Raw genomic sequence first — 48,437 nt, forward strand, 5'->3', positions numbered from 1 at the left:
CGCTGCGCTCGTGTTCTTGCCTCCGGTGGTCGGGTTCGGCTCGCGTCTGGGGTGGTGTGTCTCGCTGCGCTCGTGTTCTTGCCTCCGGTGGTCGGGTTCGGCTCGCGTCTGGGGTGGTGTGTCTCGCTGCGCTCGTGTTCTTGCCTCCGGTGGTCGGATTTCGGCTCGCGTCTGGGGCGGTGCGTCTCGCTCCGCTCGCGTCCCCGCCCCGGTGGTCGGATTTCGGCTCACGACTCGATCCAACCGGCCCGCTCCGCCCGCGACCTCCCCAGCCCCCGGGCCCGACTCACCCCCGCTGCGCATGACCGCCCCACCCCACCGGCCCCGCCCCACCGCGTCCCGCCCCTGACCGCTTCGCCGGGCCCCGCGCCCGAGCCGTTTCGCCGGCCCCGCCCCCTGGCCGCCCCGCCTGCCCTCCCCACCCCGCCGCCGGATGGTTGCTCAGGGTGTGGACCGGGCGGAGTGGGGCGATGGTGCTGGGGGATGGCGTTGGCGTGAGGAGTGGTGGGTGTGGGGTTGTTGTTCGGTGATGTGGCCGTTGCGTCTCGGGAGATTGCCGGGGAGGCGGGGCGGAGTGCGAAGGCGGAGTTGGTGGCCGGGTGTTTGCGGCGCGCGGATCCGGCGGAGGCGACCGTCGTGGTGGCCTATCTGGCCGGTGCGTTGACCCAGCGGCAGATCGGGGTCGGGCCCGCCGCGTTGCGCGAGTTGCCGGCGCCGGCCGCCGAGCCGTCGTTGACGCTGTTGGAGGTGGATGCCGCGCTGGAGGCGATCGGGAGCACCACCGGCGCCGGGTCGCAGGCCGCCCGACGGGCGCTGCTCGAAGCGTTGTTCGCCCGGGCCACCGCCGTCGAGCAGCGGTTCCTGATCGGATTGCTGGTCGGCGAGGTGCGCCAAGGCGCGCTGGACGGCGTGATGGCGGACGCCGTCGCGCGGGCCGCCGAGGTCCCGCCGGCGGCGGTACGCCGGGCGCTGATGTTGCGCGGTGCCGCCGGCCCGGTGGCCGCCGCGGCGCTGGCCGGCGGCACGGCCGCGCTCGCCGCGTTCACGCTGGAGGTGGGCCACCCGGTGCGCCCGATGCTGGCCGCCTCGGCGCCGGACGTGCCCGCCGCGCTGGCCAAGCTGCGGGCCAAGGACCCGGAGACCGAGGTCGCGCTGGAATGGAAGATCGACGGCATCCGGGTACAGATCCACCGTGACGGCGACCGGGTCGCGGTGTTCACCCGCAGCCTGGACGACATCACCACGCGCGTCCCGGAACTGGTCGAGCTGGTACGCGCGCTGCCGGGGCGTACCGCGGTGCTGGACGGCGAGGCGATCGCCCTGCACCCGGACGGCCGGCCGCACCCGTTCCAGATCACCGCGTCCCGGACCGGCACCCGCGACGCCGCGCGGCTGCGGGCCGAGACGCCGTTGACGGTGTACCTGTTCGACGTGTTGCACGTGGACGGCGCGGACCTGATCGACCGACCGGGCGTCGAGCGCTGGGCCGCGCTCGAAGCGCTCGCGCCGGCCGGGCTGTTGGTGCCTCGGCTGGTCACCGGGGACGACGCGGCCGCGAACGCGTTCTTCGCCGACGCGGTCGCGCGTGGGCACGAGGGCGTGCTGGTCAAGTCGCCGGACACCCCCTACACGGCGGGTCGGCGCGGCGCCGGGTGGGTCAAGGTCAAGCCGCGGCACACCCTGGACCTGGTGGTGCTGGCCGCCGAGTGGGGCCACGGGCGTCGGCGCGGGACGCTGAGCAATCTGCACCTGGGCGCTCGGGATCCGGGCGGGGACGGGTTCGTGATGCTCGGCAAGACGTTCAAGGGGCTCACCGACGAGTTGCTCGCGTGGCAGACCGAGCGGTTGCAGGAATTGGCCGTCCGCCGCGACGACTGGACCGTATGGGTACGGCCCGAACTCGTGGTCGAGATCGCCTTCGACGGCCTGCAGACCAGTACCCGCTATCCGGGCGGATTGGCACTGCGGTTCGCCCGGGTGCTGCGCTACCGCGAGGACAAGACCGCGGCAGAGGCGGACGACATGGACACGGTCCGCGCGTTGGCCGCCGATCGACCCGATCGACCCGATCGACCCGACCGAGCCGACCGAGCCGACCGAGCCGACCGAGCCGACCGAGTCGACCGAGTCGACCGACCCGACCGCGCCCAGTCCGCCGACGCCGCCCGGGTCACCCCGCCCCGCCCCCGCGCGGCCGATACAGGGCCCGCGCGTTGTCGTGCAGCACGGCGCCGGCCAGATCCGGGCCGGCCGCCTCCGCGATCAGGTCGAGATCGCTGTCCCGGAACGGCCTGGGCGCCCGGGTGGACGGCAGGTCGGTACCGGCCACCAGCGCGTGCGGGGCGACGGCGAGCACGGCCCGCAGCGCGGCGGGTACGTCCAGGTCGCCCCGGCCGAAACCGGTGGCCTTGACGTAGGCCCCGCGCTCGACCAGGCGCAGCAGTTGCGGCAGGCCCTCCCGGGACAGGCCCAGGTGGTCGATGCTCAGCTTCGGCAGCGTGGCCACGACGGGCGCCAGGTCGGGCAGGTCGCGGGCGTCGAGGTACAACTCGACATGCCACCCGACCAGGTCGTGCACCCGTCGGGCGAGCCGGGGCAACTCCTCGATCCGCGCGGATCCGCCACGACGGATGTTGAACCGGATCGCCCGCACGCCCGCCGCGTCCAGCTCGCGGATCGTGTGATCCGCGACGTCGGCCGGGAGTCGGGCGACCCCCACGAAGCCCGGACCCAGCCGGCGCAGCGCGTCGAGCAGATGGGTGCGATCGAGGCCCTGGAACGAACCGGACACCACCGCGCCACCGGTCACGCCGAGCGAGGCGACCCGGGCCAGGTAGTCGGCGACGGTGAAGGTCGGCGGCAGGTAGCCGTGATTGGCGACGAGCGGGAAGCGCGGATCGACGATGTGCAGGTGCGCGTCGAACACCGGCCGCGTGACCGCCGAACGCCCGGTCACCGGCTGCTCGCGGGTGTGCGCCGACGCGGATCGAACACGACACGGCCTCCGATGTGGCGCGGGAGCGGCTCGGTCACGCATACCGTAACCGCTCGACCACGCCGCATCCGGTAACGGCTCGACGACGCCGGGCCACCGGAGCCGCACAACGTATCCAAGAGCCCGTCGGCAGGCGAGTATTGGTGCCGGCCGTTCCGGGCAGGCGCCTGGCGCGGAGAGCGTCGACGAGGGTGGGGAGGGCCGAGGACGATGGCCGAGTTGTTGCTCGGTCCCGTGCTGCGGCACGTGGATCGTACGAGTGCCACCGTGTGGGTGGAGACCGACGGGCCGTGCGTGGTGACCGTGGCGTGCGAGGACGGCGCGGCCGAGGCCGGCACCTGGAACGTGTTCGGGCACCACTACGTGCTGGTGGTGCTCGACGGGCTGGCCCCCGGGCGGTCGCGGGAGTACCGGGTGTTGCTGGACGGGCGGGTGTGCTGGCCGCAGGAGCACTCGACCCAGCCGCCGAGCGTGCTGCGTACCGCCTCGGACGAGGTCCAGCAGGACCTGAACGTGGTGTTCGGGTCCTGTCGCTGGTCGAGTCCGCCGAGCACCGAGGCGGGCGAGGAGCGCCGGATGGACCCGGACGCGCTGGACACGCTGGCCCGCCGGCTGATGCGCTCGCCGGACGAACCGCTGCCGGACGCCCTGCTGTTGCTCGGCGATCAGGTGTACGCGGACGAGACCTCGCGCGCGATGCGGAACCGGCTCGCGCGGCGGCGTGACCTGACCAAGGCGCCGGGGCCGCAGATCGCCGACTTCGAGGAGTACACGCTGCTCTATCACGAGTCGTGGTCCGATCCACAGATCCGTTGGTTGTTGTCCACGGTGCCGAGCGCGATGATCTTCGACGACCACGACGTGATCGACGACTGGAACACCTCGCACGCGTGGCGCACCGAGATGGCCGCCACCGACTGGTGGTCCGAGCGGATCGCGGGCGCGCTCGCGTCGTACTGGATCTACCAGCACGTGGGCAATCTCGACCCGGCCGCGCTGGCGCGCGACGAACTGCTCGCGGCGGTCCGGGCAGCGGCGCCGGGCGAGGATGTCGGGCCGCTGCTACACGAGTTCGCCCTGCGCGCGGACGCCGAGGCGGACGGCAAAAGCGGGACGCGGTGGAGTTATCGACGCGACTTCGGCCGGACCCGCCTGTTGATGGTCGACTCGCGCGCGGGCCGCGTGCTCACCGGCGACGGCCGGGCGATGATCGGCGCGGACGAGCTGGCCTGGATCACCGAACAGGCGGACGAGGGCGGCTACGACCACCTGCTGATCGGCACCTCGCTGCCCTGGCTGCTGCCGCACGGCATCCACGACCTGGAGTCGTGGAACGAGGCGCTGTGCGCGGGTGCCCGGGGGCCGCGGGTCGCGGCGTGCAGCGAGTGGCTGCGACGGGCGGGCGACCTGGAGCACTGGGCCGCGTTCCGTGAGTCGTTCGAGGCGTTGTCCGCGCTGATCGGCCGGATCGCCCTGCACGGGCCCCGCGCGGGTGGGCCGCCGCCGGCGACCGTGTGCGTGTTGTCCGGGGACGTGCACCACGCGTACGCGGCCGAGGTGTATTGGCCCGTCCCGGGGGAGGGGCCGGGGGCCGGGGATGACCGGGGCGAGTCGGCCCGGGTCTACCAGTTGACCTGCTCGCCGGTGCACAACTCGGTCCCGCCCGCGATCCGGGTCGGCTTCCGTTTCGGCTGGGGCCGCACCGCGACCGGACTGGGCCGCGTCCTGGCCCGACACGCGCGACTGGCCCCGCTGCCGGTCGAGTGGACGAAGCTGGGCGGACCATGGTTCGGCAACCACCTGATGACGCTCACGCTGCGCGGCCGCCGGGCCGGCCTGGCACTGGACCGCGCCCAGGGCGGCCGGCGAAACCGCGCCGCGTACCTGCGCCGGGTGGGCCGGGCGACCCTACGGGAGCGATGAGCGCGGTTCTCCAGGCCGGCCCACCCCGGCACCCGCGACGGGCGCGCAGCGGGCTCAGGCGTGGTCGATCACCACATTGCCCATGAGGCCGCCCTGGCGGTAGTAGCGCAGTGCCTCCGGAACCTCGTCGAAGGAGAGCTCGCGGTGGATCGGCAGGCGCAGCCGGGCCACCTCCACCGCGCGATTCAGCGTCTCGAACTGTGCCCGGCTGCCCACCGCGAGCGGACGCAACACCGCGCCCATCGCGAACAACGCCGCCGCGGCGGGCGACGCGTCGGAGGCGTCCGCGCCCAACCGGTGCCCGGCGAAGGCGATCTCGCCGCCGAGCGCGGTCGCCGCGAGCGACTGGGTCGGCTCGCCCGCGACGTCCACCACCCGGTCGACCCCGCGCCCGCCGCTCACCCGCCGCACCCGCTCGCCCCAGCACGGGTGTTCGCGGTAGTCGACCACCTCGTCCGCACCCAGAGCCCGCAGCCGCGCCGCCTTGTCCGGACTCGACGTGGTGGCGATCACCCGCGCGCCGAAGAGCTTGGCGAACTGCACCGCGAACAACGACACGGCACCGGTGCCCAGGGTCGGCACCGTCTCGCCGGGCAACAACGCCCGGCCCCCGGTCAACGCGTTCCACGCGGTCACCGCGGTCAGCGGGAAGGCGGCGGCCTCCGCGAAGGACAGATGCCCGGGAAGGTGCACCAGGGCCTGTTCGCCGACCACCGCGAACTCGGTCAGCACGCTGTCGCGCGAACTGCCCAACTGCGCGGCGCGATCCAGGGTGAACGGCCCGTCGATCCAGTCCGGGAACACGGTCGCGGCCACCCGGTCGCCCGGCCGTACCCGGGTGACGCCCGCGCCGATCGCGACCACCTCGCCGACCCCGGCACCACCGGGGACGGTGTCCGGCAGCACCGGCAGCGGGTGGTGCCCGTCCAGGACCAGCAGTTCCCGCCGACTCGGCGAGGTCGCCCGGATCCGGACCGACACCTCACCGGGGCCCGGCTCCGGCCGCTCGTGCCCACGCAGGGCGAGGCCGTCGATGCCGGCACCGGGCCGCAGGTGACATCTCTTCATCAAGGTGCCCTCCCGGACCGATCGGCCCACCCGTTCGGCGGGCCGTGGGAAGGATCATGCGAGCGGCGCCCGAGCCGGACAATTCCCGCGAGGGAATTGCCGGCGATACCCTCGGCTGCCTAGAACTGCCCCATGAGCACCACGACGACCCGGACCCACGGCCCGGACTTCCCCGCCGAGTTGCGCCGCTGGCGCACCGCCCGACGGCTGAGCCAACTCGAACTCGCCGCCCGCGCGGAGACCTCCCAACGGCATCTCAGCTTCATCGAGAGCGGCCGATCCCGCCCCGGCCGCACGATGATCATCCGACTCGCCGAATCGCTCGGCCTGTCCCTGCGCGAGCGCAACGCGCTGCTGCACACCGCCGGATACGCGCCGGTCTTCCCCGAATCCGACCTGGACGCACCGATGTTGCGCCCGGTCCACGACGCGCTACGCGCGGTCCTCGAAGGCCATCTGCCCTACCCGGCGATGGTGTTGCGTCCGTACGGGCAGATCGTGGCCGCGAACGCGGCGATCGACGTGCTGACCGAGGGAGCGTCCCCGGAACTGCTCCGGTCCCCGATGAACATGTTGCGGCTGATGCTGCATCCCGAGGGCATGGCGCCGCGGGTGCGCAACCTGAACGCGTGGGGCCGGCACGTGCTGGAGAACATGCGCGCCCAGGCGCTGCGCAGCCCGGATCCGCTCCTGGACGCCTTCATCGAGGAACTGCGCGGCTACGTCCCGGATGCCGAACTCGGCCCCGACCACCTGGGCTTCGCGGTCCCGCTGCGCCTGGCCGAGCCCGACGGCGCGGGCGAGCTGCGCCTGCTGACCACGCTGACGTCCTTCGCGACGGCCACCGACGTCACCCTGGCCGAACTGCATCTGGAGGCGTTCCTGCCCGCCGACGAGGCCACCGCCGCGGTCCTGCGCCGCCGGGCGACGGCACGCCCTTGAGCGGATCCGCCGGCACGGCCGCCCGCACACGACGAGAGCGCCGTGCCGGCCCGTTTCCGGGACGACAGGCGCTCTCGTCGTGTGCGGTGCCGCAGGCTCAGAAGTCCTCGTCGAAAGACACCGATCCGGTGACCGCGACCTGGTACGCGGAGACCCGCCGCTCGAAGAAGTTGGACAACTCCTGCACGTCCTGGAGCTCCATGAAGCCGAACGGGTTCGCCGAGCCGTAGACCGGGGCCATGCCCAATTGGGCCAGCCGGCGGTCGGCCACGTGCTCCAGGTAGGAGCGCATGTCCGCGACCGTCATCCCGGACACGCCGCCCTGGAGCAGATCCTCGGCGAACGCCGTCTCCGCCTCGACCGCCTCGGCCAGCATGCGCCGGACGTCCTCGGCGAGTTCGTCGTCGAACAGGTCCGGCTCCTCGGCCCGCACCGTCTCCACGACGGAGAAGGCGAAGTCCATGTGCGCGGACTCGTCGCGGAAGACCCAGTTGGTGCCCGAGGCGAGACCGTTGAGCAGCCCGCGCGAGCGCAGGAAGTAGACGTAGGCGAAGGCGCCGTAGAAGAACAGGCCCTCGATGCACGCCGCGAAGCAGATCAGGTTGAGCAGGAACTGCCGCCGGTCCTCCCGCGATTCGAGCCGGTCCAGGCCCATCGCCGAGTCGATCCAGCGGAAGCAGAACTCCGCCTTGCGCCGGATCGAGGGAATGTGCTCGACCGCGGCGAACGCCTGCTCGCGCTCCTCGTGGTCGGGCATGTAGGTGTCCAGCAGGGTCAGGTAGAACTGCACATGGACGGCCTCTTCGAAGAGTTGCCGCGACAGGTACAACCGGCCCTCGGGCGAGTTGATGTGCCGGTACAGGTTCAGCACCAGGTTGTTCGCCACGATCGTGTCACCGGTCGCGAAGAACGCGACCAGGCGCTGCACGAGGTGGCGTTCGGCCGGGCTGAGCTTGTCCAGGTCGGCGAGGTCGCTGTGCAGGTCGACCTCTTCGACCGTCCAGGTGTTGCGGATCGCCGCGCGGTACTTCTCGTAGAAGTCCGGATACTGCATCGGACGCAGCGTGAGGTTCATTCCGGGATCGAGCAGGCTCACGTGCACGCCTCACAGGCTTCGGGGTTCTCCAGCGAGCAGGCGATGACCTCGAGGTCCGAGATCTCCTCGACCGGTGCGGCCGCCGCCTGGGCCGGCACGGTCGCCTGCTGGATCCGCGTCGCGGGGCGCGAACGCAGGTAGTACGTGGTCTTCAGGCCGGTCGACCACGCGTAGCGATACATCGAGGACAGCTTGCCGATGGTCGGGTCGGCCATGAACAGGTTCAGCGACTGCGACTGGTCGATGTACGGCGAACGAGCCGCCGCCAGGTCGATCAGCGCGCGCTGCGGAAGCTCCCACGCGGTGCGGTACAACTCGCGCACGTCGGCCGGGAGTTCGGCGATGCCCTGGACCGAGCCCTCGGCACGCTTGATCCGGTCGCGGACCTGCGGGGTCCACAGGCCGCGGGCCTTGAGCTCGCGCACCAGGTAGGCGTTGATCTGGAGGAACTCGCCGGACAACGTCTCGCGCTTGAACAGGTTCGACACCTGCGGCTCGATGCACTCGTAGGCGCCCGCGATCGAGGCGATCGTCGCGGTCGGCGCGATCGCCACCAGCAGCGAGTTGCGCAACCCGTGCTCGGCCACCCGGGTGCGCAGCGCGTCCCAGCGCTTGGTCTGCGTGGGGTACACGCCCTCCCACAGGTCCGGCTGGAGCCGACCGCGCGCGGCGTGCGTCTCGGCGTAGGCCGGGTGCGGGCCGTGCACCTCGGCGAGCGCCGAGGAGGTCTCCAGCGCGGTGAGGTAGATCTCCTCGGAGATCAGCGTGGACAACTCGCGCGCCTCGGCCGAGTCGAACGGCAGGCCGAGCGTGAAGAACACGTCCTGCAGGCCCATCAGACCCAGACCCACCGGACGCCAGCGCGGGTTGGACGCGGCGGCCTGCTCGGTCGGGTAGTAGTTGATGTCGATCACGCGGTCCAGGAAGACCACCGCGGTGCGGACCGTCGCGCGCAGCTTGTCCCAGTCCATGCCCTCCCCGGCGACCACGTGCGCGCCGAGGTTGACCGAGCCGAGGTTGCACACGGCCGTCTCGCCGTCGCTGGTGACCTCCAGGATCTCGGTGCACAGGTTGGACAGGTGCACCACGTTGCCCGGCTCCGCGGCCTGGTTGCAGGTGCGGTTGGCGGCGTCCTTGAAGGTCATCCAGCCGTTGCCGGTCTGCGCGAGCGTGCGCATCATCCGGGCGTACAGGTCGCGGGCGGGCAACTGCCGGACGAACCGGCCGTCCCGCTCGGCGGCTTCGTAGACCTTGTCGAACTCGGCGCCCCACAGGTCCGGCAGTTCGGGCAGCTCGTTCGGGTCGAACAGCGACCAGACGCCGTCCTCCTCGACCCGGCGCATGAACAGGTCCGGCACCCAGTTGGCCAGGTTGAGGTTGTGCGCGCGGCGCGCGTCCTCGCCGGTGTTCTCGCGCAGTTCGAGGAACTCCAGGATGTCCGGGTGCCAGGTCTCCAGGTAGACGCAGGCCGCGCCCTTGCGCCGGCCGCCCTGGTTGACCGCGGCCACCGACGAGTCGAGCGTCTTGAGCCACGGCACGATGCCGTTGGAGTGCCCGTTGGTGCCCCGGATCAGCGAGCCGCGCGAACGCACCCGCGACCAGGCCACACCGATGCCGCCGGCGAACTTCGACAGCCGGGCGATCCGCCCGTACATCTCGTAGATCGACTCCAGCTCGTCCTTGGGCGAGTCGAGCAGGTAGCACGAGGACATCTGGGTGTGCACCGTGCCGGAGTTGAACAACGTCGGCGAACTGGGCAGGTAGGCCAGCGAGGACATCAGCCGGTAGAAGCCGATCGCCTCGCCGGGCTCCTGGGCCAGGCCGCATGCGACGCGCAGCAGGAAGTGTTGCGGTGTCTCGACCACCTTGCGCGAGACCGGGTGGCGCAGCAGGTAGCGGTCGTACACGGTGCGCAGGCCGAAGTACTCGAACCGGCGGTCGCCCTCGACGTCCACGGCGGCGTCCAACTCGGCGGCGTGCCGGGCGACGAACGCCGCGGTCTCCGCGCCGATGATGCCCTCCCGGCGGCCCAGCGCGATGCCGGCGCTGAACGAACCGGCGCCGGCCTCGAACGCCTCGTCGGCGATCCGGCCGGCGAGCAGGCGCGCGGCGAGCCGCGAGTAGCCGGGCTCCTCGGCGATCAGTTCGGCGGCGGTACGCACCGCCAGGTCCGCGGCGGCGGCCCGGTCCGCGCCCTCGTTCAGACCCGCGACGACCCGGCGGACGACCCGATCCGGATCGACCTCCGGCAGATCGCGCGCCTGGGTGCGCACCAGGGTCGCGAGTTGCTCCTCGGGGCTTTCGTCGATCCGCATCCGGGTCGTGCCCACGCTGTCCACAACGGTCACGTGCTCTCTCCTCGCGAGCTCGTACGTACAGTGACCCCGCGCCCGAGGGCACGGGCAGCCGGCAGGTATTCGGACTCGCGGGCATGCCGGGGCACCACCGGGCACGACGTGCTCGGCGGACCGCGGAGTTCCCCATGGTCGTCGGGCCCCGAATGCCTCTCGGCGTTCGGCGCTCCAGGACGACGTTCGTTCCCGCTCACCGTTGCGGGGCAGTCCCGGCTTCGCACCGGGTTCCCTCTTGCCTCGCCGTTCCGCTGAACTCGGAACGGCGAACCAGCTACGTCGCAGAGCATATATGTAGTGGCGGGGTGGTCGTCGCACCCCCAGGTGTTGTGTCGTGTCGCGATTCTCGACGTACCACGGACCGCCGCCGGGGCGGCGGTGGGGTGGTTCGCCCCGGGACGCGTGGGACGCGCGGTGCGCGGATCAGGGGCGACCGGTGCGCGGCCCGGGCCGGGCCGGGCGCGCGTGCCGGGCCGGTCGGTCGTGCGGTCGGTCCACCGGTCGCGGCACCTCCCGACCCGAGTCGCGCCACTCGGCGACCAACGCCTCGTAAACGGGGGTCTCGAACGTCTCGGTGGGCCACGGCCCGAACGGGGCTCGCAGGATCTTCATGCCGACCCAACCGTGCAAGACGGCGTGAAGTAACCACCAACCGGGTGATGCCACTCGGTCGGTTGACGTGTCGACTCGGATACAGGTCGTCGAAACGGACCCGACCCGCCCGTCACGCGGGCGGCGCGCCGCCCGGTCCGGGTGGGGCCGCCGAATCCGGGCCCGGGTCCGGATCGCTCGCCACCCGCAGTTCGGCGAACGCCTCGGCCAGCGCCGCCGCCGTCCAGTGCGCGTTCAGGCCGCTGGGATTGGGCAACACCCAGATCCCGGTGTCGCCGATCGTCTCGGGCTGCCGGCCGACCACCGCCTTGGGCCGGCCGAAGCCGGTCCGGTACGCACCGATGCCCAGCACCGCCAGCCAGGCCGGTCGGTACGCGTGCACCCGGGCGGTGAGCGCCGCGCCGCCCGCCCGGTACTCGTCCTTGGTCAACTCGTCCGCGCGGGCGGTGGTGCGGGCCACCACGTTGGTGATGCCGAGGCCGAGTGCGAGCAACCGCTGCTGCTCGGTCGGCGCGAGCAGCCGGGGCGTGAACCCGCTCGCGTACAGCGCGGGCCAGAACCGGTTTCCGGGTCGGGCGAAGTGCCGGTCGGTGGCCCCGGACCACAGGCCCGGGTTGATCCCGCAGAACAACACCCGAAGGTTGGGCCCGATCACGTCCGGGATGCTCCGGCCGTGTGCGGCGGCCATCTCGGCGGCGGTGGGATTGCGGCCCGGCGGGATCGGCAGCACGAGCGGCCGCTCGGGAGCCGGCTCGGGTTCCGGCCCGCTCACGGCGCGTCCGCGATCATCGAGGTGCCCACCGACCGGAAGCCGAGCCGGCCGTACATCCGGGCCACGTCCTCGTCGCCCGCGGACAGGAACACCGTCTCGCTCCCGTCGTCGAGCGCGTGCCCGGCCAGCTCCCAGGTCACCGCCGCCGCGAGGCCGCCGCGTCGGGCCGCGGGGAGGGTGGCCACGCCGACGATCTCGGTGGTGTCGTACAGATGCTGGTAGCTGCCCACGCACAACGGTCCGGTCGGGCCGTACGCGGCGTACATCACCGTCTCGCCGGAGCGCAGCCGCTCGTTGAGGTAGGACAGCAGGTCCGGGTCCTGGCCCAGGGCGGCGGTGTCCCGCTCGGTCGGACCGTCGGTGCCGGACGCGGTGCCCGGATTCGCGAAGCCGACCGCCGCGACGCTGTGCACGATCGCCAGATCGGTCGCGTCCGCCCGGATCCGACGCACCGTCACCAGGTCCGGCAGGAACGGTCGTTCGGCGGGGCGTTCGGCGGGATCGAGCACCATCAGCGGGTGCTCGTGCACATGCAACTCGGCCTCGATCGCGGCCGCGCGCAGCGCGGGGGTGGTCTCGTCGACCCATTCGAACGACTCGGGCACTTTCAACTCTCTCTGTCGTGCCCGCACCGCGCGTACATCCGCGGCGGTGGGCTCGACGGAGCCGCCGAGCGTGGGACGTGCGTACCGGGGCCAGCCCTGGCCATCCCGGACGAACAGGGTCAGTCCGCCGAATGTCTCCGCGTGAGCGGCCCGACGTGCGACCGCGTCGTAGAACGTCTCCAGATGTGCGCGCACCTCGGCGGCGGACTTCGGCATGCGGGCCAGTGTGACACGAACACCCTTTTCGCTACCGGCGGAGGCCGCGCCGGCGACGGAACGAGCGGCCGCGCCCGCGGGCGGTAATCCCGTTGGCCCGCTCGATCCCGCGGCACACAATGGCGGGCATGGCCATTTCGCTGCATCACATCGTGATCGACGCACACGACCTGCCCGGCCTCGCCCGCTTCTGGGCCGACGTGCTGGGGTGGGAGATCCTGTCGGAGCGCGAGCGCGAGGTGGTCGTCGGGACCGAGCCGGGCGCGCCGATCGGCATCTGTTTCATGCCGGTGACCGAGGTCAAGGCGGTCAAGAACCGGCTGCACCTGGACCTGACCCCGGGCGCCGGACCCGGCGAGCGGGAGGCGGAGATCGAGCGGGTCCTCGCCCTCGGCGCCCGCCGCGTGGACGTCGGCCAGACCGGCGACGAGTCGTGGACGGTACTGGCCGACCCCGAGGGCAACGAATTCTGTGTCGTGCGAGCCAAACGCACCCTGATCGGATGAGCGTCGCCGCGCTCGATCACGGAGACCCGGGGCGCCCGCCCGTGAACCCGGGCCGCGCGCACGAAAATCCGGGGTGAACGCACCGGACTCGCCGACGAGCGCGGCACGTTCGCCCCGGATCGTCGGATCAGCCGGTGTTGTCGGGCGAGTTGCTCGGCGGGTTGCCCGGGCCCTGCCCGCTGCCGCCGCGCCGACGGCCGAGCCGGTCGCGCACGAGCCGACGGCCCTGCTCGACCTGACGCGGATTGCGGCGGATGTAACCCTGGATCTTCTTGAGCGTCTTCGACAGCGAACTCATGTCGTGGTCCCTCCCTGAAGCCCGGACAGACGGGCCGCGGCGTCCCCGAGGGCGCCGATATCAGCTTTTTGCCCCGGTCCGGCACGGATACGCGGTCGGCGCTCGCGCAATCGGCCCGATCCCGGCCGCCGCCGGCCCGGTAGCCTGCGGACATGCCGCACGTGATATCGGTGAACCTGGCCCGGCCGCGCCCCAACCCGACCGGGTCCGGGGTCGAAACGACCGGGATCGACAAACGACCCGTCGACCACGCGGTCTCCGTGCGCCCGCCCGGACCCGGAGCCGAGGAACCGGGCAGCGGCCTGGTCGGCGACCGGGTATTCGACCGACAACACCACGGCGGACACGATCAGGCCGTCTACGCCTATGGCCGCGAGAACCTCGACATGTGGGCCGGCGAGCTCGGGCGCGAACTGGGCAACGGCAGCTTCGGCGAGAACCTCACCACCTCCGGCCTGGACCTGGAGGCCGCGCTGATCGGTGAGCGCTGGCGAGTGGGCGCCGCCGGACCGCTGTTGGAGGTGTCCGCCCCGCGCATCCCGTGTGCGACCTTCGCGCTGTGGCTGGACGAGCGGCGCTGGGTACGCAGGTTCACCGAACGCGCCCTGCCGGGCACCTACCTTCGGGTGATCGAACCGGGCGAGATCGTCGCGGGGGACGGGATCACGATCGTCTCCCGCCCCGCCCACGACCTCACCATCGGCGAGTGTTTCCGGGCCCTGACCACCGAGGCCGACCTGCTGCCACGACTGCTCGACGTCGCGGAACTGCCCGAGTACGCACGCGAGGTGGCCCGCAAGCGCACCGCCCCGGCACCCGCGCCCGAGCCGGCACCCGCGCCGGACCGGGCCGGATAGGCCGCGGCGCCGGTTACGCGGTGGCCGGGTGGCTCCGATCGGTGGCCAGCTTGATCGCGAGTCCGCCCAGGACGGTGCCCATCAGGTAGCGCTGGATCCGCAGCCAGGACGGCCGCCGGGCCAGGAACACCGCGATGGTGCCGGCCGCGAGCACCAGGATCGTGTTCACCGTGAGACTGATCAGGATCTGGATGCTGCCCAGCGCGAATCCCTGGAGCAGCACGTGTCCGGCGGCCGGATCGACGAACTGCGGGATCAGCGACAGGTACATGATCGCGGCCTTGGGGTTCAACAGGTTCGTCAACAGACCCATGGTGAACAGCCGCCGATTCGAGTCCGGCGCCAGTTCCTGCGGCGCGAACGCCGACACGCCACCGGGCCGCAGCGCCTGCCAGGCGAGCCAGCCGAGATAGGCCGCGCCGGCGAGCTTGACCGCCGTGTACAACTCCGGCACCACCAGGAACACCGCGGACAGACCGAGGTTGGCCATCGACATGTAGATCAGGAAGCCGAGCCCCACGCCGAGCAGCGACACCAGGCCGGCCCGGCGGCCCTGGGTGATGCTGCGCGAGGTCACGTACATCATGTTCGGCCCGGGCGTCAGCACCATCCCGAGCGCCACCGCGCTCACCCCGAGTATCGCGCCGGTCCCGATCACACGTGCCCCCGCTGGTGGTACGGGCGGTCGCCGCAACCGTCGCCGCCGCCGTTCGTTGGTCGGGCAATTGTGTCCGGCCCCCGCATTTCCCGGCAACCGGGTTCGCCAAGAGGGCGTCGGGCAGGCTGCCCGACGGCGCGAAAAAACCCGTGGCAGGCTCGGCGTTCATCCGTCATCCTGGTGCGCGATGGGGATGATGGACAGCATGGCCGCCAAGGTGGCGCACGGCGCCACCGTCGAGTTTCGCCCGCGCGGGGCCTCCATGGTCCCGCTTATTCGCAGTCGCCAACTCGTGACCGTCGCGCCGGTCGACCCGGCCCGCCTCGAAATCGGTGACATCGTGCTCGCCCGGGTCGCCGGAAAGATGTACCTCCACCTGGTCTCCGCGCTGGACGGCGCCCGTGCGCGCGTGCAGATCAGCAACAACCGGGGCCGCGCCAACGGCTGGACGTCGCAGGCCCGGGTCTACGGGATCTGCGTGTCGGTGGACGGCGTCCCGCGCCCGAGCGCCTCCCGGAAGGTGCGTGCGCCGGTGTCCATGGAGTAACAGGCACCGGGGTCGGCCGGGACACCGGACAACGCACCCGATCGCGCGTGATCCGCGCGCCCCCGATGGGGTTGGTCCGGTGCGCTTGAAGGTAGAGATTCAGCCATGAAGAAGCTGATCAACGCCGCCCGCGACGTCGTCCCCGAGATGCTCGAGGGACTCGCCCTCGCCCATCCCGACATCGCGCTGCTGGCCGATGCGAACGTCGCGCTGCGCGCCGACGCCCTGGCCCACGCCGAGCGCGGCCGAGTCGCGGTGATCTCCGGTGGCGGAGCCGGCCACGAACCCGCGCACGCGGGCTATGTCGGGCCCGGGATGCTCACCGCGGCCGTGTCGGGGGACGTGTTCACCTCCCCGTCCACCGACACCATCCTGGCCGCGATCCGCACGGTCGCCGGACCGGCGGGCGTGTTGCTGGTGGTCAAGTCGTACACCGGGGACCGGCTCAACTTCGGGCTCGCCGCCGAGCTGGCGCGGGCCGAGGGGATCGCGGTCGAGACCGTCGTGGTCGCCGACGACGTGGCGCTCGCGACCGGCGACGACACCGCGGGCCGACGCGGGATCGCCGGGACGGTGTTCGTGCACAAGGTCGCGGGCGCGGCGGCGGAGGCCGGCGCGAGTCTGGCCGAGGTCGCGGCCGAGGCGACGGCCGCGGCGCGCGCGGTCGGCACGATGGGCGTCGCGCTGACCCCGTGCACGGTGCCGGCGGCCGGCCGGCCCGGGTTCGAACTCGGCGAGGACGAGGTCGAACTGGGCCTGGGCATCCACGGCGAGGCGGGCGTGCGGCGGGACAGGATCGCCCCCGCCGACGACTTCGTCACCGAACTGCTCGACCGGATCGTCGGGGAGACCGGCCTGGCCGCCGGCGACCGGGTCGCGCTGCTGGTCAACAACCTCGGCGGCACGCCCACGATGGAACTGGACATCGTGCTGCGCGGCGCGGTGCACGACCTCGCGCGTCGGGGCCTGGTCCTGGAACGAGCCTGGCGCGGCCCGTTCCTGACCGCGCTGGAGATGGCCGGCATGTCGCTGTCCCTGCTCCGGGTCGACGACGCGCGGTTGGCCCGACTGGACGCGGCCACCTCGGCGCCGGCCTGGCCGACCCCGGTGGTCGGCCGGGTGGGCGCGGTCACCGTGCTGCCGGCCGCGCCCGCGCCCGGCAGCGCCGACGCCGGCACCCCGCTGACCGAACCGACCCCGCTGACCCGCGCGATCGAGGCCGTGTGCGCGGCGCTGACCGAGGCCGAACCGCACCTGACCGAGCTGGACCGGATCGTCGGCGACGGCGACCTGGGCATCAGTCTGGAGCGCGGGGCGGAGGCGATCCGGCGCGAGTTGCCCGGGTACGGCGGCGGTACGCCGGCCGCCGTGCTGCGCGGCCTGGCGGACACCGTGCGGCGGGCGCTCGGCGGCACGTCCGGTCCGCTGTACTCGGTGCTGCTGCTGCGTGCGGCCGCGGTCGTCGCGCAGGACACCGGGCCGCGCGGGTGGCGCGAGGCACTGGCCGCGGGGGCGCGGGCGATCGGCGAACTCGGCGGTGCGCAGGTCGGCGACCGGACCATGCTGGACGCCCTGATACCGGCGGGTGAGGCGCTCGTGGGCGGCGCGAGTCTGGCCGAGGCGATCGACGCGGCCGCGGCCGGCACCGAGGAGACGGCCGGCCACAGCGCCCGCCGGGGCCGCAGCAGCTACCTCGGTGACCGGGCGATCGGCACCGTCGACCCGGGCGCCGAGGCGGTGGTGATCTGGCTGCGCGCGATCGCCGACGCGCTGGACGGCGAGGGGGAGAACGGGTAACCACCGATCCGGCCGGGCCGCCCACCCCCGCGCCCACCGGCGCCGGGACGTGGCCGGCGGCCCGGCCGGGTACACCGATCGCCCGGCCGGGCAGGGGAGTTCGAGCCGCGTTCCCGGCTGTCCGGGACGCGACCGGATCCCGCCGCCGGTGCCGAGACACCCGCCCGTTCCTTCGAACCTCGATACCCGGCGCGCCGGTTCGGGTTCAGTCCGCCATAGCCGTCGCCGCGAGGTCGCGCAGGCATTCGTAGGCGACCTGGACGAACGGTGCCCGCGGCCCCGCCGCAGTGTTCACCAGTGCCGCCAGCCCGACCCCGGCCTGCGGGCTGAAACCGACGAACGCGCTGAAGCCGCGCGTCGCTCCACCATGGAAGATCAGATCGTGCCCGGTGCGGGGGCGCAGGTTCCAGACCAGACAGAGCCGATCGTCGGAGTGCGGCGGGATCAACCGCGGTTGCCGCACCCGGACCAACGCCTCGGCGAGCGTGGCCGGTTGCACGTCGGCCGGCGCCAGGTGTGCGGCGAGATACCGGGTCAGGTCCGTCCCGGTGCTGCGCAGTGCCCCCGCCGCCGGCAGCCCCGGCATCCGCCACGGCGGTCGCGGCCGGCCGTGCAGATACCCGGTCACCTGCGGCCCGTTCGGGTCGCACGTGGTCATCGTCAGGCCCAGCGGCACACCCAGTCGGGCGACCAGCAGATCCGGGTAGGGCTGCCCGGCGGCCCGCGCGAGCGCGTGCCCGAGCAGGCCCACGCCCAGGTTCGAATAGCACACCCGGGTGCCCGGACGCGCGTGTGGCCGGGCCCGGCCCAGCAGCGCGAACAGCCGCTTCTCGTCGTAGCCCGCGTACGGATTCGAGTACCACGCCGGCAGTGCCGTGCGCAGCGAACCGCGCGGGAGCCGGGGCAGCCCCGAGGTGTGCGTGGCCAGGTGCAGCAGCGTGACGTTCGAGGACCAGCGCGGTCGCGCGGTCGGCGGCAGGTAGGTGATCAGCGGATCGTCCAACCGGGCCTCCCCGCGCGCGACCGCGTCGGCGAGCAACAGCGCGGTGAACGTCTTGGTCACCGAGCCCAGTTCGAAACGGGAGTCCGCGTCCACCGCCGACCCGCGACACACCACCGAGGGTTCGCCCGCCCGGACGGTGGCCACCACGAGCGCACTCGACGCCGGGGTGGCCCGCAGCAGCGGCACGATCGGCGCCGCGTACGCGTCGCTCACCCGAGTGTGGGCGCGGGCGCGGTGCCCAACGAACGGGCCAGCGTGACGGTGCCGGCCACGATCGCCACCACCGCCGTGTGTTCGTGGTCCTTGAACGCCCGCTCCGGATCCTCGTCCACCGGGTCCGCGTCGCGCGGGAGCAGTCCGCTGGGATGTTGCGCCGCCGCGAGGGTCTGCCAGCCCTGGGCGTCGCACACCGGTTCGGCCAGGCACGCGTCGACGATCAACAACTCGCCCACCAGGTCGTATTGGGCGACCTCGGCCCACACGTCGACCCAGACCGGCAACCACACCCGCAGGTAGTCGCGGATCTCGGTGGGCAACAGCTCGGGGTGCGCCCCCCAGTCGGTGATGTGGAACACCGCGTGCGTCATGTGGTACGCGGTCATCCAGTCGATCACCCACGGCTCGGGGGTCATCCCCAGCCACGTATCGGCGGCGAGCGCGGGCCAGTCCGGTCGATGGGTCAACCCCGCGACCCGACTCGCGTTGGCCACCGCGAGTCGGCGGTTGGGCATCATCTCGATCGCGTGCACCGACCGCAGCTCGCTCAGATGCGCCAGCAGACGATCCATCCGCTCGTGTCGGATGCCGGCCCGGACGAAGTGCGCGTACGTCTCCAGCGGATCGGTCACCAACGGGTGCCGCACCTGGCGTTCGTACAGGAAGTCCCCGTCGCGGAACTGTCCCCACGCGAACTCGACCAACGCGCGGGCGGCGGCCAGGTCACCGGGCCCGGCGACGCCCTCGCGCAGCACCAGCGAGCAGGCCAACGCCATTTCGCCGAGCGGCTTGTACGCGCTGTCCTGGTCGTTGAAGTCGACCACGGTGTGCGTGGGCAACGGGCCGAACCGCGCGTTGTCGTGCAACCAGCGCAGGGCCCGCGAGCCGATCGTGTGGGCGGTCTTGAGCACGTCACCGCGCGCGAGTCCCCCGGTCATGAGTCCTCCAGTCCGGTGACGTGTTGGGCGATACGGGTGTCCAGCACGGTGCGGGTGCTGCCGCCGCCGAACAGGCGCACGTGCCGCAGCAGTGGGTCCAACTCCAGGGGGAAGGCGACGCCGTCGGCGGCCAACAGCGCGAGCCAGCGCGCGATTCGGGCGGCGGTGCGGTAGTCGCGGCGCAACATCGCGCGCACCACACCGCGGGCCAGTGACTCGGCATTGCGCCGCGCCGCGGCGTGGATCGGGCCGTCCAGGCCGGGCAGGGCCAGGGAGGAGAGTTGGGCCATCCGTACCGACCAGGACTGCCAGGTCGACGCGTCGGCGACCTGTGCGCCGTCGCCTGGCGTGGGTACGTCCATGGCCAGGCCGAAGCGGGTCAGCGTGTGGGCGGTGGCCCAGTCGCGCCAGGTGATGATCCACGCGGTCTCGGGCGAGGCACCCAGCGTGTCGGGCGGGAACACGGCGAACGCGCGGGCGGCGGCCTCGACCTGGTCGGTCGGCAGCGGCGTGCCGCGCAGTACGTGCGGGGCGAGTGCGTCGGAGCCCAGGACACGCAGGCCGGGCAAGTCGGCGTCGGGGTCGTGGGGTTCGGCCAAGCGAGGATCGGCGGGGGCGAATCCGGCGGGCACGACCGTGCCCTCGGCGTCCATGAGGACACCGAGGGCACGGCCTGCCACTCGCTCGACCGCCGCCGTGTAGTCCTCGTGTGGCGAGGTGTCGGCGAAGGGCATTTGTGTGATCAACTTCCCGTCGGTACCGGTGATGTCAAGGACATCCGAGCCGGTTCAGCGCTCCTTCGGGGGCTTCGGCGACAACAGCAAGCCAAGCACCAGGAGTCCGCCACCGAAGTCTTCCGGTGCGAACAGCGGCGCGTCACTGATGGTCGTCTCCTCCTCGATCATGAGCGTCGCGACGGTACCGGCCTGGGTCGGCGTGGCCGCCGCGGGCTGACGGATGTATTGGGTAAGCATCGGGTGCTCCCTCATCGTGACTTCATCGCCGGGCTCGACGATGCCCCCGTGTCTCGACCATAGGCACTTTTCAGGCCGATTTGCATCATTTGACAAGGGGTCGCGTGTCTTGTCCGCGCGTTGCGCGCGGGCGCGTGACAGGGCGCATTCGGGGAGTGCGGCGGGTTCGCCGAGGGTCGGACCGGGAGTGTTCGCGGAGTTCGCCGTGACCGGGTGAATCGGCGCTCACCAGGGCGTTTTCCGGTCGTTCAGGGAGTGATTCGGGCCAGGGCGCCGACCTCCAGGGCGACCCAGATCGCGCCGTCCGGGCCCTGGACGAGGCCGTGCGGTTCGGCTCCGGGGGTCGGCAAGTCGTACTCCGTCAGAGTGCCGTCACCGGCGAGTCGTCCGACCCGATTGGTACCCCATTCGGTGAACCAACAGTCGCCGGCCGTGTCCAGCGCCACCGCGTGCGGGCGGGACTGCGGGTCCGGCAGCGGGAATTGCCGGTAACCGCCGGCGCGGTCGAGTCGACCGATCGCGCCCGCGCCGATTTCGGTGAACCACAACGAGCCGTCCGCGGCCGCCGCGATGCCGACCGGGGCGGCACCCCGGGTGGGCAGTGGGTGCACGGTCACCTCGCCGGTCGTGGTGATTCGGCCGAGTGCGTCGGCGGCGTTCAGGGTGAACCACAGTGCGCCGTCGGCGCCGGCGGTGATCGCGGACGGAAACGCGTCCGCGATCGGCAGCGCGAAGCCGGTGACGCGGCCGGCCGGGTCGATGCGGCCGATGCGATTGGCGACGGTCTCGGTGAACCACAGCGCGCCGTCGGGTCCGGCGGTGATTCCGTACGGGCCGGAGCCCGGGGTGAGCGGGTCGAAATGGGTCACCGCGCCGGCGGTGGTGATCCGGCCGATGCGATGCGCCTTGTGTTCGGTGAACCACAGGGCGTCGTCGGGTCCCGTGGTCAGTACGGTCGGGCCGCATTCGGGGTCGCCGAGGTCGTGGCCGGTGTGCGTTCCGTCCGGGTCGAGCCGGTCGATCCGGCCGGAGTGCACGAGGGTGAACCACAGTGCGCCGTCGGGGCCGAGGGTGATCGCGTACGGCCCGGACTCGGGTCCGGTGAGCGGGAATTCGCGGACGGTGGGGGTCGCCATACGGTTCCTTCGGTCGAGCGGGGTCCTGTCGTTAATGCAACCTGGTCGCGTTAGTATGAGTATGACGAATGGGGAGGCGCTAATGCAACCAGGTTGCCTTTGGTCGGCTCGCATGTGGTCGGCGCGGATGCGGATGCCGGGGTGGATCGTGGTGGGTTCGGTGCGATCGGAGGACGGCCGGTGAGCGGCGTCGGTGGGGTGCGGCCCGGTGGGCGGACCGCGCGCACGCGGGATGCGGTGCGGCTGGCCACGTTGGCCGAGTTGGCGGACAAGGGTTTCGACGGGCTGACCGTGGAGGCCGTCGCCGCGCGGTCGGGGGTGCACAAGACCACGGTGTATCGACGTTGGCGCAACGCGGCCGGGTTGGCCGCGGACGCGTTGGACTCGGCGGCGGAGGAGCCGTGGCCGCTGCCGGACACCGGCACCGTGCAGGGTGATCTGCGGGCGATCGCCGCGATGGTGGTGAGCGGGTTCGAGGACCCCGATCGGGGGCCCACCGCGCGAGCGTTGGTGGCCGCGGCGGTGTACGAGCCGACCACGGCCGAGGCCCTGCACGGGTTCCTGCTGGGCCGGCTCGGGCAGGCCGAGCAGGTGGTCGAACGGGCGGTGACGCGGGGCGAGTTGCCCGCCGGTACCGATGCGGGGGAGGTGGTGCGCACGGCCGTGGGCTCGCTGTACTACCGGTTGTTCATCACGCACGAGCCGGTCGACGCCGGGCAGGCGCGGCGCGCGGCCGACGCGGCGGTGGCGGCGGCCCGGGCGGGGGTTTTCGTAACCGAACAGGGGTGAGCGGGCAGCGGCCCGTGGACCGAGGCAACCGGTCGAGCGCGGGCCGGAGGAGATCTTTGATCGACTACCACTCGACGATGTGCGGATGCGTGCGCGGCTGCCTGGGTCGGCCGCGCTCTCCCCGGGCCGGGCCGGGGATCGAACCGGTCTTCGCCCGATGCGTGTTCAGCAGAATTCGTCGAGCAGGCGATAGAACTTCAGGCGCTCGGGGTCGAGGGCGCCCGGTGGGTCGTAGCGGGTCAGGAAGCGGGCCGCGTGGGCGGGGGAGTACTGCGCGTTGTCGTCGTCGAGGAGGCTGCGGGTGAGCAGGGCCGGGTCCGCGTGGCGGTCCGTGCGGCCCAGCCGGCCGAGGTCGATCAGGCCGGTCACCCGCAGGGTTTGCGGGTCGAGCAGGATGTTGGGCGGGCAGTAGTCGCCGTGGCCGACGACCGGGTCCTCGTCGGCCGGTGTGGTCGCGACCAGTTCGGCCAGGAGTTCGGCCTCGGTGCGTCCGACGCGGTCCTCGTCCAGGTCGTCGAGGTCGACCAGGCCGGCCGCGAGCGCCTGTTCGGCGGCGGGCACGGTGACCGCGAGGCCGCGGTCGAACGGGCAATCCTCGACCGGGAGTTCGTGCAGGGCGCGAGCCATGTCGGCGAGCGCGTCGACGACCGCGTCACGTCGATCGACCGGCCACGGCTCGGCCGCCGAGCGGCCGGGCACGGCGCGGGTCAACAACCAGCCGCCGCCCGGCGCCTCGACGTCGTGGTCGAGGATCTCCGCGACGGGGATCCCCTGCTCGGCCGCCCACAGCCCGCGAGCCACCTCGGCGGCGAGATGGAATCCGGAATCCGGGTGCGCGCTGGGCGTCCCGATCTTGAGGTAGAACTCCTCGCCCCGCCGGCACAGCCGATGCACGCCCGCCCCGGACGCGCCGACCGTGATCGACTCCCACTCATACGCCGCGAACCGGCGCCGAAGATCGTTCGTCATCCCGGCATCCTCACCCACGACCCACCTGCCCCGCCGGCGAATTCCCCGCCGGCGCCCGAGCGGTCGCAGGTGCTCCCGGAAGCGGCATGATGAGTCCATGACGGATCTCACGCTCGTCCTGGGCGACCTCACCGACCAGCACGTGGACGCGGTCGTCACCGCCGCCAACGCCTCGCTGTTGGGCGGTGGTGGGGTGGACGGGGCCGTGCACCGGCGCGGCGGACCGGCCGTCTTCGAGGCGTGCCAGGAGCTGATCGCCTCGACCTACGGTCCGGCCGGCCTGCCGACCGGCGAGGCGGTGGCGACCACGGCCGGCGCGCTGCCTGCCCGATGGGTGATCCACACGGTCGGCCCGGTCCACGGCGAAGACGATGACGGCCCGGCCCTGTTGGCCTCCTGCCATCGTGAATCGCTGCGCGTGGCCGAGGAATCGGGTGCCACCACGATCGCCTTCCCGGCGATCTCCACCGGCTCGCACGGATGGCCCCTCGAACAGGCCGCCGCGATCGCGATCGAAACGGTGCTCGACACCGAAACCACCCTCGACGAAGTCCGCTTCGTGCTTTTCGATCGGGAAACCCATGCCGCCTACGAGGCCGCGCGGGCCGCTGCCACACGCTGACCGGGGCGGAACGGCCGTGTCGCGTCCCGGGTTCGTCCCGGGCGGGGCCGGCCGGTGGGTGGGTTCGGGGGCCGTGACGATGATGTGATGCCGGATCGAAGACCCATCGACCGAACGCCCGGCGGCGGGCTCAGAGTTCGAACCAGCCGGTGCGGACGTGCCAGTGTCGGCCGGCGCGCAGGTGGTCGCCGATCGCCCGTTGCAGGGAGGTGTCGCGAGGGAGGGATTCCGGCGACAGGTCCGGGTCGCCGAAGACGAAGCCGATCGCGGCGGTGTCGTCGGTGGTGCGCTCGGCCGACTCGGTGGGCAGGTGGAAGCGGCGCTGGAAGCGGACGATGTTGGAGTGCTCCGGCAGGTATTCGCGCAGTTGCGGATCCAGCAGCCACGAACCGCACACCGCCGCCCGGTAGCGCTCGGTCGGGAAGTGACGCGGGAAGAACTCACGGGCCGCACGCAACGAATCGTCACAGGCCGCCGGAGTCAGCGGCCCGTGGAAGTCCGGGATGTGCAACGCGAGCGCGGGATCCTGCGGCCGGTAGGCCAGACCGAGTTCGACAGCGCTGGTCGCGGCCCGCTCCCACAGGAACGAGCGTTGGAACTGCAGTCGGCCGAGCTGATACAGCTCACCGCGAAAGTGCAGTTTGGGCCAGTGCAGCGCGAGCAACCCACCGGTGCCGCGCCGCCGCCGGTGCACCGCGAGGTGCCGGCCGAGGTCGCCGAGGGTGCGGCGGGAGACCTCGACGGGGATGCCGAGCGAGTGATGGTAGGCCAGCACGAACGGGCGTGCCGCGATGAACACGAACACGTGGAACCAGCGCCCGACCGGGCCCGATGCGGCCGGCAACGGCGGGACCTCCAGGTGCTGTTCGACCGTGCCGATGCCCGCGACCAACGCCCGGACGGCCCGTTCGAACACCTCGCGCAGTTCGGCATCGGCGAGCAACATCGCCCGGGTCGCCATCAGTTCGTTGACGTCCTCGTGCGGGACGGCCAACTCCGAAAGCACCGCGACCAGGTCGTCGTCCGCCGGCAGGGTCACCTCGACGCCGGTCGCGAAATCGGCCAGCCCGTCCATCCACGCGGCCAACCGCGGGTCCGCTCGAAGCGCCTGCGCGCCGCCCGGCGTCGGGTCGCCCGGCCGGCGCCGATCGACATCCACCCCGGACCCGGTCCGCATGCCGCGCCATCGCCGGCCGGCCGTCCCACGCCACCCGGTCACGCGCCGGGTGTCCGCAGGTCCAGGGAACAGAAGACCTTGTCGTAGCGGGCCGAGCCGATCGCCACGAAGTCGTGCAGCCGACCGTATTCGACGAATCCGAGCGAACGGTAAAGGTGCAACGCGTTCGCGTTGTCGCCGCGGGCGTCGAGGGTGAGGATCTCGATCGCCTCGGCGCGGGCGTCCTCGATCAGCGCCGCGGTGAGCAATCGGCCGATGCCGCGACCGTGCGCGGACCGGGCCACCGCGAGCTTCTCCAGATCGGCGTTCGGGCGGTGGGTGGGCCGGGTGTACCGGCGCCAGTAGCCGAACCCGAGCAGATCCTCGCCCGCGTAGGCGAACCGCACCGACGCGTTGCCGGCGCGCTGGGCCTCGGCCAGATCGGTGAGCAGCGCGGCCACCTCGGCACGCGGCGGCGGGGTGACCCAACCGAGCGCGGCGCCGCCCAGAACCAGCTCGGCCAGGATCGTATGCACCGGCTCGACCGCGTGCTCGACGGAATCCGGCGCCCGCAGCACGATCCGGCGGCCGTCCCGGTACTCGTCCGGGTTCGCGCTCGTGCCCGCCGTCGTGGTCCCGGGGGTGGTAGCCGCATTCGTGTTCACCGTCACGAAGGCAAGGCTATTGAGTCCGGGCGGATCGTGGGTAGCGGGCCTGCCGGCCGGATCCGGCAGACTGTGCGGGTGAGTGGAACCGTATTGGTCCTCGGGGGCCGCAGCGAGATCGGACTGGCGGTCGCCGAGCGGCTGGCCGCGCGCGGGGCGCGCACCATCGTGTTGGCGGCGCGCCGCAGCCACGACCTCGACGACGAGGAGGCGCTGCTGCGCAGGGCCGGTGCCCGGCACGTGGACCGGATCGAGTTCGACGCCGACGACCTGGTGGGGCATCGGCCGATGCTGGACGAGGTGATCGCCCGGCACGGCCCGCTGGACGTCGTGGTCACCGCGTTCGGCATCCTCGGCGATCAGCGCCGGGCCGAGCTGGACGCCACCCATGCGGTCGCCGTCGTGCACACCGACTACACGGCGCACGTGAGCGTCCTGACCCACCTGGCCACCGTGTTGCGGGCGCAGGGGCACGGTCGGTTGATCGTGTTCTCGTCGGTGGCGGGCGTGCGGGTGCGGCGCGCGAACTACGTGTACGGCTCGGCCAAGGCGGGGCTGGACGGCTTCGCGAGCGGCCTGGCCGACGCGCTCGCGGGCAGCGGGGTGCGCCTGCTGTTGGTCCGGCCCGGCTTCGTGGTGGGCCGGATGACCGAGGGCATGTCGCCGGCACCCCTGTCCAGCACCCCGGACCAGGTGGCGGACGCGACGATCCGGGCGTTGTTGCGCGGGAAGGGCGAGGTGTGGGTGCCGGCCGTACTGCAGCCGGTGTTCGCGGGCATGCGGGTGCTGCCGCGGCGGGTGTGGCGCAGGTTGCCGCGCTGAGCCGTGGTGGGCGCCGACGTCGGGTGCCGGTGGTTGTGCCGCGGCGAGTGGTGCGGACGGTGGTTCAGAGCAGCAGTGTGTCCACGTCGATCGTGGTCAGGAAGTCGTCGAGGCCCTGGAAGGTCTCCCATTCGGGGCGTCCGGAGGCGGTCGCGAGCAGCGCGGTCAGGGCCTGTTCCAGGGCGACGTCCCGTTTGCCCTTCCACGCCTTGTCGGCCAGGCTCACGAGCAGTTCGTCCGGATCGCTCGGATCCCACGCCGCGTGGGTGCGGGCGAAGCGGGCCCGGGCGGGCGGCACGCCGTGGGCGGTCAGCAGGTCGTAGCCGGCCTGCTCGTGGCACGAACCGGGCCCGGCCATCTCCGCCGGGTGCAGGGTTTTGCCGATGTCGTGGGTGGCGGCGCCGAACAGCACCGCGTCGCGGTCGAAGACCAGCTCCGGGTGGCTCGCCGCGACCCAGTCGCACAGTCGGTGGGCGACGTCGTGCACGATGCGCAGGTGTTCGACCAGGCGTGGACAGGGCGTGAGTTGATCCAGGAGGACGGCCACTTCGGGGGGCAGCGGACGAAGCTTGGCGGAGGTCACCCGCACAGGGTAAGAGTCCTGCGGCGGCATCAGGAAGCGGGGCCGCCCAGCGCCAGGGTCGACACGTCGCCCATCACCACGATCGGGTGCGCCGCCGGATCCAGCGCACGCAACAGCACCGGCAGGGCCTCGGCGGGCAGCGTCACACAACCGTGGGTGGGCCCGCCGTGGTCGATGTGCAGCCAGATGCCGCCGCCGAGGTCCTCGCCGCGCGGGCGGGTGGGGTCCAGGGGCGAGGTGCCGGGGACCCGGTTGTAGTCGATCGCGATCACCTGGTCGAAGGTGCCGGCGAGCGGCTCTCCGGCGAATCCGGTGCCCTCGACGGCGAAGTCGTCCGACCGGTCGTAGGACAGCCGGGTGCCGGGGTCGGGTTGCAGGCCGCCCGCGTCGGTGAGGGTGAAGACGCCGATCGGCGAGCGGAGATCGCCCTCGTGGTGGTCGGGCGTCCAGCCGAGCCGCCCGTTGCGTGCGGGCAGGGGGCCTTCGGTGCGCCAACCGCTTGCGTCGCGGGTCCAGAACGAGGCCGTGGCGCGGTCGCCGTCCGGGCTGTTGCCGACGACCAGCAACAACTGGCTTGTCTCGGCCGGGATTTCGGCCGCCCAACCGGGCCCGATGCCGGTCGGGACGGCGACCGGCAGCGGCGGCCGGCCCTGGAAGGGAACGGTGTTCGGGTCGCCGGCGGTGCCGTCGGCGGTGCCTGCGACCGTACCGGCTGCGTTGCCGGCGTCGTTGCCGGGACGGGGTCCGGCGGCGGAGGCGTTCCGGGCGCCGGGCACGGCGATCAGGGCGAGCGCGATCGGTGTGGTGCGCAACAGCGAGCGTCGGGAGATCGTCATTCGTCCACGACTACCCGCTCTCCGTGAGCTACTCGTGCACGGTGGTGGGTGTGTCCGGGGGCGCCACCCGGTCGGCCCTGCCCGGTGTCACTCGTCGGTGGACGCCTCGGGGGCACCGGGGCATCGGCGGCGGGGCCGGGTGTCGGGTGGGACCGCCCCGATGGGAGGGTCGACGGGATCGGATGTCGGAAAGGGGAACAATGCGGGTCGGCGTGCTTGGGGTCGGGCGGATCGGGGCGTTTCACGCCCGGGCGCTGGGTGGGATGGCGGAGGTCGAGCAGGTTGTGGTCGCGGACGCGGACCACGGGCGGGCCGAGGAGTTCGCCGCGCGGTCCGGGGCCGAGGCGGCCCGGTCGACCGAGGTGTACGGCCGGGTCGACGCGGTCGTGATCGCGGCACCGACGGCGGTGCATGTGGAGCTGCTGCGCCGGGCGGCGGACGCGCGGCTGCCGATCCTGTGCGAGAAGCCGATCGCGCTCGACCCGACGGTCGCGCGCGAGGCGGTCGAGTACGTACGGGCACGCGGGGCGGAGCTCCAGGTCGGTTTCCAGCGTCGGTTCGATCCGATGTACCTCGCCGCGCGCGAGGTGGTGCGCGCGGGCGCGCTCGGCACGCTGACCCGGGTGCACGCGGTGAGCGTGGACCGCCGGCCGCCGCCGCCGGAGTTCGTGCCGACCTCGGGTGGCATCTACCGGGACACGCACATCCACGACTTCGACATCGTGCCGTGGGTCACCGGCCTGCCGATCGTGGAGGTGACCGCCATCGGCGCGAACCGCGGCGCGGCGGTCTTCCGCGAGCACGACGACGTCGACGTTTCGGCGGTGCTCTTCCGGCTCGCGGACGGCACCCTCGGTACGGCGCACGCGGGCCGCCGGCACGAGCCGGGATACGACGTACGCCTCGAACTGGCGGGCACACACGGCACGCACGCGTGCGGCGGCGTCACCGAGGGCGATTTCCTGACCCGCTTCGCCGACGCGTACCGCGCGGAACTCGCCGCCTTCGTCGCCCTGGCCGCCGGCCGCATCGACAACCCCTGCCCCGCTCCCGCCGCCCTCGCCGCCCAGGCCGTGGCCGAAGCCTGCGTGGTATCCCGCCGAGAAGGCCGCACGGTACGGGTGGAGTAGACGAGGAGGGCGCCGCCCGGCCTCGGTTCGAGCGGAACCGCCGACGTCCGCTGATCCGTCGCGCCGGTCGGCCGGGGCGGCACCGGCCACGCGCCGGGGCGACGCGGTGTGTGCGATTCCGGATCCGACGTACTGTCCGGGTAGCGACGCGGCGGGAGAGCGGAGCAGGCGTGTCCGAGGAAGCGGAACAGGAAAGAGGAAGAGGAGTGCCGTCCGTGTCGATGCCCGATGGGGAGACCCTTGCCTGGTTGCGTGAACTCGTGGGCGACGTCCCGGTCGAGCCCATGGGGGTGGGGGCCAACCGGCTCTACGCCGTTGGCGACCTGGTTCTGCGGGTGTTTCACCATGCCGAGCGGCTGGCCACCGACCCGTGGTACCGGCCCGAGCAGGAGGCGCGGGTGTTGCGTCTGCTTGCCGATACCGCGGTGCCCGCACCGGAGTTGATCGCGGCTCGGTTGGTCGGTCCGGCCCCGGCGCTGCTGACCACGCGGCTGCCGGGCACGCCCGAGCCGCCGAGCGATCCGGCCGTACTGCTGTCGGGCGCGGCCGAGTTGTTGGCGACCGTGCACGCGGTGGATCCGGCCGCCGCCGATCCGGTGGCGTACGCGCCGTACTACGACCCGGCGGTCGACGGTGCGCGGACCGTGCCGACCTGGACCACACGCCCGCACGTGTGGCAGCGGATGTTCGTCGCGCTGGCCGAGGAACCCCCGCACGCCGCACCGGGCTTCATCCACCGCGACTTCCACGCCGAGCAACTCCTGTGGCTGGACGAGCGGATCGTCGGCGTCGTGGACTGGACCACCGGGTGCGTCGGTCCGCGCGGCATCGACCTGGCGCGGTTTCGGCTCAATCTCGCACTGAGCCACGGGGTGGCCGTCGCGGAGGAGTTCCTGTCCGCGTACGCGAAGGCGTCCGGCCGGACCGAGGAGCACCATCCCTATTGGGATCTGCTCGACGCGGGCGACGCGCTGCTCGATTGGCCGGAGCCGAGGACCGGTTCGGAAGTCGTCGAGTGGCAGCGCTTCGAGGCGTGGGTGGGGCGCGCGGTACGGACCCTGCCCAGGGGCTGACCCGGCCGGCGGGGCACGCGCGAGGGTCGGAGAACGCCGACGGGCGGTCGACGCGAGGTCGACCGCCCGTCCGCCGTGCGGCGAGCTCAGCCCACCGGCTCCTTCTGCCGCTCCGCCGCGGCGGCGCCCGCGCCCGGCTCCGACGTGTCCGCGCGCGCGGCCTGGGTGCGGGCGCGGTTCGGCAGGATCAGGCCGACCAGGATCGTGCCCGCGGCGAGCACGATCCCGCCGATCAGGCTGGTGTGTGCGACCGCCTGGGTGAACGCGTGGTCGGCGGCCTGGACCAGCGCGTGTGCCTGCTGCGGACCCGCGACCTGGCCGACCTGCTCGGCCGCGGCGAGCGCGCCGCCGATCGAGTCCTTCGCGACGTCCATCGCGGCCGGCGGCAGCTTGCCGTCGACGGCCTTGGTCAGTTCGGACTCGTACGAGGTGGCCAGCACCGAGCCCAGGATCGCGATGCCCAGTGCGCCGCCCAACTCGACCGCGGTGTCGTTGACGCCGCCGCCCGCGCCCAGTTCGTTCTCCGGGAACGAACCCATGATCGCCTCGGTGCACGGCGACACGCTCAGCCCGATCGCGACGCCGAGCAGCAGCAACGGGGCCAGGAAGTCGCCGTAGCCGGAGCCGTCCGAGACGCGCGTCATCAGCAGCACGCCGGTCGTGCCCAGCGCCATGCCGGTGGTCACCGTCACCCGCATGCCCAGCCGCGGGGTGAGTTGCCCGGTGGCGATCGCGCCCAGGCACACCGCACCGGCCAACGGCAGCAGCCGCACGCCGGTCTCCAGTGGCGTGTAGCCGAGCACGAACTGCAGGTGCTGGGTGAGGAAGTAGATCGCGCCGAAGGTGCCCAGGAAGAACAGCAGTACGGCGAGCATCGAGCCGGAGAACACCCGCTCGCCGAACTTGCGCAGGTCGAAGATCGGGCGCGGGTGCCGCAGTTCCCAGGCGACGAACGCGGCCAGCCCGAGGACGAACACGACCAGCGCGGTCACCGGACCCGTGCCCCAGCCGAAGTGCGGACCCTCGATGATCGCGTACACCAGCGAGCCCAGCGTCGCGATCGACAGCGCGCCGCCGACCAGGTCGAGTCGGCCGTAGTCGTGCGCCTTCGACGGCGGGACCACGAACAGTGCGGCGATCACGGCGATCAGCGCGATCGGCACGTTGATCAGGAACGTGGAACCCCACGCGTGGCTTTCCAACAACCACCCTGCCAGCAGCGGGCCGAGCGCGATCGCCAGGCCCGAGGTCGCCGTCCACGCGGTGATCGCCTTGGCCCGCTCGCTGCGCGGGAAGGAGGCGACCAGCAGGGACAACGTCGCGGGCATGATCACCGCGGCCCCCAGACCCATCACCGCGCGGGCGATGATCACGCCCGAGGTGGAGTCCACCAGCGAGCCGCCGACCGAGCCGGCCGCGAAGATCACCAGGCCGGTGATCAGCGCGCCGCGCCGGCTGTACTTGTCGCCGATCGCGCCCAGGATCAGCATCAACGCCGCGTACGGCACGGTGTAGGCGTCGATCACCCATTGCAGGTCGCGGCCGGACAGGCCCAGGTCGCGGGTCATGTCGGGAGCGGCCACGATCAGCGACGTGTTGGCCATGACGATGATCAGCAGGCTCAGGCAGAGCACGCCCAGGGCCCACCAACGGCGTGAGTACGGCCGGTCCATCCGGTCGACCGGCGTGGTGGCGAATACGGACATCGGAACGCCTTTCGGAGCAGGCGGCCGGCGCAGCCGCAGTAATTGCACAACGATGTGCAACTTAGTTGATTGCACATCAGTGTGCAAATATGCTGGAACGAGTCGGGTCAATCGGGTGATTCGCCCACTTGTTGCAGGGTTCGGTGCCACCGGGAGCGGATTTCTGAGAGGCTCCGGGTCACCCCGGGAAGGAATGCGCGATGCAGACGAAATCGGGAGCCGAACAGGCTCCGGCCGAGGCCGGCCACGCGGAGGCGGGCGCCGCGCCGCCGCGCCGGCGCCACGCGCAGTCCAATCGGGAGCGCATCCTGGCGGTGGCCCGGACCGAGCTGATCCGGGACCCGGACGCGTCGATGGACGACATCGCGCGGGCGGCGGGTGTGGTGCGGCGCACCGTCTACGGCCACTTCCCCAGCCGGGAGGCGCTGGTCGCCGGACTGGCCGAGGAGGCGCGGCGGGACATCCTGGGCGCGGTCGAGGGCGCCCAGCGGGACGGGGACTCGCCCGAGGAGGCGGTGGCCCGCTTCGATCTCGCCGCCTGGCGCGGCGGCGATCGATATCGGCTGCTGATCAGCTTCGCCCAGCGCAATCTGGGCGACGGCGGGATCCCGGCGATGCTGGCTCCGGTGCGGGACCGCTCGATCGAACTGATCGCCGTGGGGCAGCGCAGCGGTGTGTTCGCCGACTACCTGCCGGCGCCGGTGCTGGCGTTGGCGCTGGAGGGGATGTGCGTGGCACTGCTCCAGGCGGTGAACGAGGACGTGCGGGTGACCGCCGTGGACCAGGCGGTGGCCTCGCTGGTGGCGCTGGGCGTGCCGGCCGCCCGGGCGATCGAGGTGGTCACCCGGGTTGCCGCCTCGGACGAGGCCGAGGCGGCGCGCTGATCATCGCGAGGTCGCCGTCCCGGCCGGCCCGGTGAAGTCGGTGATCAGGGCCGGCAGCTCGCGCATGGACTTGAACACGGTGGTGCCCGGCCCCTCCAGCAGGTGCGTGGCGATCAGGTCCGTCGCGTAGGCGAACGAACGCATGCCGGCCGCGCGGGCCGCGAGCAGGCCGTTGACGCTGTCCTCGACCACGACGCACTGCTCGGGGGCCACCCCCATCCGCGCCGCGGCGTGCAGGAACACGTCGGGCGCGGGCTTGCCGTGGGCGACCTCGCTCGCGCTGAAGATCCGGCCGGCGAACCGGTCGTGGAGGCCGGTGCGGCCCAGGGTGTGCGCCATCTTGTCGTGACCGCCGCTGGAGGCCACACAGGTGGGCAGGCCGAGCTCGGCGAGCGTGTCCACCGCGTACTCGATGCCGTCGACCGGACTCAGCGCGCGATCCACCTCGATCCGATGCAGGCGCTCGAAGCCGCGCGTCCACTCGGCGGCGGTGTCCGCCCCGACGCGCTCCGCGATCTGCTCCGCGATCGACACCGAGGAACGACCCACGAACCGCTCGATCACGTCGGCCGGGGTGAGCGGCCAGCCGTGCTCGGCGCCCAACGCCACGTGCACGCGGATCGCGATCGGCTCGCTGTCCACCAGGACGCCGTCGCAGTCGAAGATGACGAGTCGAACAGGGTTGATCATGAAGGGAGCGTAGAGCGGCACCCCGTCCGCGAGCGGTGCGGGTGGCAGGATCGAGTTCGGGCGGAGTTCCCCTGAAGATTTACTGGATTCTGTCAAGGTAATCCGGCATGGTCGGCGCATGCCTCAGCACACACCAGTCGCCTTCGTCACCGGAGCCAGCCGCGGTATCGGCCGTTGTGGAGCCATCGCCCTGGCCCGAGCCGGCTACGACGTGGTACTCACCGCCCGCACCGTGCGCGAGGGGGAGGGCCGGGGCGGGCCCACCTCGTCCACGGCGGATCCCACCACGTTCGCGATCCCCGGCAGCCTGGAGACGACCGCCGCGCAGATCGAGGCGCTGGGCCGGCGGGCGCTGCCGATCCGGATGGACCTGATGGACCGGGGCTCGATCCTCGACGCCTGCGACACGGCCCTGGACGCGTGGGGCCGGGTCGACCTGCTCTTCAACAACGCCATCCACCAGGGCCCCGGCGCGATGGATCGTATCCTCGACCTGCCGATCGAGGCCGCGCAGAACCTGCTCGTGGGCAACTACCTGCACCAACTCGTGCTGATCCAACGGCTGTTGCCGCACCTGCTCGAACAGCCGCGCAGCCACGTGGTGAACATGACCTCGGGCTCGGCCCGACTGAATCCGCCCGGGCCGGCGGGCGCGGGCGGCTGGGGCGTCGGCTACGCCGCGTCCAAGGCCGCGTTCGGGCGGGTCGCCGGCGTCCTGCACGCGGAGTATCGCGAGCGCGGGCTGCGCGCGTTCAACGTCGACCCCGGCTTCGTGCTCACCGAGTCGCAGAAGGCCCGCGGCTCCAGCGGCCACCTCCAGGCCAACTTCACCGCGGCCACGCCCGACATCCCCGGCGAGATCGTCGGCTGGCTCGCCACCGCCGCCGACGCCGATCGCTACGCGGGCGAAACGGTGTTCGCGCAGCGGGTCTGGAAGGAACTGCACCCGGCGGACGCGTGAGCGTCGCGCCCGATCGCGTCGTCGCACCCGCCCGGGCCGGCCCCGGCGGGTGGCATCGGCGTCGATAGGGTCGCCCGATGGCCACCGTCGTCGAACTGATCCGCTATCCGATCAAGGGCTGTGCCGGCACGCCGTGCGATCGGGCGCTGCTGACCCCCGCCGGGCTCGCGCACGACCGCGCCTTCATGGTGGTCGACGCGGACGGCGTCTTCCGCAGCCAGCGCCGCGATCCGCGACTGGCGCCGATCCGCCCGGAGATCGACGCCGCCGGCGAACGCCTCACCCTGCACCGACCGGGCGCCGACCCGATGACCATCGACGTGGACACCACCGGCCCGCGGCGCGATGTGCGGCTGTTCGACAACGCCTTCCGGGGCATCGACCAGGGCGACGCGGCCGCCGACTGGCTCTCGCACGCACTCGGCGCGGACAGCCGACTGGTCCGGGTGCCGCCGGAGCACGAACGGGTGACCGACGGCGCGATCCCGGGCACCGCCGGCTACGCGGACAGCTCGCCGCTGCACGTGCTCTCGCGCACCTCACTCGCCCTGCTCGACGCGCGCCTGGCCGAGCGCGGCGAGGCGCCGTTGCCGATGACCCGTTTCCGGCCGAACGTCGTGGTCGAGGGCTGGGTCGAGCCGCACACCGAGGACCGGGTCCGCCGCTGCACGGTCGGCGAGGCCGAACTCGGCTACGCCAAGCTCGCGATCCGTTGCGCGGTCACCATGGTGGACCAGGAGACCGGCGGCAAGGCGGGGCCGGAGCCGCTGCGCACCTTCGCCGCCTACCGGCGCGCGGCCCGGGGCGGGGTGGCCTTCGGCGGCAAGTTCGCCGTGCTGCGCCCCGGCAGGTTGGCGGTCGGCGACGAACTGGTCGTCACCGAGTGGGGTCCGGCCGAGCTGTAGCGCCGCGGGCGGTGGTGTCCGGGCGGGTGGGCAGGAGCACGACGCCGATGAAGCGGGTGGGGCTCGGGGCCTCGTTGCGATAGCTGTGCGGGCGGTCGGCGGCGAAGCGGGCGGCGGCGCCCGCGGGGACCAGGACGGGTTCGCCGGCCACTTCCAGGGTGAGGGTGCCGTCGAGGACGGTGACCAGCTCGCGCACCCCCGCGCCGTGCGCCGCACTGACGTGCGCGTCGCCGGGGGCCAGCGTCCAGCGCCACAGTTCGGCCGAGACCGGCGGGTCGCTGCCGATCAACAGGTCGCCGTGGCCGCCGTGTTCGCCCTGCCACAACCGGGTGCCGCCGCCCGCCGGGGCCACCTCGACGAGCGGCGCGGGGGCCCGGTCGACCAGGCCGGTCAGGGGCAGGCCGAGCGCGTCGGCGATCCGGGCCAGGGTGAGTACACCCGGGTTGCCGCGGCCCTGTTCGACGCCCACGAGCGCGCCCTTGCTCAGGCCGCTGCGTGTCGCGAGCGCCTCCAGGGACCAGCCGCGCGCGGTGCGGGCGGCTCGCACGTTGGCCGCGATCGCGCGACTGACCGCGGTTTGACCGGGATCGGCCGACGGGTCATTATTCTGCTCCATGCGGTTCACTGTAGTGGACCGCGGCCCGATCGGGCCGCCGGCTCGCGGAGGAGAATCCGAACGTGCTCACGTCCATCACCATCGACCCGGCCGTGCACGCGCTGCGCCCCGACGCGGTCGTCCTGGCCCTGATCGCCACCGGCCTGCCGGGCGGTCCGAGCGACGAGGGCTCCCGCGCCGCGCTGGCCGAGGCGACCCGGTCCCTGCCCGAGACCCCGCCCGAGGAGCACCCGAACGTGGTCGCGTGGCGCGAGGCGTATCGGGCCTTCGGCGCCAAGCCGCAGCGCACCCGCTGCTCGGTGGAGGCGCTGATGCGGCGCGGCGGGCTGCCCGAGGTGAACCGGCTGGTCGACCTGTACAACGCGGTCTCGGTGCGGCACGTGCTGCCGGTCGGCGGCGAGGACCTGTCCCGCTACCGCGGCGCGGCCCGCCTGCTCCGCGCCGAGGGCACCGAGCCGTTCGAGGTCCTGGAGGCCGGGGTGCCCGCGATCGACCACCCCGTGCCGGGCGAGGTGGTGTGGTGCGACGACGAGGGCGTCACCTGCCGTCGGTGGAACTGGCGCCAGTGTGTGCGCACCCGGATCACCGAGGACACCACCGAGGCGCTGTTCCTGTTCGAGCGGCTGGCGCCGATGACGATGGACGCCCTGCACGAGGCGGGCGAGGACCTGACCCGGCGGCTGCGCGACCTGTCCCCGGCGGTGCGGATCGAGAGCCGGTTGATCGGCGCCTGAAGCCTTCAGCGAGGCAGCGGGCCGACGTACACCCAGGCGCCGTCGTGGCGGACGAAGCGGCTGTGTTCGCGCAGCGAGTCCCGGTGGCCGTGTTCGCGATGGCTCGCGACGAACTCGACGGTGCCCTCCTGATGAAACGGCCCGCCGCCGGTGCTCGCGAGCACCTCCAGACCCAGCCACCGGGTGTGCTCGTCCAGGTCGAGCCGCTCCGGCCGGGTGTCGGGATGCCAGGTGCGCAGCAGATAGGCCGCGTCGCGCACGACGAACGCGCTGTAGCGCGAGCGCATCAGCGCCTCGGCGGTGGGCGCGGGGGAGCCGGCGTGCCGGGCGCCGCAACACGCGCCGTAGGTGTCGGGCAGGCCGCAGGGGCACGGCGAGCCGGCGGTGACGGCCGTGCCGGCGTTCGATCGGGGACGTGCGGTGCGTCGGGACATGCCCCGATTCTGGCCCAACCGGACCGCGTCGCGGCTACCCGGTCTGCTCCGGCGGCGATGGCGCCAGGCACGGGCCGGGCAGCAGGTCGCGGATCATCGCCTCCCACTCGTCGGTGCTCGGCGGCGCGTCGGTGAGCAGGGCCTGGATGAGCAGGCCGTCCAGGGCGCCGACGAAGACCCGGACCCGAACCGGGTCGGTGCTGAAGCGCCGCGCGAAATCGGTGACCGCGGCCATCCAGTGATCGGTGGACTCGCGCAACTCCGGCCGTCGGGCGGCGAGCAGGAACAGCTCGTACTCGGCGACCAGCAGGCCGGGCGCGGTGCAGATGTGGTTCAGGTGTTCGGCCAGTGCACGTCGGGTGTCGCCGGGGGCGGCGGTGATCGAGCGCACGTGCAGCGCGTCCGCGGTCATACAGGACGTGAGTGCCGCGGTGAGCAGGTCGTCGACGCCGGCGAAGTAGTACGTGGAGGCGCTGGTCGGCAGCCCCGCCTCGCGCGAGACGGTGCGGTGGCTGACCCCGGCGGCCCCGTCGCGCTCGACCACCCGCAGGGTGGCCTCGATCAGCGCTCGGCGGCGACGTTCGCCCTTGGCCCGGCGGCCGTCGACGGCTTCCTCGATCAGTGGGATTCACCTTCTCGTACGGGGGCGACGTCGGCCGACGGGGCGCGGTCGGGGACGGCGTCGGCCGGCGAGGCGCTGTGCACGATGGTGGTCTCGGTCGCGCGCGGCGCGGTGCGGCGCAGCACACGGTATCCACCGGCGGCCGCCGCGGCGGCGAGCAGGGCCGCGCCGGCGGCCACGCCGAAGCCCGCCCGGGCCCCGAAGTGGTCGACGACCATGCCGGACAGCGAGGCGCCGGTCGCGACGCCGATCCCGATCCCGGTGCTGATCCAGGTCATGCCCTCGGTCAGCCGCGCGGGCGGGACCAGACGCTCGACCAGACTGACCGTCAGGATCATGGTGGGCGAGATCGACATGCCCGCGACGAACACGGTGGCGGCGAGCATGAACAGGTTGGCGGCCATCAGCAGCGGCAGGATGGTCACGGCGGTGACGCCGACGCTGATCAGCAACATCCGGGGCAGCGGGGAGACGAACTTGAAGGCGCCGAAGGCGATGCCGGCCAGGCAGGAGCCGGCCGCGTAGGTGGCCAGCACGAAGCTTGCCGAGCCGCGTTGTCCGTGTTCCTCGGCGAACGCGATGGTGACCACGTCCACGGTGCCGAAGATCGCGCCGATCGCGATCAGGGTGACCACGAGCACCTGGAGACCGCGGATGCGCATCACCGACGTGCTCTTGCCGGCGACGCGCGGATGGGGCGGAGGCTCGGTGCCGCGCTGCATGGTGAACAGCAGCACGCCGATGGTGAAGAAGACGATCGCGGCCAGCGGGCCGGCCTCGGGGAACGCCGCGACGGAGAGCTGTACGGCGATGATCGGGCCGAGGATGAAGCACAGTTCGTCCACGACGGACTCGAACGAGAACGCGGTGTGCAGGTGCGGGGAGCCGCGGTACAACACCAGCCAGCGGGAGCGCACCATGGCGCCCATGCTGGGCATGCAGCCGGCCGGCACCGCACAGGCGAACAGGGTCCAGGACGGGGCGTCGTAGCGTGCGCAGAGCAGCAGTACGCCCATCGCCAGGACGCTGACCGCGGTCGCCGGGACGAGCACGCGGCTCTGACCGTAGCGGTCCACCAGGCGCGAGATCTGCGGTGCGATCAGTGCGGTGGCCAGTGCGAACGTGGCGGCCACGGCACCGGCGAGGCCGTACTCGCCGCGCAGTTCGGAGAGCATGGTGACGATGCCGATGCCGGTCATCGAGATGGGCATGCGGGCGATGAAGCCGGCTGCCGAGAATCCCTTGGCGCCGGGCGCGGTGAAGATGTCTCGGTAGGGGTTGCGCACGGGAATTCCCGTCGATAGAAACAGAAAGTGGGACGTTCGTTCCAGTTTCTATCACGGGTTGTGCGCTGGGCCAAGCCGCTTTCCGTTTCCGCCTCGGCGGGCGGCCCCGGTCGCGACCTGCCGACGCGGCGGGCGGCCTGGCGCCCGGCCGCCGCGTCGGTGGTTCGGGTCGGTCAGGCCGGGTCGACGGTCCAGTCGGGGTGGCCGGGCATCGGCGGCGTGTGTGCGCCGTACAGCCACGGCTTCAGGAACGGGGCCAGGTCGCGATGGGCGACCTCGGACGCGAGCTCGATGTAGTCGGACGTGCTCGCGGCGCGGCCCCGATAGCGGGTGGTCCAGGCGCGTTCGATCGCGGCGAAGGTGTCCGCGCCGACCTCGATGCGCAACGCGTACAGGACCAGCGCCGAGCCGTCGTAGCGCATGCGCTTGAACAGATTGGGCTCGGTGGGCTCGGCCGGCGCGCCGGTGTCCCGGCGCCAGATGTCGTGTTGCCGGTAGGCGTCGCGCATCAGCGCCTCCATGTCGGCGCCGCCGTTCTCCTCGCTGTAGACCCGCTCGTAGTAGCGGGCGTGCCCCTCGCTCAGCCACAGGTCGGACCAGCGCTCCATGGACACGCTGTCGCCGGTCCACTGGTGCACGAGTTCGTGCACCATGTTGCGCTCGGCGTTGACCTTGTCGCCGAGCAGATCGGCCTTGGGGATCAGGGACAACGACTGGGTCTCCAGCGCGACGCCGAGGTCGGTGTCCGCCACGAGCAGCCCGTAGCTGTCGAACGGATAGGGGCCGAGCCGGCTCTCCACCCAGGCCAGATGACGGGGCGTCAGCGAGCGGTATTGCTCGACCCGGTCGACCAGGTCCGGCGGAACCGCGTCGCGCAGCCGGGTGCCGTCGGCGGCCTTGCCGTCGATCAGCGTGTACTTGCCGACGGCGAGCTGGAAGAGCTGGCCGGCCACCGGCTGCCGGCTGTCGTAGGTCCAGCGGGTGCGGCCCGGCGCCGCCCGGCGCTTGTGCGTGAGGGTGCCGTTGGACAGCGCGACGAGGTCGTCGGCGGCGGTGATGTTGACCGTGGTCCGGGCCCGCAGGCTGGGATGGTCGTTGCTCGGGAAGATCATCTTGGCGCCGTCGGGCTGCGGGTAGATCACCGTGCCGTCGGGCGTCGGGATCCAGCCGAACGTCTCGATCGCGTCGTCGCGGTGCCGCTGCTGGGTGGGATCGGCGATGTACTCGACCCGCACCGTGAACGGGCGGCCCTTGCGCAGCGGCCGGGCCGGGGTGATCACCAGCTCGTCACCCTCGCGGGTCGCCGTCGCGGTCCTGCCGTCGACCGTGACCCGGCCCAGCGTGTTGCCCGCGAAGTCGAGGTCGAACCGGGACAGCGCCTGGGTGGCGGTGGCCTCGATCGTGGTGGTCGCCGGGAACGCCGTGCCGGGCGCCTGCCAGTCGAAGTCCAGGGTGTAGTGGTCGGCGCGGTAGCCGCCGTTGCCGCTCAGCGGCAGCAGTGGGTCGCCGATGCCGGATGCGCCGGGAGTGGGCCGGGCGTCGCTCGCGTGCGCGCCGGCCGCACCGGCCGCGGTGAGGACGAGGGCGGTCGCGATGGCGAGGAGGGCGTGTGGTGGACGTCTCATGCGCCCCACCCTGTGCCGGCCCGGTCGCTCGCGGTAGTGCCCGACGCACGCTTTCACCCGGGTGGCTCGGCCTGCTCCGGGGTTTGCCGCAATTGTCGGCGGTCGGACGGGTGAACGATCCCGCGCGAGACCCGACCGGCCGACCCGGGACCGTTGCCGGGTCCCGGGCCGCCGACTTGTCGGATGCGGGTCAGGCGCGCTGTTCGGCGGCGCGTTCGGCCGCCTTCTCGGCGGCCTTGTCCGCCTGGAAGCCGTCCTCGTCGCGGCCCTTGCGCCAGTAGCCGGAGAAGGAGATGTCGGTGCGGTCGACCCCGCGCTCGTCGACCAGGTGTCGGCGCAACTCCTTGACCACGCCGGCCTCGCCGTGCACGAACGCGTGCACCCGGCCGGTGGGGAAGTCGAGCGTGCGCAGCGCCTCCAGCAGACCGGGGCCCGCGTCGCGGGTGATCCAGGTGAGGTCCAGATCCAGCCCCGGGTGGGTGGCCGGCAGCGTGCCGGTGGGGGCCTCGGCGGAGGTGCCCACCTCCAGAAACGCGATCGCCTTGGCCGCGGCGGGCAGGCGCTCCAGCGAGGCGCTGATCGCCGGGTACGCGCTCTCGTCGCCGATGAACAGGTGCCAGTCCGCCTCGGGGTCGGGCGCGTAGGCACCGCCGGGGCCGATCAGCCGCAGCGGGTCGCCGGGGCGGGCGTTCGCCGCCCACGGACCGGCCAGGCCCTCGTCGCCGTGGTGGACGAAGTCGATGGTCAGCTCGCCGGTGTTCGGGTTGTGCGCGCGCACCGTGTAGGTGCGGGTGCGCGGCCAGTCCTCGCGCGGGAGTTCGGCGCGAATGGTCTCCATGTCGAACGGCTCGGGATAGGTCACCCCGGGCAGCGGGAAGAGCACTTTGACATACGCGTCCGTGAAGCCGTTGTCGGTGAAGTGTCGGTATCCGTCGCCACCGGCGACGATCCGGACCAGATGTGGGCCGACCCGCTCGCTGCTGCGCACCTGGAGGTCGATCAATTTGCGGGTCTTGCGGACCGGGCGTTCGGCCATGGAGGTTCTCCTCACCTGCACTGGGCGACTGCTGCCGTGCTAGTTAGGTAAACCTAACCAGCACGGGTCGCGGGGTGTTCCCCCGGGGTGCGCCTTTGTTGCCTGGTGTGCCCGGCCGGGCCCCTGTTCACCGCCACGGGGTGAGATCGGCGCGCTTGGGCGGGCGGCCATCGCCGGAGGAGCGGCCGGTGGCCCGGCGGGCGAGCCACGGGCCCAGATGGGTCCTGGCCCAGCGCACGTCGGCGCGCCGGCGATCGCTCCAGGCCGCCGGCGCGGCGGCGGGCAGCGGGGCGCGCCAGTCGAATTCGGCGGGTAGCCCCAGGGCCTGGGCGGTGGCCTCGGCGACCCGGCGATGCCCCTCGGTGGACAGGTGCAGGCGATCGTCGGCCCACATCCGGGGGTCGTCGAACGCGCGCACGGTGAACAGGTCGACCACGGTGGCGTCGTGCCGCGCGGCGACGGTGTCCACGAAGGCGACCAACTGCTCGATCCGGGGCATCAGTCGGGCCGACGAGCGCAGTCGGCGAGTGGGGTCGGTGCTGCGGAACAACACCATTTGCCCGCCGCCGGCGGCCAGCTCGGCGGCGGCCTGTTCGAACACCGCGCAGACCGCGCCGACGTCGCAGCGCGGGCGCAGCACGTCGTTGAGGCCGCCGGCCAGGGTGATCAGGTCGCCGCCGAGCGCGGCGGCGATGTCGATCTGTTCGTCGGCGATCTGGCGGATCAGCTTCCCGCGCACGGCGAGGTTGGCGTAGCGCAGGGTCGGCGTGTCGACGGACAACCGGTCCGCGAGCAGGTCGGCCCAGCCGCGGTAGCTGCCGTCGGCGGCGAGGTCGGACATTCCCTCGGTGAAGGAGTCACCGACCGCGACGAAACTCGTGAAGGTGGGATGTGGTGTGTGCATGGCCGGAAAAGCCTAGCCGCCGGCGCGAACGGGTCGGCGCGGGGCGGCGGATCGGGGCCGGGGTTCCCCTGATCGTCGCAACCCGAGACCGGGGGCGGGCGAGCCGCGCGGGCCCCGACGCTCAGCGCCGGCGGGCCACGCCGAAGAAGTAGTCGCCCAGCAGGGACTTGCTGCCGACCACGTCGAGCCCGTGCCGGGGGAGTTCGTCGAGGAAGTCCCGGTCGCCGAAGCGATCCTCGGTGGGATGGTCGAACAGGAACGCGAGGCTGGGCCGGGCCAGCGCGCGAGCGGTCATCTCGGAGAAGTAGAACCGGCCGCCGGGGCGCAACACCCGGCCCACCTCGGCCAGGCACGCACGCCAGTCGGTGATGTGGTGCACGATCGCGAAATCGAAGACCGCGTCGTAGCTCGCGTCCGCCGCGCCCAGGCCCGCCCGCAGGTCGGTGGCCGAACACTCGACCAGCGCCACCCGGCTGTTGCCGTGCCAGCGCCGGCGCGCCCGGGCCAGCGAGGCGGAGTCCAGGTCGATGCCGTCCACTCGCGCCGCGCCGAACCGGTTCAGGATCAGGTCGATGCCCCGGCCGGTGCCGCAGCCGATCTCCAGGGCATGCGCACCGGGATCGAGCCGGCCACCCAGGCGCAGCAACAACGGCGTCTCGTACCAGACCTGCGGGGCCCGGCGAAGGGGGCTGGCGACGACGATCTTCTCGACCGTGTTCATCCGCATGGCGTACTCCCCTGATTGCCGAGTGTGGCCGGCGCACCACGATGGGCCATCTCGTGGACGACGTCAAGGACGCGGGGGCGGGTCGGGTGGGCACTCCTGTGCGACGGACGGGAGGCGTTAGCCTTCGGACGTGGGTCGGTGGTGCGAGCGCGCCGAATTCGCCGAGTGATGCCGGTCCGGGGCGCGGGTCGGTCGGGGCCGTGACCGAAGGTGGTGCGATGAGCCGGACCGCGATGACAGGAACGTTGACGGTGTTGCTGGTGGAGGACGATCCGGGCGACGCGTTGATGATCGAGGAGGCGTTGCTCGATCGGGAGCGGGGTCACTCGTTGAGCCGGGCCGCGGACGGCATGGAGGCGCTGGAGTGGTTGCGCACCCACCCTCGGCCGGACCTGGTGATCCTGGACCTGAACATGCCCAGGATGGACGGCCGCGAGTTGTTGTCGGCGATGAAGGCCGACGAGCGGTGGCGGACGATCCCGGTGGTGGTGCTGACCACGTCGGCCGCGCCGGACGACGTGCGGCGCAGCTACGACCTGCACGCCAACGCCTTCGTGACCAAGCCGGTGGAGTTGGAGTCGTTCCTGGCGGCGGTGCGGGGCATCGACGAGTTCTTCCTGCAGTTGGTGACGCTGCCGCGCGGCTGAGGGGTGGTCGCCCGGTCGGCGGCCCGCGTCCCGCCATTCGGGTGCGGCCCGTTCACCCGGTCGGGGGGACCAGCGGCGCGATGCCGTCCAGCAGGCGTTCGAGTCCGAAGTCGAACAGTGAATCGAGATCCATTTCCAGCTCCGGATCCGTCAGCGCGGCGGCGTACATCGGGAAGTGGCCGCTGCGCAGAATCAGGTCCATCGTCGCGTCCTGGGCCTGCATCCACTCGTCGCTGGAGATGCCGGTGGCCCGCTCCGCCTCGAACTCGGTCGCGATGTTGACGGCGGTACCCCGGACGTAGTTCAACAGCGTCACCGCGATGTGCATCATCACCTTGGGCGGCAGCCCGGTGAATTCGGCCATCGCCCACTCCACGTGCGCCATGCCGCGCACCGTCGGCAGCGGACGCGTCATCGACATGACGTGGGCCAGCCACGGGTGCCTGCGATACATCTGCCACTGGAGCCGGGCCGAGGTCTCCAAACGGACCCGCCAGCCCACCTGTTCGTGCGACGGGAGGGGCGGTTCGCCGAACACGCTGTCGGCCATCGCGGCGAGCAGGTCCTCCTTGCCGGGCACATGCCGGTACAGGCTCATCGCGGCCACGCCCAGTTCGGCGGCGATCTGGCGCATCGACACCGCGGCCAGACCGCGTTCGTCGGCGATCGCCACGGCGGCCGATACGACGCGCTCGCGGGTGAGTTCGGCGTCGGTGCGTGGGGGGTGCACGGGCGGTACGGCGATGGTCGCGGCGCGCGGGCGGCGGTCCTGGGGGGCCGAGGGGCCCGGGTGATTCGGGTGGTCGGCGCGGCCCGGGTGGTCGGCGTGGCCGGGGCGCTCGGCGACCACGGTGCCGATGCCGCGTACGGCACGGACCAGGCCGGCCTCGCGCAGCGCGGTGAGGACCTTGGTCGCGGTGGCCATCGCCACGCCCCATTCGGCGGTGATCGCCCGGGTGGAGGGGACCCGGTCGCCGGGCCGCAACTCGCCGGCCTCGATGCGGCGGCGCAGCTCGGCGGCGATCCGGGTCGAGGGGGTGGCCGGGGTGGTGGGGGCCGGGGGGGCGGGGGGAGTGGGGTGGGTCATCGAGGTCTCCCGGGCGGTTGGGTCGTTGGGTGGTGGGCGGGCCGGCGGTTGTGGTGGCAGGGCCGGCGTCGGTGGTGCGTGCTCGTGGTGCCGGTGCACTAGGGCGGTGATGGGTGCACTATAGGGTGCGGATGGCCTCGGTGGGTAGTGCAGTCGTTTTGGTGCACTACTTGGTGAAGGCTTTATCTGCCTTGGATTCAAGGCCGTTGCGTGGGTCTGTGGATGCTGCTTACTCTGTACGCGTTCAGCGCGTACGCCGTATAGGTGCATCACTGGGGGAGATTTTCGTGACGACCGTCGAGACATCCGAGCAGCCCGGGGCGGTGCCGTTGGCAGGGCGGCGGGAGTGGGTCGGGCTGGCCGTACTGCTGCTGCCGCTGCTGTTGGTGAGCATGGACGTGTCGGTCCTCTACTTCGCGGTGCCGTTCATCGGCCGCGCGTTGGAGCCGACCGGCACGCAGCAGTTGTGGATCCTGGACATGTACGGATTCGTGCTCTCCGGCCTGCTGATCGTGATGGGTGCGCTCGGCGACCGGATCGGCCGGCGGCGACTGCTGCTGGTGGGCGCGGCGATGTTCGGCGGCGCGTCGCTGGTGGCCGCGTATGCGCACAACGCGGAGACGTTGATCGCGGCCCGGGCGCTGCTGGGCGTGGGCGGCGCGGCGTTGATGCCGTCCACGCTCGCGCTGATTCGCACCATGTTCCTCGACCCCAAGCAGCGCGGGACCGCGATCGCGATCTGGACGGCCGTGATGACCGGCGGGATCTCGCTCGGGCCGATCCTGTCCGGCGTGCTCGTCGAACACTTCTGGTGGGGCTCGATCTTCCTGATCAACGTGCCGGCGATGGCGTTCCTGCTGTTCCTGGTCCCGGTGTTCGTGCCGCGCCATCGGGGCCTGGCCCGGGGGCCGTTCGATCTGATCGGCGCGGTGTTGTCGCTGGGCACGTTGTTGCCGGTGGTCTACGGGATCAAGGAGATCGCCCGCTCCGGAGCGGCCACCCTGCCGGTGCTGAGCATCGGCTTCGGGCTGATCGTCGGCGCCCTGTTCGTGCGTCGCCAACTCACCGCCACGCACCCGCTGTTGGATCTGGAACTGCTGCGCATGCGGGCGTTCGGCGGGTCGGTGGTGGCCAATGTGTTGTCGATGTTCGCGATCGTCGGCTTCGCCATCTTCACGACGCAGTACCTGCAATCGGTGCTCGGGATGAGTCCGTTGCGGGCCGCGCTGTGGAGCCTGGTGCCCTCGGGAGCGGTGGCGGTGGCGACTCCGGTGGCCACCGTGCTGGCCCGGCGGATGGACAGGGTGTGGGTGATGTGTGGCGGGTTCGTGCTCGCCGCGGGCGGCTTCACGGTGTTGGCCGGGGCTCGGCCGGACTCCCCGTTGGTGCTGCTGCTCGGCGGGTCGGCGGTGTACGCGGCGGGCGTGGTCGCGGTGATGACCCAGGTGACCGAGATGGCGATGGGCGTCGCGCCGGCCGACCGCGCCGCGTCCGCCTCGGCGGTGTTGGAGTCCGGGAGCGAACTGGGCGGCGCGCTGGGCATGGCGCTGCTGGGCACGATCGGCGACGCGGTCTACCACCGCGCGATGGCGGATACGGCGCCGAGCGGGCCGGCCCGGGAGACGCTCGGCGGCGCGCAGGCGGTGGCGGCGCACCTGCCGGAGGATTCCGGCCGGGCACTGGTGGACTCGGCTCGGGAGGCGTTCTGCGACGGGATGAACTCGGCGGCGATCGGGGCGGTGGTGGTGATGATGGTCGCGGCGGTGTACTGCGCCCGGTTCTTGCGGGGGGTGCCGGTTGCGAACGGTGGCGGCGTGAGCGTCGAGGACGGTGTGGGTTCGAGGTCGGAAGCGGATTCCGGTTTGGGTGATCGGGCGGCGGTCGGGTCGGGGGAGGCGTCGCAGGTGCGGTGAAACGACGGGCGGGGCAGGGGGCACGATCGGCTTGGCGCCGGTCGTGCCCCTTCCGCCTGTCGGGGGTCCGCCGACGAGGTCACCTGCGGGCGCAGGCGCGGGCGGTGTGGATGGTGGTGGCGGCGAGGTAGAAGGCATCCGGGCGCCACAGGATGCCGGTGTCGGCGTCGGTGTCGAGCAGGGCGTCCAGTGTGGCCAGGTCACGCTCGTCGAGGCGGTCGGCCAACAGGGCTCGGCGGTGCGACAGTTCGGCGTACAGGTGTTCGCGCGGCGCGGCGTCCAAGGGCGAGGGCAGGTCGATCAGGAACGAGTGCGAGCCGGTGGGCACCAGGCCGGCGCGGGCCAGCATGGCGGGCCAGTCCTCGACCTCGGCGCGCGCACCGGGCAGGGACGCGCGCAACTCGGCGAACCAGTCCTCGTGGGCGGCGTCCAACCGGGCCTGGAGCCCGGGCCGGCCGATGCCGATGTCGCGGGGCAGGAAGCGCGGGGCCAGGCTGCGTTCGGCGACCGCGATCACCCCGCCGGTGCGCAGCACCCGGGCCAGCGCGTCCAGGGCTGCCTGCTGGTCGCCCAGGTGGTGCACGACGTCACCGGCCCAGACCACGTCGGCGCTGCCCAGGGCGGGCAGGTCGGCGGGCAGGTCGACCCGGTGGGTACGGACCCGGTCGCCCAGCCCCTCGCGCCGTGCCCGGGCCCCGGCTCGGGCGAGCAGGGTCGGGCTGGGCGCGCCGGCGACCACGTCGGCGTTGGGGAAGTAGCGGGCCAGCAGGCAGGAGGCGATGCCCGGACCGCCGCCGAGGTCGAGGATGCGATCCACCCGGGCCAGCGTGTGGTCGCCGTGGAGCGCCAGATCGCGCAGGCGCGTGGCGGCCTGTTCCAGGAAGGGCGCGTGCAGCTCGGCCTCGCGTTCGAGGTACGACCCGGCGGCGTCCCGATCCAGGTCGTCCGGGCTGGGGTGGCTGGTCATCGCTGGGTCTCCCGAGGTCGGGGCGCTCATCGTGGTGGGCGGCCGGGGGCGATCTTGTGTGGTGGGGGGTGCAACGTCGGGGGAGGGGTGCGGTAATCCGGGGGCGGGTTGGGGGCGGGAGCGGGTGGGGAGAGCGGCGAGTCGGAGGGGCTGGGGCGCGGGTCGGGTGTGGAAGCTGGGTTGGGGTCGTGAGGGTGGTGGGTGGGTCTGAGTCGTGGGTCGGGCGCGGCAGGCGGGCCGGGGTGGGGAGTGCGGCGAGTCGGAGGGCTGGGGCGTGGGTCGGGTGTGGAAGTTGGGTTGGGGTCGTGAGGGCAGCGAGGGGGTGGGGCTGGGGTGCGAGCGGAGCGAGCCGAGAAGGTTCGAGACGCGAGCCGGGCTCGGGGCCGGGGCCTGGGTCGTGAGCGGAGCGGGCGGGTGGGGGGGGGCTTTCGGCGATGCGGCGCTGCTTTTTATTGGGCGCCTTCGGCGCCGGCTCGCGAGGCACCACTTTTTTGTTCCGTCGCGGGCTCCTCCACAAAAAAGTGGCCCCTCGCTCGTG

General features: G+C 72.5%; 48 protein-coding genes, 1 pseudogene and 1 riboswitch. Of the genes and pseudogenes, 18 read left to right on the top strand and 31 right to left on the bottom strand.

What is annotated here, in order from left to right; translation table 11 throughout:
- Positions 1–516: 516 nt before the first annotated feature.
- A pseudogene (locus tag ABZ374_RS38135) lies at positions 517–2,043 on the top strand (ATP-dependent DNA ligase); the annotation flags it as partial.
- A gap of 127 nt (positions 2,044–2,170) precedes the next feature.
- Here ABZ374_RS38135 and ABZ374_RS38140 read toward each other — a convergent pair.
- Positions 2,171–2,956, bottom strand: a complete 786-nt coding sequence (locus ABZ374_RS38140) for an amidohydrolase family protein (protein WP_360320499.1) — start codon at positions 2,954–2,956, stop codon at positions 2,171–2,173.
- A gap of 249 nt (positions 2,957–3,205) precedes the next feature.
- On the opposite strand from ABZ374_RS38140, the gene ABZ374_RS38145 reads away from it, so the two are divergent.
- A complete protein-coding gene (locus ABZ374_RS38145; RefSeq protein WP_360320502.1) occupies positions 3,206–4,918 on the top strand; it encodes an alkaline phosphatase D family protein in 1,713 nt (570 codons plus the stop codon).
- A gap of 54 nt (positions 4,919–4,972) precedes the next feature.
- Here ABZ374_RS38145 and ABZ374_RS38150 read toward each other — a convergent pair whose 3' ends face one another.
- A complete protein-coding gene (locus tag ABZ374_RS38150; protein WP_360320505.1) occupies positions 4,973–5,986 on the bottom strand; it encodes an NAD(P)-dependent alcohol dehydrogenase in 1,014 nt (337 codons plus the stop codon).
- A 132-nt stretch (positions 5,987–6,118) separates the two neighbouring features.
- Here ABZ374_RS38150 and ABZ374_RS38155 point away from each other — a divergent pair, with 132 nt between their 5' ends.
- Positions 6,119–6,928, top strand: a complete 810-nt coding sequence (locus tag ABZ374_RS38155) for a helix-turn-helix transcriptional regulator (RefSeq protein WP_360320508.1) — start codon at positions 6,119–6,121, stop codon at positions 6,926–6,928.
- Positions 6,929–7,025: 97 nt separating this feature from the next.
- Here ABZ374_RS38155 and ABZ374_RS38160 read toward each other — a convergent pair whose 3' ends face one another.
- The 5 genes from ABZ374_RS38160 to ABZ374_RS38180 all read right to left on the bottom strand — a co-directional run bounded on the left by ABZ374_RS38160 (position 7,026) and on the right by ABZ374_RS38180 (position 12,580).
- Positions 7,026–8,003 carry a ribonucleotide-diphosphate reductase subunit beta gene (locus ABZ374_RS38160; protein ID WP_360320622.1) on the bottom strand — a complete coding sequence of 326 codons (978 nt, stop codon included), beginning with the start codon at positions 8,001–8,003 and terminating at the stop codon, positions 7,026–7,028.
- 17 nt (positions 8,004–8,020) lie between these two features.
- The gene (locus ABZ374_RS38165) at positions 8,021–10,339 is read right to left on the bottom strand and encodes a ribonucleoside-diphosphate reductase subunit alpha (RefSeq protein WP_360320625.1); all 2,319 of its coding nucleotides are present in this window, start codon (positions 10,337–10,339) and stop codon (positions 8,021–8,023) included.
- Positions 10,340–10,414: 75 nt separating this feature from the next.
- A riboswitch (cobalamin riboswitch) is annotated at positions 10,415–10,665 on the bottom strand.
- Positions 10,666–10,798: 133 nt separating this feature from the next.
- Positions 10,799–10,987: a hypothetical protein gene (locus tag ABZ374_RS38170; RefSeq protein ID WP_360320511.1), complete on the bottom strand. Its 189-nt coding sequence runs from the start codon at positions 10,985–10,987 to the stop codon at positions 10,799–10,801.
- Positions 10,988–11,099: 112 nt separating this feature from the next.
- Positions 11,100–11,675, bottom strand: coding sequence for a G/U mismatch-specific DNA glycosylase (mug, locus tag ABZ374_RS38175; protein ID WP_360320628.1), 576 nt, complete (start codon positions 11,673–11,675; stop codon positions 11,100–11,102).
- Between the two features lie 80 nt (positions 11,676–11,755).
- Positions 11,756–12,580, bottom strand: coding sequence for a GNAT family N-acetyltransferase (locus ABZ374_RS38180; protein WP_360320514.1), 825 nt, complete (start codon positions 12,578–12,580; stop codon positions 11,756–11,758).
- A gap of 128 nt (positions 12,581–12,708) precedes the next feature.
- Here ABZ374_RS38180 and ABZ374_RS38185 point away from each other — a divergent pair, with 128 nt between their 5' ends.
- Entirely contained in the window at positions 12,709–13,086 is a 378-nt protein-coding gene (locus tag ABZ374_RS38185) for a VOC family protein (protein WP_360320517.1), read from the top strand.
- Between the two features lie 127 nt (positions 13,087–13,213).
- Here the strand turns inward: ABZ374_RS38185 and ABZ374_RS38190 are convergent, their stop codons facing one another.
- On the bottom strand, positions 13,214–13,384 hold the full coding sequence (locus ABZ374_RS38190; RefSeq protein WP_360320520.1) for a hypothetical protein: 171 nt from the start codon (positions 13,382–13,384) through the stop codon (positions 13,214–13,216).
- 152 nt (positions 13,385–13,536) lie between these two features.
- Here ABZ374_RS38190 and ABZ374_RS38195 point away from each other — a divergent pair, with 152 nt between their 5' ends.
- The gene (locus tag ABZ374_RS38195; protein ID WP_360320523.1) at positions 13,537–14,241 is read left to right on the top strand and encodes an MOSC domain-containing protein; all 705 of its coding nucleotides are present in this window, start codon (positions 13,537–13,539) and stop codon (positions 14,239–14,241) included.
- A 13-nt stretch (positions 14,242–14,254) separates the two neighbouring features.
- Here the strand turns inward: ABZ374_RS38195 and ABZ374_RS38200 are convergent, their stop codons facing one another.
- Positions 14,255–14,851 carry a LysE family translocator gene (locus ABZ374_RS38200; RefSeq protein WP_360320631.1) on the bottom strand — a complete coding sequence of 199 codons (597 nt, stop codon included), beginning with the start codon at positions 14,849–14,851 and terminating at the stop codon, positions 14,255–14,257.
- Between the two features lie 253 nt (positions 14,852–15,104).
- Here ABZ374_RS38200 and ABZ374_RS38205 point away from each other — a divergent pair, with 253 nt between their 5' ends.
- Both ABZ374_RS38205 and ABZ374_RS38210 read left to right on the top strand, forming a co-directional pair.
- Positions 15,105–15,446: a S26 family signal peptidase gene (locus tag ABZ374_RS38205; RefSeq protein WP_360320526.1), complete on the top strand. Its 342-nt coding sequence runs from the start codon at positions 15,105–15,107 to the stop codon at positions 15,444–15,446.
- Between the two features lie 105 nt (positions 15,447–15,551).
- The gene (locus tag ABZ374_RS38210) at positions 15,552–17,243 is read left to right on the top strand and encodes a dihydroxyacetone kinase family protein (RefSeq protein WP_360320529.1); all 1,692 of its coding nucleotides are present in this window, start codon (positions 15,552–15,554) and stop codon (positions 17,241–17,243) included.
- 205 nt (positions 17,244–17,448) lie between these two features.
- Here the strand turns inward: ABZ374_RS38210 and ABZ374_RS38215 are convergent, their stop codons facing one another.
- The 5 genes from ABZ374_RS38215 to ABZ374_RS38235 form a co-directional block, all read right to left on the bottom strand.
- Positions 17,449–18,459, bottom strand: coding sequence for a serine hydrolase domain-containing protein (locus ABZ374_RS38215; protein ID WP_360320532.1), 1,011 nt, complete (start codon positions 18,457–18,459; stop codon positions 17,449–17,451).
- The gene (locus tag ABZ374_RS38220; protein WP_360320535.1) at positions 18,456–19,400 is read right to left on the bottom strand and encodes a hypothetical protein; all 945 of its coding nucleotides are present in this window, start codon (positions 19,398–19,400) and stop codon (positions 18,456–18,458) included. Before ABZ374_RS38220 ends, ABZ374_RS38215 begins: the two co-directional genes overlap by 4 nt.
- Complete coding sequence (locus tag ABZ374_RS38225; RefSeq protein ID WP_360320538.1) at positions 19,397–20,146, bottom strand: hypothetical protein; 750 nt, start codon at positions 20,144–20,146, stop codon at positions 19,397–19,399. The genes ABZ374_RS38220 and ABZ374_RS38225 overlap by 4 nt, the downstream gene beginning before the upstream one ends.
- 42 nt (positions 20,147–20,188) lie before the next feature.
- Positions 20,189–20,374: a hypothetical protein gene (locus ABZ374_RS38230; protein ID WP_360320541.1), complete on the bottom strand. Its 186-nt coding sequence runs from the start codon at positions 20,372–20,374 to the stop codon at positions 20,189–20,191.
- 248 nt (positions 20,375–20,622) lie between these two features.
- The gene (locus tag ABZ374_RS38235; RefSeq protein ID WP_360320544.1) at positions 20,623–21,510 is read right to left on the bottom strand and encodes a virginiamycin B lyase; all 888 of its coding nucleotides are present in this window, start codon (positions 21,508–21,510) and stop codon (positions 20,623–20,625) included.
- A gap of 180 nt (positions 21,511–21,690) precedes the next feature.
- On the opposite strand from ABZ374_RS38235, the gene ABZ374_RS38240 reads away from it, so the two are divergent.
- Complete coding sequence (locus ABZ374_RS38240; RefSeq protein WP_360320547.1) at positions 21,691–22,299, top strand: TetR/AcrR family transcriptional regulator; 609 nt, start codon at positions 21,691–21,693, stop codon at positions 22,297–22,299.
- Positions 22,300–22,464: 165 nt separating this feature from the next.
- On the opposite strand, the gene ABZ374_RS38245 is transcribed toward ABZ374_RS38240, so the two are convergent.
- Complete coding sequence (locus tag ABZ374_RS38245) at positions 22,465–23,268, bottom strand: APH(3') family aminoglycoside O-phosphotransferase (protein WP_360320550.1); 804 nt, start codon at positions 23,266–23,268, stop codon at positions 22,465–22,467.
- A 97-nt stretch (positions 23,269–23,365) separates the two neighbouring features.
- On the opposite strand from ABZ374_RS38245, the gene ABZ374_RS38250 reads away from it, so the two are divergent.
- A complete protein-coding gene (locus ABZ374_RS38250) occupies positions 23,366–23,890 on the top strand; it encodes an O-acetyl-ADP-ribose deacetylase (protein WP_360320553.1) in 525 nt (174 codons plus the stop codon).
- Positions 23,891–24,020: 130 nt separating this feature from the next.
- Here ABZ374_RS38250 and ABZ374_RS38255 read toward each other — a convergent pair whose 3' ends face one another.
- On the bottom strand, positions 24,021–24,965 hold the full coding sequence (locus ABZ374_RS38255; RefSeq protein WP_360320634.1) for an acyltransferase domain-containing protein: 945 nt from the start codon (positions 24,963–24,965) through the stop codon (positions 24,021–24,023).
- 140 nt (positions 24,966–25,105) lie between these two features.
- Positions 25,106–25,627, bottom strand: a complete 522-nt coding sequence (locus tag ABZ374_RS38260; RefSeq protein WP_360320637.1) for an N-acetyltransferase — start codon at positions 25,625–25,627, stop codon at positions 25,106–25,108.
- Positions 25,628–25,789: 162 nt separating this feature from the next.
- Here ABZ374_RS38260 and ABZ374_RS38265 point away from each other — a divergent pair, with 162 nt between their 5' ends.
- Positions 25,790–26,533, top strand: coding sequence for an SDR family NAD(P)-dependent oxidoreductase (locus tag ABZ374_RS38265; RefSeq protein WP_360320556.1), 744 nt, complete (start codon positions 25,790–25,792; stop codon positions 26,531–26,533).
- Between the two features lie 64 nt (positions 26,534–26,597).
- On the opposite strand, the gene ABZ374_RS38270 is transcribed toward ABZ374_RS38265, so the two are convergent.
- Positions 26,598–27,122 carry an HD domain-containing protein gene (locus tag ABZ374_RS38270; RefSeq protein ID WP_360320559.1) on the bottom strand — a complete coding sequence of 175 codons (525 nt, stop codon included), beginning with the start codon at positions 27,120–27,122 and terminating at the stop codon, positions 26,598–26,600.
- Between the two features lie 23 nt (positions 27,123–27,145).
- On the bottom strand, positions 27,146–27,952 hold the full coding sequence (locus ABZ374_RS38275) for a hypothetical protein (protein ID WP_360320562.1): 807 nt from the start codon (positions 27,950–27,952) through the stop codon (positions 27,146–27,148).
- A 212-nt stretch (positions 27,953–28,164) separates the two neighbouring features.
- Here ABZ374_RS38275 and ABZ374_RS38280 point away from each other — a divergent pair, with 212 nt between their 5' ends.
- On the top strand, positions 28,165–29,082 hold the full coding sequence (locus tag ABZ374_RS38280; protein ID WP_360320565.1) for a Gfo/Idh/MocA family oxidoreductase: 918 nt from the start codon (positions 28,165–28,167) through the stop codon (positions 29,080–29,082).
- A 221-nt stretch (positions 29,083–29,303) separates the two neighbouring features.
- Positions 29,304–30,155 (top strand): phosphotransferase, encoded by an 852-nt coding sequence (locus tag ABZ374_RS38285; RefSeq protein WP_360320640.1) that lies wholly within the window; start codon positions 29,304–29,306, stop codon positions 30,153–30,155.
- A gap of 86 nt (positions 30,156–30,241) precedes the next feature.
- Here the strand turns inward: ABZ374_RS38285 and ABZ374_RS38290 are convergent, their stop codons facing one another.
- On the bottom strand, positions 30,242–31,861 hold the full coding sequence (locus tag ABZ374_RS38290; RefSeq protein ID WP_360320568.1) for an MFS transporter: 1,620 nt from the start codon (positions 31,859–31,861) through the stop codon (positions 30,242–30,244).
- A gap of 200 nt (positions 31,862–32,061) precedes the next feature.
- On the opposite strand from ABZ374_RS38290, the gene ABZ374_RS38295 reads away from it, so the two are divergent.
- Positions 32,062–32,745, top strand: coding sequence for a TetR/AcrR family transcriptional regulator (locus ABZ374_RS38295; protein WP_360320571.1), 684 nt, complete (start codon positions 32,062–32,064; stop codon positions 32,743–32,745).
- Here the strand turns inward: ABZ374_RS38295 and ABZ374_RS38300 are convergent, their stop codons facing one another.
- Complete coding sequence (locus ABZ374_RS38300; RefSeq protein WP_360320574.1) at positions 32,746–33,435, bottom strand: HAD family hydrolase; 690 nt, start codon at positions 33,433–33,435, stop codon at positions 32,746–32,748. It abuts the gene before it with no gap.
- A gap of 118 nt (positions 33,436–33,553) precedes the next feature.
- On the opposite strand from ABZ374_RS38300, the gene ABZ374_RS38305 reads away from it, so the two are divergent.
- Both ABZ374_RS38305 and ABZ374_RS38310 read left to right on the top strand, forming a co-directional pair.
- Positions 33,554–34,396, top strand: a complete 843-nt coding sequence (locus ABZ374_RS38305) for an SDR family oxidoreductase (RefSeq protein ID WP_360320577.1) — start codon at positions 33,554–33,556, stop codon at positions 34,394–34,396.
- Between the two features lie 77 nt (positions 34,397–34,473).
- Positions 34,474–35,301 (top strand): MOSC N-terminal beta barrel domain-containing protein, encoded by an 828-nt coding sequence (locus ABZ374_RS38310; RefSeq protein WP_360320580.1) that lies wholly within the window; start codon positions 34,474–34,476, stop codon positions 35,299–35,301.
- Here ABZ374_RS38310 and ABZ374_RS38315 read toward each other — a convergent pair.
- Positions 35,273–35,917 (bottom strand): helix-turn-helix domain-containing protein, encoded by a 645-nt coding sequence (locus ABZ374_RS38315; RefSeq protein ID WP_360320583.1) that lies wholly within the window; start codon positions 35,915–35,917, stop codon positions 35,273–35,275. The two genes, ABZ374_RS38310 and ABZ374_RS38315, sit on opposite strands and share 29 nt — an antisense overlap.
- Positions 35,918–35,979: 62 nt before the next feature.
- Between ABZ374_RS38315 and ABZ374_RS38320 the strand changes: the two genes are divergently transcribed.
- The gene (locus ABZ374_RS38320; RefSeq protein ID WP_360320586.1) at positions 35,980–36,651 is read left to right on the top strand and encodes a phenylalanine--tRNA ligase beta subunit-related protein; all 672 of its coding nucleotides are present in this window, start codon (positions 35,980–35,982) and stop codon (positions 36,649–36,651) included.
- A gap of 5 nt (positions 36,652–36,656) precedes the next feature.
- Here ABZ374_RS38320 and ABZ374_RS38325 read toward each other — a convergent pair whose 3' ends face one another.
- The 7 genes from ABZ374_RS38325 to ABZ374_RS38355 form a co-directional block, all read right to left on the bottom strand.
- The gene (locus ABZ374_RS38325; RefSeq protein ID WP_360320589.1) at positions 36,657–37,085 is read right to left on the bottom strand and encodes a YchJ family protein; all 429 of its coding nucleotides are present in this window, start codon (positions 37,083–37,085) and stop codon (positions 36,657–36,659) included.
- 34 nt (positions 37,086–37,119) lie between these two features.
- Positions 37,120–37,629, bottom strand: a complete 510-nt coding sequence (locus tag ABZ374_RS38330; RefSeq protein ID WP_360320592.1) for a TetR family transcriptional regulator — start codon at positions 37,627–37,629, stop codon at positions 37,120–37,122.
- Between the two features lie 74 nt (positions 37,630–37,703).
- A complete protein-coding gene (locus tag ABZ374_RS38335) occupies positions 37,704–38,993 on the bottom strand; it encodes an MFS transporter (RefSeq protein WP_360320595.1) in 1,290 nt (429 codons plus the stop codon).
- Between the two features lie 173 nt (positions 38,994–39,166).
- Positions 39,167–40,618, bottom strand: coding sequence for a M1 family metallopeptidase (locus ABZ374_RS38340; RefSeq protein ID WP_360320598.1), 1,452 nt, complete (start codon positions 40,616–40,618; stop codon positions 39,167–39,169).
- Positions 40,619–40,808: 190 nt separating this feature from the next.
- Positions 40,809–41,654, bottom strand: coding sequence for a siderophore-interacting protein (locus ABZ374_RS38345; RefSeq protein ID WP_360320601.1), 846 nt, complete (start codon positions 41,652–41,654; stop codon positions 40,809–40,811).
- 127 nt (positions 41,655–41,781) lie between these two features.
- Complete coding sequence (locus tag ABZ374_RS38350) at positions 41,782–42,558, bottom strand: SGNH/GDSL hydrolase family protein (RefSeq protein WP_360320604.1); 777 nt, start codon at positions 42,556–42,558, stop codon at positions 41,782–41,784.
- 121 nt (positions 42,559–42,679) lie between these two features.
- Positions 42,680–43,285, bottom strand: coding sequence for a class I SAM-dependent methyltransferase (locus ABZ374_RS38355; protein ID WP_360320607.1), 606 nt, complete (start codon positions 43,283–43,285; stop codon positions 42,680–42,682).
- Between the two features lie 218 nt (positions 43,286–43,503).
- On the opposite strand from ABZ374_RS38355, the gene ABZ374_RS38360 reads away from it, so the two are divergent.
- Positions 43,504–43,932 (top strand): response regulator, encoded by a 429-nt coding sequence (locus tag ABZ374_RS38360; RefSeq protein ID WP_360320610.1) that lies wholly within the window; start codon positions 43,504–43,506, stop codon positions 43,930–43,932.
- A gap of 52 nt (positions 43,933–43,984) precedes the next feature.
- On the opposite strand, the gene ABZ374_RS38365 is transcribed toward ABZ374_RS38360, so the two are convergent.
- Positions 43,985–45,019 (bottom strand): TetR/AcrR family transcriptional regulator C-terminal domain-containing protein, encoded by a 1,035-nt coding sequence (locus ABZ374_RS38365; RefSeq protein WP_360320613.1) that lies wholly within the window; start codon positions 45,017–45,019, stop codon positions 43,985–43,987.
- Between the two features lie 287 nt (positions 45,020–45,306).
- Here ABZ374_RS38365 and ABZ374_RS38370 point away from each other — a divergent pair, with 287 nt between their 5' ends.
- Entirely contained in the window at positions 45,307–46,932 is a 1,626-nt protein-coding gene (locus ABZ374_RS38370; protein WP_360320616.1) for an MFS transporter, read from the top strand.
- Between the two features lie 79 nt (positions 46,933–47,011).
- Here ABZ374_RS38370 and ABZ374_RS38375 read toward each other — a convergent pair whose 3' ends face one another.
- Positions 47,012–47,899 (bottom strand): class I SAM-dependent methyltransferase, encoded by an 888-nt coding sequence (locus ABZ374_RS38375; protein ID WP_360320619.1) that lies wholly within the window; start codon positions 47,897–47,899, stop codon positions 47,012–47,014.
- Positions 47,900–48,437 lie beyond the last annotated feature (538 nt).

Source organism: Embleya sp. NPDC005971 (assembly GCF_040629175.1).
Lineage (GTDB): Bacteria > Actinomycetota > Actinomycetes > Streptomycetales > Streptomycetaceae > Embleya.

What these genes read in the sequence shown, in the direction of transcription:
- ABZ374_RS38375 (WP_360320619.1), bottom strand. Translation starts at nt 47,899, where the DNA reads ATGACCAGCCACCCCAGCCCGGACGACCTGGATCGGGACGCCGCCGGG.
- ABZ374_RS38155 (WP_360320508.1), top strand. Translation starts at nt 6,119, where the DNA reads ATGAGCACCACGACGACCCGGACCCACGGCCCGGACTTCCCCGCCGAG.
- ABZ374_RS38195 (WP_360320523.1), top strand. Translation starts at nt 13,537, where the DNA reads ATGCCGCACGTGATATCGGTGAACCTGGCCCGGCCGCGCCCCAACCCG.
- ABZ374_RS38275 (WP_360320562.1), bottom strand. Translation starts at nt 27,952, where the DNA reads ATGACGATCTCCCGACGCTCGCTGTTGCGCACCACACCGATCGCGCTC.
- ABZ374_RS38345 (WP_360320601.1), bottom strand. Translation starts at nt 41,654, where the DNA reads ATGGCCGAACGCCCGGTCCGCAAGACCCGCAAATTGATCGACCTCCAG.
- ABZ374_RS38190 (WP_360320520.1), bottom strand. Translation starts at nt 13,384, where the DNA reads ATGAGTTCGCTGTCGAAGACGCTCAAGAAGATCCAGGGTTACATCCGC.
- ABZ374_RS38220 (WP_360320535.1), bottom strand. Translation starts at nt 19,400, where the DNA reads ATGACCGGGGGACTCGCGCGCGGTGACGTGCTCAAGACCGCCCACACG.
- ABZ374_RS38250 (WP_360320553.1), top strand. Translation starts at nt 23,366, where the DNA reads ATGACGGATCTCACGCTCGTCCTGGGCGACCTCACCGACCAGCACGTG.
- ABZ374_RS38315 (WP_360320583.1), bottom strand. Translation starts at nt 35,917, where the DNA reads ATGGAGCAGAATAATGACCCGTCGGCCGATCCCGGTCAAACCGCGGTC.
- ABZ374_RS38305 (WP_360320577.1), top strand. Translation starts at nt 33,554, where the DNA reads ATGCCTCAGCACACACCAGTCGCCTTCGTCACCGGAGCCAGCCGCGGT.
- ABZ374_RS38350 (WP_360320604.1), bottom strand. Translation starts at nt 42,558, where the DNA reads ATGCACACACCACATCCCACCTTCACGAGTTTCGTCGCGGTCGGTGAC.
- ABZ374_RS38365 (WP_360320613.1), bottom strand. Translation starts at nt 45,019, where the DNA reads ATGACCCACCCCACTCCCCCCGCCCCCCCGGCCCCCACCACCCCGGCC.
- ABZ374_RS38160 (WP_360320622.1), bottom strand. Translation starts at nt 8,003, where the DNA reads ATGAACCTCACGCTGCGTCCGATGCAGTATCCGGACTTCTACGAGAAG.
- ABZ374_RS38230 (WP_360320541.1), bottom strand. Translation starts at nt 20,374, where the DNA reads ATGCTTACCCAATACATCCGTCAGCCCGCGGCGGCCACGCCGACCCAG.
- ABZ374_RS38245 (WP_360320550.1), bottom strand. Translation starts at nt 23,268, where the DNA reads ATGACGAACGATCTTCGGCGCCGGTTCGCGGCGTATGAGTGGGAGTCG.
- ABZ374_RS38290 (WP_360320568.1), bottom strand. Translation starts at nt 31,861, where the DNA reads ATGTCCGTATTCGCCACCACGCCGGTCGACCGGATGGACCGGCCGTAC.
- ABZ374_RS38150 (WP_360320505.1), bottom strand. Translation starts at nt 5,986, where the DNA reads ATGAAGAGATGTCACCTGCGGCCCGGTGCCGGCATCGACGGCCTCGCC.
- ABZ374_RS38325 (WP_360320589.1), bottom strand. Translation starts at nt 37,085, where the DNA reads ATGTCCCGACGCACCGCACGTCCCCGATCGAACGCCGGCACGGCCGTC.
- ABZ374_RS38165 (WP_360320625.1), bottom strand. Translation starts at nt 10,339, where the DNA reads ATGCGGATCGACGAAAGCCCCGAGGAGCAACTCGCGACCCTGGTGCGC.
- ABZ374_RS38255 (WP_360320634.1), bottom strand. Translation starts at nt 24,965, where the DNA reads ATGGACGGGCTGGCCGATTTCGCGACCGGCGTCGAGGTGACCCTGCCG.
- ABZ374_RS38300 (WP_360320574.1), bottom strand. Translation starts at nt 33,435, where the DNA reads ATGATCAACCCTGTTCGACTCGTCATCTTCGACTGCGACGGCGTCCTG.
- ABZ374_RS38205 (WP_360320526.1), top strand. Translation starts at nt 15,105, where the DNA reads ATGGCCGCCAAGGTGGCGCACGGCGCCACCGTCGAGTTTCGCCCGCGC.
- ABZ374_RS38310 (WP_360320580.1), top strand. Translation starts at nt 34,474, where the DNA reads ATGGCCACCGTCGTCGAACTGATCCGCTATCCGATCAAGGGCTGTGCC.
- ABZ374_RS38210 (WP_360320529.1), top strand. Translation starts at nt 15,552, where the DNA reads ATGAAGAAGCTGATCAACGCCGCCCGCGACGTCGTCCCCGAGATGCTC.
- ABZ374_RS38340 (WP_360320598.1), bottom strand. Translation starts at nt 40,618, where the DNA reads ATGAGACGTCCACCACACGCCCTCCTCGCCATCGCGACCGCCCTCGTC.
- ABZ374_RS38185 (WP_360320517.1), top strand. Translation starts at nt 12,709, where the DNA reads ATGGCCATTTCGCTGCATCACATCGTGATCGACGCACACGACCTGCCC.
- ABZ374_RS38360 (WP_360320610.1), top strand. Translation starts at nt 43,504, where the DNA reads ATGAGCCGGACCGCGATGACAGGAACGTTGACGGTGTTGCTGGTGGAG.
- ABZ374_RS38235 (WP_360320544.1), bottom strand. Translation starts at nt 21,510, where the DNA reads ATGGCGACCCCCACCGTCCGCGAATTCCCGCTCACCGGACCCGAGTCC.
- ABZ374_RS38295 (WP_360320571.1), top strand. Translation starts at nt 32,062, where the DNA reads ATGCAGACGAAATCGGGAGCCGAACAGGCTCCGGCCGAGGCCGGCCAC.
- ABZ374_RS38145 (WP_360320502.1), top strand. Translation starts at nt 3,206, where the DNA reads ATGGCCGAGTTGTTGCTCGGTCCCGTGCTGCGGCACGTGGATCGTACG.
- mug (WP_360320628.1), bottom strand. Translation starts at nt 11,675, where the DNA reads ATGGCCGCCGCACACGGCCGGAGCATCCCGGACGTGATCGGGCCCAAC.
- ABZ374_RS38180 (WP_360320514.1), bottom strand. Translation starts at nt 12,580, where the DNA reads ATGCCGAAGTCCGCCGCCGAGGTGCGCGCACATCTGGAGACGTTCTAC.
- ABZ374_RS38170 (WP_360320511.1), bottom strand. Translation starts at nt 10,987, where the DNA reads ATGAAGATCCTGCGAGCCCCGTTCGGGCCGTGGCCCACCGAGACGTTC.
- ABZ374_RS38200 (WP_360320631.1), bottom strand. Translation starts at nt 14,851, where the DNA reads ATGGTGCTGACGCCCGGGCCGAACATGATGTACGTGACCTCGCGCAGC.
- ABZ374_RS38285 (WP_360320640.1), top strand. Translation starts at nt 29,304, where the DNA reads ATGCCCGATGGGGAGACCCTTGCCTGGTTGCGTGAACTCGTGGGCGAC.
- ABZ374_RS38355 (WP_360320607.1), bottom strand. Translation starts at nt 43,285, where the DNA reads ATGCGGATGAACACGGTCGAGAAGATCGTCGTCGCCAGCCCCCTTCGC.